The sequence below is a fragment of the Achromobacter sp. UBA4530 genome (assembly GCF_002388205.1).
Taxonomy (GTDB): domain Bacteria; phylum Pseudomonadota; class Gammaproteobacteria; order Burkholderiales; family Burkholderiaceae_B; genus Achromobacter; species Achromobacter animicus.
The window spans coordinates 1,322-54,332 of sequence record NZ_DGMA01000046.1; the positions used below are offsets into that span (position 1 = coordinate 1,322).

The 53,011-nt window shown below is 66.3% G+C and carries 54 protein-coding genes; 19 read left to right on the forward strand and 35 right to left on the reverse strand.

Annotated features, from left to right (window positions below; translation table 11 throughout):
- From B2W22_RS26710 to xsc, 4 genes are all read right to left on the reverse strand, one after another.
- Positions 1-678 (reverse strand): ABC transporter permease (locus B2W22_RS26710; protein WP_286940224.1); only part of this gene is annotated, 678 nt, incomplete at its 3' end.
- An 11-nt stretch (positions 679-689) separates the two neighbouring features.
- On the reverse strand, positions 690-2,267 hold the full coding sequence (locus B2W22_RS26715) for an ABC transporter substrate-binding protein (RefSeq protein WP_175139207.1): 1,578 nt from the start codon (positions 2,265-2,267) through the stop codon (positions 690-692).
- 124 nt (positions 2,268-2,391) lie between these two features.
- Positions 2,392-3,312, reverse strand: a complete 921-nt coding sequence (locus tag B2W22_RS26720) for a bifunctional enoyl-CoA hydratase/phosphate acetyltransferase (protein ID WP_286940226.1) — start codon at positions 3,310-3,312, stop codon at positions 2,392-2,394.
- A gap of 99 nt (positions 3,313-3,411) precedes the next feature.
- Positions 3,412-5,223, reverse strand: a complete 1,812-nt coding sequence (xsc, locus tag B2W22_RS26725; protein ID WP_105238593.1) for a sulfoacetaldehyde acetyltransferase — start codon at positions 5,221-5,223, stop codon at positions 3,412-3,414.
- A gap of 161 nt (positions 5,224-5,384) precedes the next feature.
- On the opposite strand from xsc, the gene B2W22_RS26730 reads away from it, so the two are divergent.
- Positions 5,385-6,143 (forward strand): IclR family transcriptional regulator, encoded by a 759-nt coding sequence (locus B2W22_RS26730; protein WP_056570413.1) that lies wholly within the window; start codon positions 5,385-5,387, stop codon positions 6,141-6,143.
- Positions 6,144-6,152: 9 nt separating this feature from the next.
- On the opposite strand, the gene B2W22_RS26735 is transcribed toward B2W22_RS26730, so the two are convergent.
- Positions 6,153-6,671, reverse strand: a complete 519-nt coding sequence (locus B2W22_RS26735) for a hypothetical protein (protein WP_175139203.1) — start codon at positions 6,669-6,671, stop codon at positions 6,153-6,155.
- 146 nt (positions 6,672-6,817) lie between these two features.
- Between B2W22_RS26735 and dbpA the strand changes: the two genes are divergently transcribed.
- Positions 6,818-8,206 carry an ATP-dependent RNA helicase DbpA gene (gene dbpA, locus B2W22_RS26740; RefSeq protein WP_175186141.1) on the forward strand — a complete coding sequence of 463 codons (1,389 nt, stop codon included), beginning with the start codon at positions 6,818-6,820 and terminating at the stop codon, positions 8,204-8,206.
- Between the two features lie 78 nt (positions 8,207-8,284).
- Here the strand turns inward: dbpA and B2W22_RS26745 are convergent, their stop codons facing one another.
- The 3 genes from B2W22_RS26745 to B2W22_RS26755 are packed head-to-tail and all read right to left on the reverse strand — an operon-like array spanning position 8,285 to position 14,636.
- Positions 8,285-10,654, reverse strand: a complete 2,370-nt coding sequence (locus B2W22_RS26745; RefSeq protein WP_286940231.1) for a DUF6493 family protein — start codon at positions 10,652-10,654, stop codon at positions 8,285-8,287.
- A gap of 8 nt (positions 10,655-10,662) precedes the next feature.
- Positions 10,663-13,248, reverse strand: coding sequence for a DUF6493 family protein (locus B2W22_RS26750; protein ID WP_286940233.1), 2,586 nt, complete (start codon positions 13,246-13,248; stop codon positions 10,663-10,665).
- Positions 13,245-14,636, reverse strand: a complete 1,392-nt coding sequence (locus tag B2W22_RS26755; protein ID WP_286940235.1) for an SWIM zinc finger family protein — start codon at positions 14,634-14,636, stop codon at positions 13,245-13,247. The genes B2W22_RS26750 and B2W22_RS26755 overlap by 4 nt, the downstream gene beginning before the upstream one ends.
- A 349-nt stretch (positions 14,637-14,985) precedes the next feature.
- Here B2W22_RS26755 and B2W22_RS26760 point away from each other — a divergent pair, with 349 nt between their 5' ends.
- The 4 genes from B2W22_RS26760 to B2W22_RS26775 all read left to right on the forward strand — a co-directional run bounded on the left by B2W22_RS26760 (position 14,986) and on the right by B2W22_RS26775 (position 18,020).
- On the forward strand, positions 14,986-15,393 hold the full coding sequence (locus tag B2W22_RS26760) for a DoxX family protein (RefSeq protein ID WP_175121881.1): 408 nt from the start codon (positions 14,986-14,988) through the stop codon (positions 15,391-15,393).
- 270 nt (positions 15,394-15,663) lie between these two features.
- Positions 15,664-15,831 carry a hypothetical protein gene (locus tag B2W22_RS26765; RefSeq protein WP_175139197.1) on the forward strand — a complete coding sequence of 56 codons (168 nt, stop codon included), beginning with the start codon at positions 15,664-15,666 and terminating at the stop codon, positions 15,829-15,831.
- 58 nt (positions 15,832-15,889) lie between these two features.
- A complete protein-coding gene (locus B2W22_RS26770) occupies positions 15,890-17,407 on the forward strand; it encodes an adenylate cyclase (RefSeq protein ID WP_286940237.1) in 1,518 nt (505 codons plus the stop codon).
- 76 nt (positions 17,408-17,483) lie between these two features.
- Positions 17,484-18,020: a peroxiredoxin gene (locus B2W22_RS26775; RefSeq protein ID WP_286940238.1), complete on the forward strand. Its 537-nt coding sequence runs from the start codon at positions 17,484-17,486 to the stop codon at positions 18,018-18,020.
- Positions 18,021-18,060: 40 nt separating this feature from the next.
- Here B2W22_RS26775 and B2W22_RS26780 read toward each other — a convergent pair whose 3' ends face one another.
- Positions 18,061-19,509, reverse strand: coding sequence for a CoA transferase (locus B2W22_RS26780; protein ID WP_286940239.1), 1,449 nt, complete (start codon positions 19,507-19,509; stop codon positions 18,061-18,063).
- A 307-nt stretch (positions 19,510-19,816) separates the two neighbouring features.
- Here B2W22_RS26780 and phrB point away from each other — a divergent pair, with 307 nt between their 5' ends.
- Both phrB and B2W22_RS26790 read left to right on the forward strand, forming a co-directional pair.
- On the forward strand, positions 19,817-21,235 hold the full coding sequence (gene phrB / locus B2W22_RS26785; RefSeq protein ID WP_286940240.1) for a deoxyribodipyrimidine photo-lyase: 1,419 nt from the start codon (positions 19,817-19,819) through the stop codon (positions 21,233-21,235).
- A gap of 111 nt (positions 21,236-21,346) precedes the next feature.
- Entirely contained in the window at positions 21,347-22,369 is a 1,023-nt protein-coding gene (locus tag B2W22_RS26790; RefSeq protein WP_286940242.1) for a methyl-accepting chemotaxis protein, read from the forward strand.
- Here B2W22_RS26790 and B2W22_RS26795 read toward each other — a convergent pair.
- On the reverse strand, positions 22,359-22,691 hold the full coding sequence (locus B2W22_RS26795; protein WP_286940243.1) for a tetratricopeptide repeat protein: 333 nt from the start codon (positions 22,689-22,691) through the stop codon (positions 22,359-22,361). The two genes, B2W22_RS26790 and B2W22_RS26795, sit on opposite strands and share 11 nt — an antisense overlap.
- Positions 22,692-22,849: 158 nt before the next feature.
- Here B2W22_RS26795 and B2W22_RS26800 point away from each other — a divergent pair, with 158 nt between their 5' ends.
- Complete coding sequence (locus B2W22_RS26800; RefSeq protein ID WP_175139191.1) at positions 22,850-23,341, forward strand: glutathione peroxidase; 492 nt, start codon at positions 22,850-22,852, stop codon at positions 23,339-23,341.
- On the opposite strand, the gene B2W22_RS26805 is transcribed toward B2W22_RS26800, so the two are convergent.
- Both B2W22_RS26805 and B2W22_RS26810 read right to left on the reverse strand, forming a co-directional pair.
- Positions 23,338-23,805: an Lrp/AsnC family transcriptional regulator gene (locus B2W22_RS26805; RefSeq protein ID WP_105238577.1), complete on the reverse strand. Its 468-nt coding sequence runs from the start codon at positions 23,803-23,805 to the stop codon at positions 23,338-23,340. The genes B2W22_RS26800 and B2W22_RS26805 overlap by 4 nt on opposite strands.
- Positions 23,783-23,929, reverse strand: coding sequence for a hypothetical protein (locus tag B2W22_RS26810; protein WP_175186130.1), 147 nt, complete (start codon positions 23,927-23,929; stop codon positions 23,783-23,785). Before B2W22_RS26810 ends, B2W22_RS26805 begins: the two co-directional genes overlap by 23 nt.
- Between B2W22_RS26810 and B2W22_RS26815 the strand changes: the two genes are divergently transcribed.
- The 6 genes from B2W22_RS26815 (at position 23,928) to B2W22_RS26840 (ending at position 28,116) form a co-directional block, all read left to right on the forward strand.
- On the forward strand, positions 23,928-24,833 hold the full coding sequence (locus tag B2W22_RS26815; RefSeq protein ID WP_286940244.1) for a DMT family transporter: 906 nt from the start codon (positions 23,928-23,930) through the stop codon (positions 24,831-24,833). The genes B2W22_RS26810 and B2W22_RS26815 overlap by 2 nt on opposite strands.
- Positions 24,834-25,001: 168 nt before the next feature.
- Complete coding sequence (locus tag B2W22_RS26820; RefSeq protein WP_175186128.1) at positions 25,002-25,700, forward strand: glutathione S-transferase N-terminal domain-containing protein; 699 nt, start codon at positions 25,002-25,004, stop codon at positions 25,698-25,700.
- Positions 25,701-25,717: 17 nt separating this feature from the next.
- Positions 25,718-26,182: a GNAT family N-acetyltransferase gene (locus B2W22_RS26825; RefSeq protein ID WP_175186127.1), complete on the forward strand. Its 465-nt coding sequence runs from the start codon at positions 25,718-25,720 to the stop codon at positions 26,180-26,182.
- Between the two features lie 38 nt (positions 26,183-26,220).
- On the forward strand, positions 26,221-26,496 hold the full coding sequence (locus B2W22_RS26830) for a lipoate protein ligase C-terminal domain-containing protein (protein ID WP_056318682.1): 276 nt from the start codon (positions 26,221-26,223) through the stop codon (positions 26,494-26,496).
- Positions 26,493-27,269: a lipoate--protein ligase family protein gene (locus tag B2W22_RS26835; protein WP_105238573.1), complete on the forward strand. Its 777-nt coding sequence runs from the start codon at positions 26,493-26,495 to the stop codon at positions 27,267-27,269. Before B2W22_RS26830 ends, B2W22_RS26835 begins: the two co-directional genes overlap by 4 nt.
- A 28-nt stretch (positions 27,270-27,297) precedes the next feature.
- Positions 27,298-28,116, forward strand: a complete 819-nt coding sequence (locus B2W22_RS26840; RefSeq protein WP_175121894.1) for an RsiV family protein — start codon at positions 27,298-27,300, stop codon at positions 28,114-28,116.
- 186 nt (positions 28,117-28,302) lie between these two features.
- Here B2W22_RS26840 and B2W22_RS26845 read toward each other — a convergent pair whose 3' ends face one another.
- The 11 genes from B2W22_RS26845 to mltG all read right to left on the reverse strand — a co-directional run bounded on the left by B2W22_RS26845 (position 28,303) and on the right by mltG (position 38,619).
- Entirely contained in the window at positions 28,303-29,592 is a 1,290-nt protein-coding gene (locus tag B2W22_RS26845) for a Glu/Leu/Phe/Val family dehydrogenase (RefSeq protein ID WP_175121895.1), read from the reverse strand.
- 339 nt (positions 29,593-29,931) lie between these two features.
- Positions 29,932-30,879 carry a formimidoylglutamase gene (hutG, locus tag B2W22_RS26850; RefSeq protein WP_175186126.1) on the reverse strand — a complete coding sequence of 316 codons (948 nt, stop codon included), beginning with the start codon at positions 30,877-30,879 and terminating at the stop codon, positions 29,932-29,934.
- On the reverse strand, positions 30,876-31,664 hold the full coding sequence (locus B2W22_RS26855) for an amino acid ABC transporter ATP-binding protein (protein WP_286898685.1): 789 nt from the start codon (positions 31,662-31,664) through the stop codon (positions 30,876-30,878). Before B2W22_RS26855 ends, hutG begins: the two co-directional genes overlap by 4 nt.
- Positions 31,661-32,329, reverse strand: a complete 669-nt coding sequence (locus B2W22_RS26860; protein WP_056570374.1) for an amino acid ABC transporter permease — start codon at positions 32,327-32,329, stop codon at positions 31,661-31,663. The genes B2W22_RS26855 and B2W22_RS26860 overlap by 4 nt, the downstream gene beginning before the upstream one ends.
- Positions 32,326-33,069: a transporter substrate-binding domain-containing protein gene (locus B2W22_RS26865; RefSeq protein ID WP_191579413.1), complete on the reverse strand. Its 744-nt coding sequence runs from the start codon at positions 33,067-33,069 to the stop codon at positions 32,326-32,328. The genes B2W22_RS26860 and B2W22_RS26865 overlap by 4 nt, the downstream gene beginning before the upstream one ends.
- Positions 33,070-33,195: 126 nt before the next feature.
- Positions 33,196-33,936, reverse strand: coding sequence for an IclR family transcriptional regulator (locus tag B2W22_RS26870; RefSeq protein ID WP_175139186.1), 741 nt, complete (start codon positions 33,934-33,936; stop codon positions 33,196-33,198).
- A gap of 181 nt (positions 33,937-34,117) precedes the next feature.
- On the reverse strand, positions 34,118-34,996 hold the full coding sequence (locus B2W22_RS26875; RefSeq protein ID WP_286940249.1) for an ankyrin repeat domain-containing protein: 879 nt from the start codon (positions 34,994-34,996) through the stop codon (positions 34,118-34,120).
- A gap of 38 nt (positions 34,997-35,034) precedes the next feature.
- Positions 35,035-35,805 carry a TatD family hydrolase gene (locus B2W22_RS26880; RefSeq protein WP_175139184.1) on the reverse strand — a complete coding sequence of 257 codons (771 nt, stop codon included), beginning with the start codon at positions 35,803-35,805 and terminating at the stop codon, positions 35,035-35,037.
- A 17-nt stretch (positions 35,806-35,822) separates the two neighbouring features.
- On the reverse strand, positions 35,823-36,872 hold the full coding sequence (gene holB / locus B2W22_RS26885) for a DNA polymerase III subunit delta' (protein ID WP_286940250.1): 1,050 nt from the start codon (positions 36,870-36,872) through the stop codon (positions 35,823-35,825).
- Entirely contained in the window at positions 36,869-37,492 is a 624-nt protein-coding gene (gene tmk, locus B2W22_RS26890; RefSeq protein ID WP_286940251.1) for a dTMP kinase, read from the reverse strand. The genes holB and tmk overlap by 4 nt, the downstream gene beginning before the upstream one ends.
- Positions 37,489-38,619 carry an endolytic transglycosylase MltG gene (mltG, locus tag B2W22_RS26895; protein ID WP_414632035.1) on the reverse strand — a complete coding sequence of 377 codons (1,131 nt, stop codon included), beginning with the start codon at positions 38,617-38,619 and terminating at the stop codon, positions 37,489-37,491. Before mltG ends, tmk begins: the two co-directional genes overlap by 4 nt.
- 159 nt (positions 38,620-38,778) lie before the next feature.
- Here mltG and B2W22_RS26900 point away from each other — a divergent pair, with 159 nt between their 5' ends.
- The gene (locus B2W22_RS26900) at positions 38,779-39,777 is read left to right on the forward strand and encodes a YgfZ/GcvT domain-containing protein (protein WP_286940253.1); all 999 of its coding nucleotides are present in this window, start codon (positions 38,779-38,781) and stop codon (positions 39,775-39,777) included.
- 53 nt (positions 39,778-39,830) lie between these two features.
- On the opposite strand, the gene B2W22_RS26905 is transcribed toward B2W22_RS26900, so the two are convergent.
- The 7 genes from B2W22_RS26905 to B2W22_RS26935 all read right to left on the reverse strand — a co-directional run bounded on the left by B2W22_RS26905 (position 39,831) and on the right by B2W22_RS26935 (position 45,394).
- Positions 39,831-40,520, reverse strand: a complete 690-nt coding sequence (locus B2W22_RS26905; RefSeq protein ID WP_175121905.1) for a VIT1/CCC1 transporter family protein — start codon at positions 40,518-40,520, stop codon at positions 39,831-39,833.
- 73 nt (positions 40,521-40,593) lie between these two features.
- Complete coding sequence (locus B2W22_RS26910) at positions 40,594-41,031, reverse strand: PaaI family thioesterase (RefSeq protein WP_175139179.1); 438 nt, start codon at positions 41,029-41,031, stop codon at positions 40,594-40,596.
- A 1-nt stretch (position 41,032) separates the two neighbouring features.
- Positions 41,033-41,923, reverse strand: coding sequence for a 3-hydroxyisobutyrate dehydrogenase (gene mmsB, locus B2W22_RS26915; protein ID WP_175139178.1), 891 nt, complete (start codon positions 41,921-41,923; stop codon positions 41,033-41,035).
- 124 nt (positions 41,924-42,047) lie between these two features.
- Positions 42,048-43,223: an enoyl-CoA hydratase/isomerase family protein gene (locus tag B2W22_RS26920; protein WP_175121908.1), complete on the reverse strand. Its 1,176-nt coding sequence runs from the start codon at positions 43,221-43,223 to the stop codon at positions 42,048-42,050.
- Positions 43,220-44,374: an acyl-CoA dehydrogenase family protein gene (locus B2W22_RS26925; protein WP_175121909.1), complete on the reverse strand. Its 1,155-nt coding sequence runs from the start codon at positions 44,372-44,374 to the stop codon at positions 43,220-43,222. Before B2W22_RS26925 ends, B2W22_RS26920 begins: the two co-directional genes overlap by 4 nt.
- Before the next feature lie 248 nt (positions 44,375-44,622).
- Positions 44,623-44,970, reverse strand: coding sequence for an RnfH family protein (locus B2W22_RS26930; protein WP_286940256.1), 348 nt, complete (start codon positions 44,968-44,970; stop codon positions 44,623-44,625).
- Positions 44,960-45,394: a type II toxin-antitoxin system RatA family toxin gene (locus tag B2W22_RS26935; RefSeq protein ID WP_056316825.1), complete on the reverse strand. Its 435-nt coding sequence runs from the start codon at positions 45,392-45,394 to the stop codon at positions 44,960-44,962. Before B2W22_RS26935 ends, B2W22_RS26930 begins: the two co-directional genes overlap by 11 nt.
- A 137-nt stretch (positions 45,395-45,531) precedes the next feature.
- On the opposite strand from B2W22_RS26935, the gene smpB reads away from it, so the two are divergent.
- Positions 45,532-46,041 carry an SsrA-binding protein SmpB gene (gene smpB / locus B2W22_RS26940; protein ID WP_286940262.1) on the forward strand — a complete coding sequence of 170 codons (510 nt, stop codon included), beginning with the start codon at positions 45,532-45,534 and terminating at the stop codon, positions 46,039-46,041.
- 1 nt (position 46,042) lies between these two features.
- On the opposite strand, the gene B2W22_RS26945 is transcribed toward smpB, so the two are convergent.
- The 3 genes from B2W22_RS26945 to B2W22_RS26955 all read right to left on the reverse strand — a co-directional run bounded on the left by B2W22_RS26945 (position 46,043) and on the right by B2W22_RS26955 (position 48,711).
- Positions 46,043-47,230 carry a GGDEF domain-containing protein gene (locus B2W22_RS26945; RefSeq protein WP_175139176.1) on the reverse strand — a complete coding sequence of 396 codons (1,188 nt, stop codon included), beginning with the start codon at positions 47,228-47,230 and terminating at the stop codon, positions 46,043-46,045.
- A gap of 26 nt (positions 47,231-47,256) precedes the next feature.
- A complete protein-coding gene (locus B2W22_RS26950) occupies positions 47,257-48,183 on the reverse strand; it encodes an SPFH domain-containing protein (protein ID WP_008167745.1) in 927 nt (308 codons plus the stop codon).
- 96 nt (positions 48,184-48,279) lie between these two features.
- Positions 48,280-48,711, reverse strand: a complete 432-nt coding sequence (locus tag B2W22_RS26955) for an NfeD family protein (RefSeq protein ID WP_175139175.1) — start codon at positions 48,709-48,711, stop codon at positions 48,280-48,282.
- A gap of 171 nt (positions 48,712-48,882) precedes the next feature.
- Between B2W22_RS26955 and B2W22_RS26960 the strand changes: the two genes are divergently transcribed.
- Together B2W22_RS26960 and B2W22_RS26965 are read left to right on the forward strand one after the other, a co-directional pair.
- Entirely contained in the window at positions 48,883-49,623 is a 741-nt protein-coding gene (locus tag B2W22_RS26960; RefSeq protein ID WP_175139174.1) for a glutamine amidotransferase, read from the forward strand.
- 136 nt (positions 49,624-49,759) lie between these two features.
- Positions 49,760-50,605 (forward strand): bifunctional transcriptional activator/DNA repair enzyme AdaA, encoded by an 846-nt coding sequence (locus tag B2W22_RS26965; RefSeq protein WP_175121915.1) that lies wholly within the window; start codon positions 49,760-49,762, stop codon positions 50,603-50,605.
- 135 nt (positions 50,606-50,740) lie between these two features.
- Here the strand turns inward: B2W22_RS26965 and B2W22_RS26970 are convergent, their stop codons facing one another.
- Entirely contained in the window at positions 50,741-51,724 is a 984-nt protein-coding gene (locus B2W22_RS26970; protein WP_175121916.1) for a DUF6708 domain-containing protein, read from the reverse strand.
- Positions 51,724-53,011 (reverse strand): hypothetical protein (locus B2W22_RS26975; protein ID WP_286940260.1); only part of this gene is annotated, 1,288 nt, incomplete at its 5' end. The genes B2W22_RS26970 and B2W22_RS26975, both read right to left, overlap by 1 nt.

Sequence of the window (53,011 nt, forward strand, 5' to 3'; positions counted from 1 at the left end):
GGCGCGCGCGGTGCGGATGTAATCGGCCTGCAACGCGTCCATGACGCTGGCCCGCGCCAGCCGGCTGTACTGCGCCAGGTACACGAACGCCAGCGTGAATGCCGGTAGCACCAGGTGGTGCAGCACGTCCAGCGCGCCCGCCCAGCCATCCTGCGGACCGCCCGCCGACCGCATGTCCGACACCGGGAAGATCGGCCACACCGAGGCGAACAGGATGATGAGGATGATGCCGGTCCAGAACACCGGCGCCGAATAGCCCACGACCGACAGCAGCGTGATGCCTTGCGACAGCAGCCCGTTGGGCTTCCTGGCGGCCAGCGTGCCCAGCAGCGTGCCGATCAGGAACGCCACCGTCACCGACGTCACCACCAGCAGCAGCGTGGCGGGCACGCGGTCCCAGATCAGCTGGGCGACCGGCACGTTGAAGAAGTAGGAGTAGCCCAGGTCGCCGCGCACGACCTGCCCCAGGTAGATGCCCAGCTGCGTGAGGAACGGCTTGTCCAGCCCATACTGCACCCGCAGCTGGGCGCGCAGTTCTTCGCTGATCCCGCCCATCGACCCCGCGATGGTTTCCACGGGGTCGCCCGGCGAAATATGAATCAGCAGAAAGTTCAGCGTCACCACGGCCAGCAGCAGGATCGCGGCGTAGACCAGGCGGCGCGAGAGATATCGCAGCATGTCGGCTCCCGCTACTGCACGGAGGTTTCATCCAGCGGCGACAGCAGGCCCCATATGCCGGACGGCAGACCCTGCACCTTCTTGGACGACAGCGTGTGGTACGGAATGACGGTCAGGAAGTCGATCGGAACGTCCTCGGTCACCAGGCGCTGGAATTCCCCGTACAGCGCGCGGCGCTTGTCCGCGTCTGTCTCGGTGCCCGCCTGTTCCAGCAGCGCATCGACCTTCGGGTTCTTGTAGGACTGCGTGTTGGTCCAGATGATGTCGCGGATGTTGGACGACATGTACGTGCGATGCACGCCGATGACCGGATCGCCCCAGTTGAAGACGATGTCTGTGGTCATGTCGAAGTCCTTGCCGGCGATGCGCTTGGCCCAGGTCGGAAAATCCGGCGACGCGCGCACCTGCACGTTGATGCCCACCTTCTTCAACTGGCTGCGCAGGTATTCCGCGACGTTCTTGCCCTGCACGTCGCTGCCCGGCATGTAGTCCACCGTGAGCGTCATGCGCTCGCCCTTGCCGTCTTTCTTGAAGCCGGCCTCGTCCAGCAGCTTTTCCGCCTGCTTCAGGTCCAGCGGGTACTTCTTCACGTCGTCGCTGGCGAAGGGGCTGGTGCCCACGATGGGGCCGTGCGCCGGCGCGGCAAAGCCTGCGTTCAGCGCCTTGGTGATGAAGCCCTTGTCCGTCGCGTACGCGATAGCCTGGCGCACCCGCACGTCGTCCAGCGGCTTGCGCGCCGTATTGAACGCCAGCCAGCTCAGTGCGCCGATGCCTTCATAGCCTTTGTTGGTCATGACGATGGACGGATTGTCCTTGGCGCGGCGCAGAATCGTCGGCTCGGTCATGAACGGCAGCGCGCCGATGTCGCCGCGCTCCAGCCCGATCAGCAGATTGGTCGCATCGGGATTGATCTTGACCACCACGCGGTCCAGCAGCGGCTTGCCCTTGATGAAGAACTTGTCGAAGCGTTCCAGCACGATCTCCTGGCCCGGCTTGAATTCCTTGAAGATGAACGGCCCGGAACCCACCACGTTCGCGGAGTTGCGCGGGTGCGTCTTCAAGTCCTGGCCGTCGCCGTAGATGTGCTTGGGCAGCACGGGCATCAGCGCCGGCGACAGCGCCAGCAGAATGGCCGGATGCGGCTTGCTCATGCGCAGCACGGCGGTGCGCGCGTCGGGCGTCTCCACACTGTCGACAGGCGCGAACATCGTCTGGAACGGATGGTTCTGCTTGACCGCCATGATCGAAAACGCCACGTCCTCGGACGTCACGGGCTTGCCGTCATGAAAGATCGCGTCGCCGCGCAGGTGCAGCGTCAGCGACTTGCCGTCCGGCGCCAGTTCCCACGACTCGGCCAGATAAGGCTGCGGATTCCAGTCGGCGTCGTAGCGCAGCGGACTGGCAAAGAGCTGCGCACTGGGCAGCGCGGTGGCGGTGCCCGATTGCACTGCGCCGTTCAGATGCCGGGGCACCTGCGTGGAGCCGATGACAAGCGTGCCGCCGGCCTTGGGCGCATCCGCCGCGGCGGCGCCCCCCGCCATTGCAAACACTGACAGAATCGTGGCCAGGCCTAGTCTTGCGCTGCGCATGTGCTACCCCTTTGATGTTGTCGCGTGAACCATTCATGGATGGCTTGCGGTCTAGCGTAGTCATCCCCCGGATGCGCGCTTAGTACCAAACCGCCAGACTTGGTGGTGCCAGGCTTGCCCGCGGTCAACTGCCCAGCGCGTGCGCGTACAGCGCTGCGACGGCGCAACTGTTGACGCGTGCCTGCATGGAGTCGGACCGGCTCGTCAGCAGCACCGGTACTCGCGTGCCCAGCACCAGGCCCGCCGCGCCGGCGCCCGCCAGCCACGTGAGTTCCTTGTAGAGCATGTTGCCGGCCTCGATGTCCGGCACGAGCAGGATGTCCGCGTCGCCCGCCACGCGCGACACGATCCCCTTCTGGTCGGCTGCTTCGCGCGAGATCGCGTTGTCGAACGCAAGCGGTCCGTCGATATCGCCGCCGCGGATCTGCGACCGGTCCGCCATCTTGGACAGCGCCGCGGCATCCAGCGTGGCCGGCATCGCCGGATTCACCGATTCGGTGGCGCACAGCACGGCCACCTTCGGCCGCTCCACGCCCAGCGCGCGCGCCAGGTCGATCGCGTTCTGCGCGATGTCCGCCTTTTCCTGCAGGGACGGTGCGATGTTGACGGCCGCATCCGTCAGGATCAGCAGCTTCGGATAGGCCGCCACCGCCATCACGAAAGCGTGGCTGATGCGCCGGTTGGTGCGCAGTCCCGATTCGCGCGTCACCACCGCGGACATGAAATGGTCGGTGTGCAGGCTGCCCTTCATCAGCATGCTGACCGCGCCATCGCGCGCCAATGCCGCGGCGGCGCGGGCGGCCAGCAGTTCGTCGTCCGGCGTGTCGATGATTTCCATCGAGCCCGCACGCAGGCCTTCCTGCGCCATCAGCGCGGCGATGCGGCCGGCCGGCCCAACCAGCACCGGCTCGATGTAGCCGGCCTCGCTGGCCTGCACGGCGGCACGCACGCTGACGGGACAGAGCGGATACGCCACCGCGGTGCGCAGCCGCCCGGCCGCCAGCGCGGCAACGCGCAGCGGCTCGAACAAACGGTCGAAAGCCATGTCTTCGCTCCTGCCGCGGCCGCGCGTGCGGCGGCCGGGTGAATGACCGGCGCGGATCAGGACGACAGAACTCGCCCCGATCCGCGCCGCGCGCGCCGGTCAGCGTCCGACCGGCTCGATCGGCAGCGGCACCTCGCCCGCCTGGAACGGCTGGTTGACGTACTTGCGGTACTTGTCCAGGAAGCGCACCGGCTGCTTGAGCGCATCGCGGCGGAACGGATCGCCCAGTTCCTGGCTGACCATCATTTCCAGCACGGTCGTCTTGCCTTCCAGCTGCGCCTGGCACGCGGCCTGCAACGCCGCGCCGACCTGGTCCGCATGTTCCACGCGGATGCCTTCGGCGCCCATGGCCCGCGCCAGCTCCGAGAAATTCGGATTGAGCAGGTTGCTGCCGACGAAGCGGCGGCCGTAGAAGTCCACCTGGTTCTTTTTCTCGGCGCCCCACTGGCCGTTGTGAAACACCACCGCGGTCACCGGGATCTGCTCGCGCACGCAGGTCAGCAGTTCCTGGAAGCTCATGCACCAGGCGCCGTCGCCCACGTAGGCCACCGCCGGGCGGTCGGGCCGGCCAAGTTTGGCGCCGATCAGCGCGGGCAGCGCATAGCCGCAATTGCCGAAGCTCATGGCCGCGAGCATGGAATTGGGCTCGTCAAAACGCAGGTAGCTGTTGGACACCGAGCAGATGTTGCCGATGTCGGTGGACACCATCACATGCTTGGGCATCGCGCGTTCCAGCTCGCGCAGCATGCGACGCGGGTGCATGCGGCCGCCGCCCTGCTCGATGATGTCCAGGCTCCAGTCGTCGCGCTCGTGCGACCAGCTGTCCAGCTCCTGTTCCCACTCGGCCTTCTGGGCGGCGATCTCGCTGGCGCGTCCTTCTTTCGTGCGGGTGCAGGCGACATCGCGTGCCTGCAACCGGGCCGTCAAAGCGGCGGCGGCCGGCTTGGCGTCGCCGCAGATGCCCACCGACACCGGGCGTACCAGGCCCAGCATGCGGTGGTCGGCGTCGACCTGGATGATGCGCGCGTTCTGCGGCCAGTATTCCAGGCCATGCTGCGGCAAGGTGCCGAAGGGCCCCAGCCGCGTGCCCAGCGCCAGCACCACGTCCGCCTGCGACAGCAGCTTCATGCCGGCCTTCGCGCCTTGATAGCCCAGCGGGCCGCACCACAGCGGATGACTGGCCGGGAAGGCGTCGTTATGCAGATAACTGGTGACGACAGGCGCGCCCAGCAGCTCGGCCAGCGCCACGCATTCGGCCTGGCCGTCCGAGAACAGCACGCCGCCGCCCGCCACGATGACCGGGAACTTGGCCTCGGCCAGCATGCGCGCCGCCGCCTCCAGGTCCTCTTCCGACCCGGGACCGCGACGGATGCGGCGCGGCTCCGGGATGGCCACGTCGATCTCGCCATAGAAATAGTCGCGCGGAATGTTCAGCTGCGCGGGGCCGCGTTCAGCCATCGCATTGTCGAACGCCTTGGCGGTGAATTCCGCCATGCGGTCCGGACGGTTCACATGCGCCTGGTATTTGGTGATACGCGAAAAGATCGGAAGCTGTTCGGTTTCCTGGAAGCCGCCCAGCCCCATGCCCGCCGTGCCGGTCTCGGGCGTGATCGCCACGACCGGGCTGTGCGCCCAGTAGGCGGCCGCCACGCCGGTCACGAAGTTGGTGATGCCGGGGCCGTTTTGTGCAATGCACACGCCGTGCCGGCCGGTCACGCGCGAATAGCCGTCGGCCATGTGCGCCGCGCCCTGTTCGTGCACCGTCGGCACGAAGCGGATGCCGGCCGCGGGAAACAGGTCCAGCGCATCCATGAAGGCCGAACCGACGATGCCGAAAACATCCTTGACGCCCTGCGCGACCAGCGTCTCGACAAACGCTTCGCTGGGGGTCATGTGTTGCTTGCTGCTCATGGTCTCTCTCCTGGCGTGCCGGCGCTTGTCCGATTGCTGATTGGCCGGTGTGATCCGATACTGCGCCAGAAACCCCCGGCTTCCCACCCCCGGGCATTCCATTTTCTGCAATTTCTGTGCGAGGATGGGCAGCCGATCGCTGAAATCTCAATTATTGAAAGATGAAAGACGAATCCTCCGCCGCCCTGCGCGCGCTGACATTGCTGGAACAGGTGGCACGTTCGGCCCAGCCCGTCTCGCTGGCCGAACTGACCGACGCCACCGGCCTGCCCAAACCTTCCGTGCTTCGGATCCTGTCGCGTTTGGTCGATGCCGGCATGCTGCTGCGCGAACCGGCCGGCAAAAGCTATGTCAGCGGCCCACGCCTGGGCGCGCTGGCCCGCGACACGCTGCTCAATTCGCCTTTGCGCGGCGAGCGCCATCGGATCCTGGACAGCCTGGTCGACGAAATCGGCGAGACCTGCAACTGCACCATGCTCGACGGCGACGAGGTCATCTACCTGGACCGCGTGGAAACCGCCTGGCCGCTGCGCGTCAACCTTCAATCCGGATCACGCGTGCCGCTGCACTGTTCGGCCAGCGGCAAGCTGTTCCTGGCCTATATGCGCCGTGAAACCCGCCAGCGCATGCTGGCCGCCGCACAACTGCCGCGCTACACGCCTAACACGCTGTGCGATGTGGCATCGCTGGAAGAAGAGCTGCGGGTCATCAAGAAGGAAGGCGCCAGCTTCGACCGGGAAGAGTTCCTGCTGGGCATCGTCTGCATGGCGGTGCCCATTCTGCACGGGTCGCGGGCGATTGCGGCCGTGGCGCTGCACGCGCCTGTGGCCAGGTTGTCGATCGATGGCGCCCGGGCCTGGCTGCCGCGGATGCAAGAGGCGGCGCGGGCGCTGGCGGGGACGTATGAGGCGTCCGCGTAACGCCGTTAATCAGCCGTCGCGGTCCTTGTTTGCGGCGCCCGATTGCGCGCGCTCCTGACGGCGGTTACGTGCCCCTTCAATCTTCGCGAGCAGCGGCTGCTTCTTCTGGATGACGATTTCCAGATAGCGTTCCCGGGGCAGGACCAGCCTGATGACGGTGGGCAACGCCTCGTAAGCGCGTTCCAGCACGTCCTTGACCATCGCATCGTCCTTGAGCTTTTCGGCCGACACGCTGAGCAGGCCGTCGACCGTCACGCGCTCGATGGTCTGCCAATGCTGCTCAACAAGCGCGCTGCCTTTTTCTGCCGTGGCGCCGGCCAGTTCCCGGCCCTTTTCTGCGGTGGCGCCTGCCAGTTCACGCCCCCTTTCCGCCGTGGCGCCCGCCAGCTCAAGGCCCTTGGCCCGCGCATTCGCCGCGGCATCGCCCAACTGGGCTTTTGAGCTTTCGAGCGCGCCTGCCGTGCGGCTGGTCAGCGCCTTTGCCTTGACGGCTGCGCCTTCCCGTAGCGCCTTCAATTTGTCGAACATGATCCACCCTGACGTCGGTTGCTTGTTGTGATCGAGTCAGGCCCGCCCCGCAGCCGGCCATGCCCGTCGCCAGATCATACCGACTCAGGCTTTACACTAACGCGCAACTCAGCCTTTTTCCGATCCCTTGCGGGATCCGCCCCGCCGTGACCGACACCGCCTTCTCCTCCCTCCCCCTCCTGCCGCCCCTGCTTGAAAACCTGAAAACCCTGGGTTTCGAACAGATGACGCCGATCCAGGCGCAGGCCCTGCCGTTGATTCTTGAACGGCGCGACGTGATCGCGCAGGCCAAGACCGGCAGCGGCAAGACCGCCGCGTTCGGCCTGGGCGTGCTGCAGAACCTGGACGTGAACCGCCTGGTCCCGCAAGGACTGGTGGTTTGCCCCACCCGCGAACTGGCCGACCAGGTCGCCCAAGAGCTGCGCCGGCTGGCGCGCCTGATTCCCAACGTCAAGATCCTGACGCTGTGCGGCGGCGCCGCAGCCCGGCCGCAGGCCGAATCGCTGGCCCGCGGCACGCATCTGGTGGTGGGCACGCCCGGCCGCATCCAGGACCACCTGGAACGCGGCAGCCTGGACCTGTCGGGACTGAACACGCTGGTGCTGGACGAAGCCGACCGCATGGTGGACATGGGCTTTTACGACGACATCGTCGCCATCGCCTCGCACTGCCCCGCCAAGCGCCAGACGCTGCTGTTCTCGGCCACCTACCCCGACAACATCCGCAAGCTCAGCGCGCGGTTCCTGCGCAACCCGGCCGAGGTCAAGGTCGAGGCGCAGCACGACGCCAGCCGCATCGAGCAGATTTTCTACGAGATCAATGAAGGCGAACGCCTGGACGCGGTGGCAAAGCTGCTGGCGCATTTCCGGCCGGTGTCCACGCTGGCTTTCTGCAACACCAAGATCCGCAGCCATGACCTGGTGGAACGCCTGCAGGCCGAAGGCATCAGCGCGCAGGCGCTGAACGGCGACCTGGAACAGCGCGAACGCGACGAAATCCTGATTCAGTTCGCCAACCAGAGCTGCGCCGTGCTGGTCGCCACCGACGTGGCCGCGCGCGGGCTCGACATCCAGAATCTGGGAGCCGTCATCAATGTGGACGTGACCAAGGACACCGAGGTCCACGTGCACCGCATCGGCCGCAGCGGCCGTGGCGATCAGAAGGGACTGGCGCTCAGCCTGTGTTCGCCAGAGGAAATGCGCTGGGCCAATCTGATCGAGCAATACCAGGGCGCGCCGCTGAAGTGGGCCGACTTGAAGTCGTTGCGCCCCAAGGCCGACCGCCCGCTCCGCGCCCCCATGGTCACGCTGAGCATCCAGGGCGGCAAGAAGGACAAGCTGCGTCCCGGCGACCTGCTGGGCGCGCTGACCGGCGACGGCGGCCTGACGTTCGAGCAGGTCGGCAAGATCAACATCACCGAGTTCAACTCGTACGTGGCCCTGGACCGGCAGATCGCCAAGCAGGCGTTCTCGCGCATTTCCAACAGCAACATCAAGGGACGGCGGTTCCGCATGCGCTTCTTGGAAGAGTTTTGAGCGCGTTGCTGCCGAAGCGGATTGAAGGCGGGTTTACACCTTGGCGTTCTTTCCGCCCGGCGGGCACTGACGGACGCGCTATGGCGTCTTCAGCGCCAACAGCGCCTTGGCGGCCTTGGCGGCGGCTGACGCGCCAGTAAACCCCGCCAGCCAGCCGCGCAGTTCCGCGTCAGCAACCGGATGCGCATGGCGCAGCGACTCATCCAGCAGCACCGTGAGCAACGATCCGATACCGCGCGCTTTGTGATCCAGGTGGGGCAACAGGCCGCCCAGCACAGCGATGACGGCAGCAGGCGCCAGCGTCGCCGCATCGGTGAAGGCCGCTGCCCAGCGCGTGAGGACGATCGCCGGCGCGCAGGCGGCGTAGGCTTGCGCCGCGACCGTTGCGTCCACGCGGTGCGGGATCGCGGCCGCAAAGACTTCCACCGCTTGCGCGCGCACCTCGGCCTGCTTGGCCGACATTCCCAGGGCCAGCAACTGGACCGTTTCCGGCTGCCAGACGCCCGGATGCACGGCCAGGACGCGCAAGACGGCAGGCGCCCGATGCTCGGCCTCATCGCCCGCCGCCGCGTTCATGATCTCAACGCTGGCCGCGGCCAGCGGCAGGGTCGATGCCGGATTGGCCAGACCGAGTTCGGCGCAGACCAGCGCGTGGGCGTCGACGCCTTCTTGGTGCTGCGGCGGGCCTGACGGAATCAGCGCTGGCTGCGTGGCCGTCGGCGCCTCGGCCGGCTCGGCATGGACCACCGGACTCCACCACACCCACTGCGGCGAGCCATCGGCCTTTAAGGCGCTCGATCCGCGACTGCGCCACTCGATCCGCACCGAATCGGTGATCTGCGGCCCCGCGCCGCCGGTCGCCTCGACCACCCTTGCGCGGTCCTCGGGATGTACGCGCAACAAGGCCTGCACGAGATCCACCGGCAGCGGCGCGCAGCTGTCCCTGCCTGCCGCGAATCGGGCCAGCAGGACATCGGCGTCGATCCAGCCCTGCGTGTCGGTGGGCGTGGCCAGCAGCGGCCGGCGCGGCGCCCTGCCTTGAACGATCCCGGCTACCTCGCGCAGGCGGGTAATGAAGCTGGGCAGCAGGGAGGATTGTTCGGCGCTCGGCAGCGGCTGGGGTTCGCCCACTTTCTCATACACCCACTCGCCGTTGACGACTTGGCTCGTGGTTTTCTGCCAATATTTTTGCGGCAGGAACGGGGCCTTGAGATCCTGCGCCGCCAGCAGCAGCGCCGCCGCGTAGTGCTGCGCGTCGCGCTCCACCAGTTGGCGGGCGCGCTTGGCCAAGGGCGCGACGGTGGCCGCCACTTGTCCGGACGTTGCCAGCCACGCCAGCGCCAGCTCGAATTCCAGCACGTCGGCGGGCGCTTCCAGCAGCGCAGCATAGCGTTCAAGGGCGTCAGTGTCGGTCCACGGGCGCAGCGGCCCGGGCGAGGGCAAGCCGGTCGGCATGTCTGACGGGAGATGCGCATGGGCGCCTTCCGCGGCCCCATCCGGCAGCAGCACGGCCACCGCCGGCGCCAGCGCGTCGCGCTGCTGCTGCGCCAGGTCTGTCCGCCCCAGCTTCGCCAGCGCCTTCACCGCCGCCCGCTGCACGTCGGCATGCGGATGCGCGAGGCCCAGGGCCAGCGCCTGCGCCACGGATTCGGGTTCGGCACGCGCCTGCGCGCCCAGCGCCTCCAGGATGCGCACCACAGACACCGCAGCGGCCTTCGAACCCGAGAAAGCGCCGCCGCAGGCGTCCACGAAGGGCCCGGCGTCGAGCAGACCCTGCTTGTGCAGCGCTTCGAACTGCTTCACGGCCAGCGCGACCGTGGCCGTGATCGGCGAGCCCAGACTCTGGCGCAGCAGCGGCTGGTCCGCCGCTGCCTCGTCGGGCGCGGGGGCCAGCGCGACGTACAGACGCGAGAACCAGCCGGCGCGATAGGCGGAGAAATCCCGGTTGAGCGCCTCCAGGCAGCTGCGCAGCACGCGCCGACGATCCAGCGTGCCTTCGTTGGCCAGCAGCACGACCGTGTTGTGCCAGTTCAATTCCTCACGCGAGAACTTGTCGATGTTGGCGAGCGAGATCTCGCCGCCGCCCTCCACCTCGAAGATGCGCCAGAACGCCCCATCGCGCAGCGCATGATCGTGGCGCAGCATGAAGAGGCGCACTTCCTGTTCGTGCCGTCCGCCCAGCCCGCCGACCATCGCCAACACGTAGTCATCCGTAGGGTCGACCTGCAGCCCGTTGAATAGCTCGTTCAGGCGGATCGGCAAAAAATTCGGGCGCTGGGACCAGCCCTGCGCCATCTCGCGCAAGCGCTTGGGCGAGGCCTGCACCGCGCGCATGTCTTCCGACTGCACGCCCAGCATGGCGTCGTACAGCGTGCGCAACGTTGCGCCCTCCTCGACCAGCCGCGCCGTATCGCGGTAGAAGTCCCAGAGGTTTTTGTAGGGGGTCATGCGAGGGGCTATCCTTCGAGAGATCGCTGCGCGGCGGCAGCGGCGGTTGTGGCCAACGGCGTCACGCGCGGCGCGACAGCTTCCAGACTGCGCAGGGTTACCGCCAGCACGGACGCGCCCTTGCGCCGCGCCGCCAGCGTGGCGGGCAAGACGATCGGCATACCGTAGTCGTCGGACAGGCGCGCAGCCAGTTCGATGAGCTTGCCGGCCTGGGCCAGCGGCTTGCCTTCGGCATCGAGCAATTGCGGCAGCAGCGCCTCCAGCGTCTGGAGCGCGCGGCAGCCGGTGATCGCGCTGATGGATGCGGCGTCGGCCAACGTCTGCGCGAGCCGTCCGGCCAGGGCGAAGCCCTGCACCAGATGCGCCGCGATCTGCGCGGCGAACGGCTCGGGGTCCAGTAAACCGGCGTCGGCCAGCCGCGCGATTGCCTCAGCCGCCTGCGCGCGCTGTTCGGTCATCTTCGCCGATGCGGCCAGCGCCAAGGCCGAGTACACGGGCTCGCCGGGCGGCAACCGGGACGCGCCCAGCGCCGTCAGCAGTGGCCCCAGGCCGCGCACGTTGATGACCTGCACCGCCGCGCACAACATTGGATGGAAGTGCGCGGCCAGCGTGTCGGGGTTGGATTGCAGCAGCCAGGCCGCCCATTGCACGATCTGGTCGTAGCCATCCTGCTCGCGCGCCTCCTGGGCGCGGAAAGTGAATTCAGCGGGCACGTCCGCGACATCGAGGGCCGGCGACGCGGAGGCCGCGGCGTCCGTCGCCATCCAGAACGGCTTGGCGCCATCACCCAGCACGGCCAGGTCTCGCGAAAACGTGCCATCACCCGGCTCGGCAAGCACGCGCTCCCACCCGACGCGCTGCGCGGGGACGACCACCGGCGGGCGGAACGGCGTGCCCTGCGCCCGGCTCGACCGCAGGTCGTGAAAGACGCCGGCCAGCAAGGCCAGCGGCGAATGCGTCGGCAGATATTGGTAGCCCCAGCGGGAAGTCCAGGTTTGATCGGCCTTCCAGTCGCCAGTCTCTGCGTCGTAGCGGCTGCTGGAGACCGTTTGCTCCTGCAATGCCACGCCGACGGGATCCGGCTTACCCGCGATGGCCACGACGTACCGGGCATAGCCTCGAAAACTGACGTCTTCCCGGCCCAGCAGCGCGGCGGCCAGCAGGCGTCGCGGCGACGCGTCGCGTTCCTCCCACACCGACTCGATGATCTCGGCGGCGCGGTGTTGCAACGCCTCAGGCAGCGGTTGGTGCGGACGGACGGCCAGGTAATCGAAGAGGCGCGGCAAGTCGGCGCCGTGCCCGGTGCCCTCGAACTGCGCCGCGATCAGCGCGTGCAATTCTTCGTCGCCGCAGATGCCGGGCGCTTGCTCGGGGAGTTCCGGCAGCGGCTTGCGGCGCGGCGCCGGCATCGTGATCGCCTGCGATGCACAGTCGCCGCCAACCTTGGCGCGCGCTTGACCATGCGCCTGACCGCTGGCCTCGGCCGGTTGCGTTTCGGGGAATGGCGTCACCAGCTTGCGCGCCAGCGACGCCAGGTCCAACGGCATGCCGTCCAGCGCGTCGCCCACGATCCGCGAGACGCGATCCTGTTGGCCGGCATCTGTCTTTAGCGCCGCAAACAGCCCGAGCTGGGCCTTGACGAGCTTCTTTTCCGAACGGGTCAAAACGGCGGACCCGGCCTCGATCATCGCGTCCACATCCATCTGTCCGGTGGCGCGCTTGAGCATGTCCAGCGCCAGTCCGACCGCCGTGCTGGGCGCTGTGCCCAGCACGGCAAAGTACGTGTGCTGGCGGGCCGCGATCTCGTGCGCGGCCGGATCGGCCAAGCGATGCATGCGCAAATACCACGCAATGGTCTTCGCTGGAAAATCGCGCAGCAGCGCTTCCAACGATTCGGCGAGCAGGCGGTCGCGGAACGCGGGGTTGTCCTGGCAAAGCGTGAGGACGGCGGCGTCCCAGGCGGGACCGGTGCGCTCCATGAGCAGGTAATCGGCGCCCATGCCCTCAACCCGGAACAGGGCCCAGAACTCGCGCTCGATCTGATCGGGGTTGGCCTGCAGATAGGCGGCCATGCACTTGCCATGATCCACGTCCAGCTGTCCGTCCCCGGCGATGGCGCTGACCTGATGCACGAAACAGCGCAGATAAGGCATGGATAACGGCGCATCGCCGTCCACCCGGACCAGCGCGTGGCATACCGGCCAGGCCAGATCCTCGGCCCACCAACGCTGCTCCGCCAGCAGCTGGACGAACGCGGCGCGCCACGGCGCGTCCCGTCCGCCCGCGGCGTCGGTGACAGCTGGCGCCATCTCGGCGTGTCGCCCGGCATATTCGCGCTTGCGCACCATGTCCGCGGGGGCCAGCGTGTCCGCCACGAGCTTGGGCTTGCCCAACGCCGCCAACACAAAGCACGCCCGGGGCGTGGGACCTTCCGCGCTGAACAGGCGGGACGGCGGCAAGGTCTTGGCCAGCGCGGCGCGATCCTCTTCGTTCGCGCCATCCAGTGCGCGCGCAAAAGGCGCAATATCCGCCGCGTCGCCGCCGGCGGCGGCCTCGCGCAGCACCGCACGGCGTTCGGTCAGGCTCAGGGTCATGCGTCGGCTCCAGATGCATTAAGCGGGTCAAGAAACATGCGTACCGCCAGCGTGTGCTTGCAGGGCCCGCGCGTGCCTTGATATTTGGCGTGCCAAGGGCAGGTGCATCGGTCCAGGACGGGCTCGGCGCCCAGCGCAACCCGGTAGCGCTGCTGCGCCGACTGCACGGAGTACTGCCCCTCGCCTTCCCGCTGGACGCCACCGCCGGCCACCAGCTTGCGTGCCTCGGCAAGCCGCGGATGCGGCGTATCGAGCAGCCCCGCCTGCACCGGCAGCGGCCGATGGAAATACGCGCCGGCCGTCAGATCGAAGCCCACCTGGCCGGAAGACGCCAGCACGCTCAGCGCGGACAGGATCTGCGATTCCGGCAGCAGAGCCCGCTCGGCCAGCCGCACGATGTCGATGCGCGGCTCGAAAGCCAGCAGCGTCGATACGAACGCCGCATCCTCATTCGCATCTGCGCCCGCGACCCGATGCAGCACCGCCCCCTCGCCCGAGAATCCGCGCGATTTCTCCGGGCTAAGGCCCAGCGTGACCCTTGCGCCCGGCAGCTCCAGCACCCAGGCGCTGGCTTGCGGCAACGCGCCTGCCGCCACATCGGCGCCGTAGGCGCGCAACGCCGTGGCATGTCGCAGCAAGGGTTCCAGGACGCGCAGCCGTTCCGGTCCCGCCACGCAGACCGCGCCGGCCGTGGCCTGCGTGGCCAGCCGTAGCGAGCGGGCAGCCTGCGTCGCCCACATCACGGTCTTGGTCGCCGACGACCGCGGCAAGGCCTGCACGAACTGACGCAAGGCCGGCCCCGTCAGCGCGTGGCGGCACGCCATGTCCGCCGACAGCATCTGCGTCTCGGCAAAGCCTTTGAGCCAGCGCGCGGGCAGCGGCACTTTCTCTTCCACGACCTCACCCGCCTGCGTCGTCACCCGCAACGCATCGCTACCCACGTTCAGGTGCAGAGCCTCCGACGGGCGCAGCCCCGCCAGCGCCTGGCGCAACGGCGGATTCACGTCCACGTTGGTGACGCCTGCCGCCAGGTGCGTGGCGTCCAGCGCCGCCGCGTCCACGTCCAGGCGCGCATACACGCCGCAGCACACGCTGAAGGACTCGAACCGCAGGCCCTCGGGCGTGGACGTCACGACCGGATCCGCCGCCCGCAGCACCGCCGCCAGCGTGTTTGGCGGCACGTAGAAGCGCGTGCGCGCCACCCGCGCCAGCATCAGCAGCGCTTGCGCCACCACGGCGGGCTGCGCGACAAATCCGGAAAAGAAGAAGGGATGCGCCACCGCGCCGGACGGCGCAAGACCGCCGCTGGTGGCCAGGTTCAGGTCGGCCTGGCCCTGCCGCTGGGCGATGTCGGAGGGGGCAAGATAGGCGTAGGCAAGCTCCGTCATGCTTCGTGGCTCCTGGACTGCGGCGGGATGCGGCACGGATCCTTTGCTGTCAAAGGCAGGGACGAATACGGGAGATCTGGCTGGGGCGCACGCCTGCCGCAGGGGGTCAGCGCCAATGAGACTTTCAGCTGCTTGTTCATTGGGGACACATCTTAACTGGCCTGGGCAGGCGCCCGGCCACCGACTGCGCGCAAAGCTTGTGGGTTTGACACCGGCTTTGCCATAATGGCGCCGCCTGTACGCCCGTATGCTGGATTTTTCGAATGTGCGGCGGGCACGGAACCAAAGGCAAGCGGTGCGTTCCAACTCGGCGCACTGTCCCCCTTAACCATCAAAAGAGAAACTCACCATGATCAAGTCCGATGACACCGGCAAGCTGATCCTGCGCCTGACCCTCGGTATTCTGATTCTGCTCCATGGCCTGGCCAAACTGACCGGCGGCGGCGTCGGCGGCATCAGCGGCATGCTGTCCTCCCACGGCTTGCCCGGGTTCCTGGCCTACGGCGTCTACGTGGGCGAAATCATTGCCCCTGTCCTGCTGATCATCGGCGTCTACACGCGTCTGGGCGGTCTGATCATCGCCATCAACATGGTTGTCGCCATCCTGCTGGCGCACAGCGGCAGCATTGCCAGCATGACCAACAACGGCGGCTGGGCGCTTGAACTGCAGGGCATGTTCCTCTTCACCGGACTGGCCATCGCCTTCATGGGCGCCGGCCGTTTCAGCCTGGCCGGCAACGGCGGACGCTGGAACTGACCTTACGTCGCGCCCGCTGCGCATTGCCGCGGGCGATCAAGGCAACAAGGGGACCGCATCATGCGGTCCCTTTCTTTTTGCGACGCAAATCACGCGTGTCCGCAGACATTGATACGAACGACATCGACCGTCACGCAGGCGCAATCACTGGTCACGCGAAAGCTGTTTCGGAACGATTACAGTCCCGAACTCGACCTCGCGGCCGTGGCCTAATCCCTATGAGCGCAGGAAAGGCGTATCTCGCGCCTTGCGCCCGGCGGGAGCCGAAATATGAAGAAGCTTGTGTTGTTGTTGATAGCGATGGCCAGTGCCCTGAGCGGCTGCGTGGTTGTGCCGGCCCGGCCGGCCTACTACCGGCCCGCGCCGGTCTATTACACGCCGCATTATTACTACTACCCGGCGTATCCCGCCCCGCATTATTACTATCGCGGCTATTGACCCGCGGACCTGCTGCGCAAAGGACATTCTCATGAACCCATCCTTCCAGATCGCCCGCTTGCGCCCCCTGGCCACTGCTGCGCTCCTGGCGGCCAGCGCGGCCGCTGCTGCGCAGAACGTCTATTCCACGCAGCAGGTGCCGGCTCCATCCGGCGCGAACGTCTATTCCACGCAGCAGGCGCCGGCACCATCCGCCTATCAGCCCGGCTACGACGACGGCGACCCCGCCAACGCAAACCTCGCATTGGTCGACCGCAGTCCTGAACCGCCCCCGCCCCTGCCCGTCTATGTGCAGCCGCCCGCCCCGGCCGATGGTTATATGTGGGTACCCGGCTACTGGAGCCGCAACCGCTACGGCTTTTTCTGGGTCCCGGGCGCGTGGGTGCTGGCGCCGTATCAGGGTGCGCTCTGGACGCCCGGATACTGGGGCTTTTCCAACGGCGTGTACCTCTGGAATCCGGGCTACTGGGGGCCGCATGTGGGCTTTTATGGCGGCATCAACTATGGCTTCGGCTATACCGGCCTGGGGTATGTCGGCGGCTACTGGAAGCGCGACCGCTTCTACTACAACCGGTCCGTGACGAACGTGAACGTTACGCGCGTGACCAACGTCTACCACCGCGACATCATCGTCAACAATGTGGACAACCGCCGTGTCAGCTATCACGGCGGACCTCAAGGTGTGCGTCGCAACGCCGACCCGCGTGAACTGGCCGCGCGCCGCGACCGCCATTCCGGCCCCACGGACGTGCAACGCGGCTACATCCGCGATGCGGGCGGCAATCGTGCGCAGTTCTATGAACACAACAGAGGACGGCCGCCTCAGGCGTACCTGGATCATGCTGACAACGGCAGACCAGGTCGGGATGGCAGGAATGCGCAAGGCCGTCCCGACAGCGGCCCCACCGCCGTCCAGCGGAGCTTGGGGCTGACGGATGATCGCGGCCGCGACGGTCGGCCGCAAGGGCCGTCGCCGCAGGACCGCCTGCCGCAGGACCGCCAGCAGCAAGCGCGTGACCAGCAGGCCCGTGACCAGCTCGTCCGCGATCAACTCAAGAACGACCAGCGGCGGCAGCAACAGGTCCGTGAGCAGGACAACCGCAACCGCCTGCAGAACGACGCCCAGGCCCAACAGCAGCTCAGGCAGCAGCAGATGCGGGACCAGCAGGCGCGCCAGCAACTGCAGCGTGACCAACAGAACCAGCAGGATCTGCGCGATCGGCGGCAACAGGAACAACAGGCGCGCCAGCAGCGTGATCGCGATGAGCGGGCAAGACAGATGGCGCGCGACCGGCAGGAGCACGAGCAACAGGCGCGGCAGGAGCGGCAGGAGCGGCAACGTGACCAGCAGCAGTTGCTCCAGCAATCCAGACAGCAACAGCAACGCGATCAGCAGTCTCAGCAAGCCCGCCAACAGCAGCAGCAACAGCTGATTCAGACCCGACAGCAACAACAGCGGGATCAACAGGCCCAGCAGGCTCGGCAACAGCAGCAGCAGCGGGATGCCCAGCAATCCCGCCCGCCCTCCGTGCGCGACCAGCTCAAGGGCAACGGGCGCGGGCCTGATGGCGGCTGAACTGGACCCTCGTTCGCCTCGCCGCTACAGTAGGCAGCTTGCCGCGGCATTTCCGCGGTCCCGTTAGGAGACACCCATGAAGCGCATTGCCCCCTGGATCCTGGTCTGCGGCCTGATGGCCGGGACGTCGGCGCACGCGGCACTTCCCGTGGGCGCACCCGCGCCGGACTTCAGCGTGCCCGCCTCGCTGGGCGGCAACGAATACACGTTCAAGCTGAACGAAGCGCTCAAGCAAGGCCCTGTGGTGCTGTATTTCTTCCCAGCAGCATTCACGCAGGGCTGCACTATCGAAGCCCACAACTTTGCCGAAGCCACCGACGAATACAAGGCGCTGGGCGCCACCGTCGTCGGCGTCTCCACCGACAACATCGACACGCTCAAGAAGTTTTCCGTCAGCGAATGCCGCAACAAATTTGCCGTTGCGGCAGACAGCGACGGCAAAGTGATGAAGGCGTATGACGCTGTGCACGACAGGCGGCCCGAGTATGCGCAGCGCGTGTCGTACGTGATCTCGCCCGAAGGCAAGATCCTGTATGAATTCACGGACATGAGTCCCGAATCGCACGTGGCGAACACGATGCGGGCGCTGCGGGACTGGAAGGCAAAGCAGTAGGACGGCAGCGCGCAAACAAGATGCGCGCCGCCTGTCCGCTTTAATTGAACGGCCAGACCGTCGGGTGCGTGCCCGGGGGGCTGGACGGCCGGATCCATCGCGCCGGCGTCTCCGAGAAGCGCGCCGCATGGCGCACGGCGACCAGTTCACCAAAGCCTGACGGCGACGTCTCCATCAGGCCGTCAAATCCAGGCATCGCACAGTCCAACCCGCCGTCCACCCGGCCCAGGCCGCGCAGCCAGTGCGCCGTTTGAGCAAGCGACACGCGCACGTGCCAGCTGCCGCCTTCGGTCGCCTGACGCGCCAGCGCCACCTGCGCGCCGAACGCCATCAAATAACCGGACGCATGGTCCAGGATCTGCATGGGCAGCGCTTTAGGCGCGGCTTGGCCGGCCGCCAGCGCTTCCGCGTGGTTGAAGCCCGTGGCCGTCTGCACCAGGGAATCGAAGCCGCGGCGGTTCGCCCACGGGCCCGTCGTGCCATACGCACTAAGCGACACGTAGACAATGCCGGGCCGGATGCGCGCCGCATCCTGCGGACCGAAGCCCAGCGCGGACATCCCACCCGGCCGGTATCCCTGCACAAAGATGTGCGCGCTGCGCAGCAGGTTGCCCAGCGCGATGCGCCCATCGGCCGTGTCCAGGTCCGCCAGCACAGACAGCTTGCCGCGGCTGGTGTCAATGATGTTGTCGATGTTGGGCAGTTGCGGACTGTTTACCAGCATGACGTCCGCGCCATAGGCCGCCAGCGCCCGGCCGCAAACCGGACCGGCGATGATGCGCGTCAGGTCCAGCACACGGATGTCCTGCAACGGACGCGCGTTCTGTGCGTACTTGGGCAGCGGGCGCGGGTCGGCCTCGCCGATGCGTTCGATGGTCAGCAGCGGCTGCGCCGCAACGGCCTGCCCTTGCGGGTGGCAGTCCCATTCCTCGAAAGAGCGCATGGCTGACACGACCATGCCGGCATCGGCAGCAACCTGTTCAAAATCCAGCGCCTTCCAGCGGCTCAGCGCGCGCTCCACGGCCTCGCGAGTCGCGCCGTCGCCGGTCGGGCAGCCCAGCAACGCCAGCGCCCCGTCGCGGTGATGCGCGAAATTGGCGTGAATGCGCACCCAGCCGCCATCGCCGCAGCGATAGACACCCGTAATGGGATCCCAGATGTTGGGCGTGACCCCGTTGATCGTGAAGTGGCTGCGGCACTCTTGCGCCGCATGCAGCATGTCGACGCTGACCTGCTGCCGCGCGCCGCCGCGCAAATGCCAGACCTCTGCAGCGGCCAGCGCCGCGGCCGCCATGCTGGCCTGCGCGGCGGTACCCACGGCGAACGAGGAGGGGACGACAGGGTCGGCGCCCGTCAGCACCACGTGCTCCAGCGACTCGCCCGGCAAATCGACCGATTGCCAGAGCTTCTGCAAGACATCCCGGGTCGTCTTGCCGGCGGGTGTGCGTCCCTTCAGAAAGGACGGGCGAAAGTCCATCAGATTTCCCATAGCGTTTGCCTGCTTTAGTCGTTTATTTGCATTACATGGCGCGCCCCACCCTGCGTCAATACGCCCCGCGCGCCAGCGTGTTTCGGGGTTTGACGGCAATATCCGGCCCGCCGGCCTCCCGCAGGCCTGCCCGCCGCTGCCCCTCGCGCGGGCCCGGCGCAGCGGGTTGCACCGCAACACCCGTCACATCTCCTCGTAGTTTTTACATCGGCTTCCAAGCGCCGCCCACCGGGAGCAGGGGCAGGCACAGGATAGAATCGCAGCCTCGCCGGCCCGCCCGCCCGGCCCGTCTCCTGGAGCCCTTCCGATGAATACGCTGCTCTGGCTGCGCACCGACCTGCGCATGCACGACAACGCCGCGCTCGCCGCGGCGGCCGAGGCCGGCACGGTCACCGCCTTATTCCTGGCCGCCCCGGGTCAATGGCGCCAGCATGGCGATTCCCCAGCCAAGGTGGATTTCTGGCTGCGCAACCTGCGTGAGCTGTCCCGGGACCTGGCGCAAGCCGGCATTCCCCTGAAGCTGGTGACCGTGGACGACTGGCGCCACGCGCCGCGCGCCTTGGCCGGGTTCTGCCAGGAGCACGCGATCGAACAGGTCCATGCCAACGCCGAATGGGGCATCAACGAGCGGCGCCGCGACGACGCGGTCGCAAGCGCCCTGGCGGACATCGGCGTCGACTGGACCCTGCACCATGGCGCAACGCTGCTGCGTCCCGGCACCGTGCTCAACGGCAAGGGCGAGTGCTACCGCGTCTACACGCCCTACGCCCGCACCTGCCGCGAGCGCCTGCGCAGCGCGCCGCTGCGTCCCATCCCCGCGCCGCGCGCTCAGACGCCGCCGCGCTGGCAGGCCGATCCGCTGCCGGAATCGTTCAAGGGGTTCGACGCGCCCAATGACGCCGTGCGGGCGCTGTGGCCGGCGGGGGAAACCGCGGCCAGCGACCGTCTGGCCGCCTTTGCCGACGACGCCATCTTTGCGTACAAGGACGAGCGCGACTTTCCGTCGCTGCCCGCAACCAGTTGCCTGTCGCCCTACCTGGCCGCGGGCGTCCTGTCCCCGGGGCAGGCGCTACGCGCCGCGCTGGCGGCCAACCAGGGTGAGATCGACAGCGGCAAGGCCGGCGCCGCCACCTGGATCAACGAACTGCTATGGCGCGAGTTCTACCAGCACCTGCTGGCCGCCTTTCCCGCCCTGTCCATGCACCGGCCCATGAAGCCGGAAACCTCCGCCGTGCCGTGGCGCGACGCGCCCGACGACCTGGCGGCCTGGCAGCAGGGCAAGACCGGCATCCCGATCGTGGATGCCGCCATGCGCCAGATGCTGGCGCTGGGCTGGATGCACAACCGGCTGCGCATGGTGACGGCCATGTTCCTGTCCAAAAATCTGCTGATCGACTGGCGTCTGGGCGAAGCGTGGTTCATGAGCCAGCTCGTGGACGGCGACCTGGCCGCCAACAACGGCGGCTGGCAATGGAGCGCCTCGACGGGCGCCGACGCCGTGCCCTATTTCCGCGTCTTCAATCCGTTGTCGCAATCGCGCAGGTTCGATCCGCGCGGCGTGTTCCTGCGCGAATGGCTGCCCGAGCTGGCGCACCTGGACGACAAGGCGATCCACGATCCCAACCCGATGGAGCGCGCCGCCGCAGGCTATCCCGAGCCGATCGTCGACCTGGCGCAAAGCCGGTTGCGCGCGCTGGAAGCCTTCGGAAACCTGCCGGCCGCTTGAGGGGCATTTAACTATGAAGAGCGCTGAACCCTAAGCGGCGTTGACGTACGTCATTGCCGCCGCCGCGGCCGCCCCCGATGATGCCCTCGCCCATCACAGGACGAGCAACGCATGCGCAGCAATCAGCCGGTCAATGACCGGGAATATGTACTACGCGACGAGCAATACCTGATCTCCCGCACCGATTCCCGCGGCCGGATCATCTATGCGAATCCGGCCTTTGTCGAGGTCAGCGGCTTCCCGCGCGAGGAACTGGTCGGCGCGCCCCACAACATCGTCCGCCACCCGGACATGCCGCCCGCCGCCTTCGACGACCTGTGGCGCACCATTCAGCGCGGCGAACCGTGGACGGGCATGGTCAAGAATCGCCGCAAGGACGGCGGCTTTTATTGGGTGCTTGCCAATGTCACGCCCATCATCGAGCGCGGCGTGACGGTCTGCTACGCGTCGGTGCGCGTCAAACCGACACGCGCGCAGATCGAGGCCGCGCAAGCCGCCTACGACAGGCTGCAGACCGCCACCGCGCCAGGCATCCGCCTGCACGGCGGCCAGGTCCAGCCCACCGGGCTGCGCGGCGTCCTGGCACGGCTGACGCGCGGGCGGCTGACCGGCGTGCGCGCCCGCATGCTGGCATGGGCGGTGCTGTCGTCATCGCTTTTCCTGGCCGCGGCCGGCGCGGCGATCTACGGTCTGCACACGCGCCTGACCCCCGAGGCATTGGCCGTTGCCGCGGTGTTGACCGCGGGCGGGGTCGCCCTGATCTTTGCGGCGGGCTGGGGCTTTGCCCGGTCTATCGCCGGACTGCTGGGGTCGGCAACCGACTTCACGCGCCAGATCGCGGCGGGCAACCTGAGCACGCCGCTTCCCGGCGCTCTGCCCCGGGACGAGATCGGCGAGCTGAAGTTCTCCCTGGAAGTCATGCGCAAGAGCCTCATCAGCATCACCCGCGACGTGCACGCCGGCATCGACGCCGTAAGCCGCACTATTACCGAAACCGAAAGCCCCGCGCAGGACAACGCCGCGCGTGTCGAGCTGGTTTCACAGGTCGTGGAAAATCTGCGCACCGATGGCGCCCGGTTGCGTGACGCCATCGAAGTGTTCCGCGTGTCCGCCACCGGCGCGTTCAGGCGCTAGCGGCCGCTTCCTTATCCAGGCGCTTGATGAACACCTGCAACTCCTTGACGACCTGCTGGTCGCCACGCGCCTGAGCCGCTTGCAATCCGGACTCCCAGGCGGCACGCGCGCCGGACTTGTCGCCCAGCCCAAGGCAGGCCTTGCCTAGCCATTTCCAGGCGACGGAATACGTGGGATCAAACGCCAGCGCCGCGCGCAGATGCGTGGCGGCTTCGGCATAGCTTTCCTGCTCCGCATAAGCCTTGCCCAGCGAAAACCGCAGCAGCAGGTTGTCCGTGCCCTTGGCCAGCATCGCCTCAAGCCGCTCGATCATTCCTTCCATGCGGGGCTCCTCTCATCTCTGATCTTCAGCAACACCGCATCATAGAACCGGCATGGCCTCGCGGCGCCAAAGCCCCCACGCCCCTGTCCGGCGCTACACTCGCAGGTCTGCCCCGCGCCCGCGCCGCCGCGCACGGACGCCCGATTTCAGGAGCCCGCATGAGCACGATCCATGATTTCTCCGCCCGCGCCATCGACGGCACGGAACAGTCTCTAGAAACGTACCGCGGCCGCGTGCTGCTGGTGGTGAACGTCGCGTCCAAATGCGGATTCACACCGCAATATGCGGGCCTCGAGGATCTTTACCGGTCGTTCCACGACGACGGACTGACCGTGCTGGGTTTTCCATGCGACCAGTTCGGCCACCAAGAGCCCGGCGACGAGGCCGAAATCCAGAATTTCTGCAGCACCCAGTACGACATCACTTTCCCGCTGTTCGCCAAGATTGACGTCAACGGCGCAAACGCCCACCCGCTGTATCAGTGGCTCAAGGGCGAGAAGCCCGGCGTCTTCGGCACTGAAGGCATCAAGTGGAACTTCACCAAGTTCCTGGTCGGGCGCGACGGCCGCGTCATCAAGCGGTATGCGCCCACCGACACGCCGGCCAGCCTGCGCGAGGACATCGAGAAGGCCCTGTCCGCCCCCGTCTAACGCAGCGGCGGCAGCCGCCTGCGCACCGTGTGCGCCTTGACGATGGCGGTGTTGGTCTCGGCAAATTCGGTCACGCGCTCCAATATGCCGTCCAGATGCGTGATCGACCTGAGCACCATGCGGGCGATGAAGCAGTCATCGCCCGTCACCTTGTCGCACTCCACGAATTCCGGAATCTGCTGGATCAGGCCTTCCACGTGACGCAACTGCCCGGGCAGCGGCCGGATGCGCACAATGGCCTCCAGCGTGTAACCCAGCGCCACCGGATCCACATCCAGCGTGTACGCGCGAATCACCCCCGACTCTTCAAGCCGCCGCATGCGGTCCGCGACGCTAGGCGCGGACATGCCGACCTGCCGCGCCAGATCGGCCGTGGTGGTGCGCGCATTGGCCGACAGCATCTCCACCAGACGGCGGTCGATTCCATCCAGCACCGGACTTTCATTTTTTAGGTCGTTCTGCATAAATTCCACCCAAAGCAAGGTTGAATCGCGAAAGTGCCACGGCAAGATCATATAAGCGGATTGAACCGCCTGGGATAATTTCTCCATCAAATTCCTGACCAGACGGCCCTTGGAGAACCATCATGATCCCCTCAACCGAACGCACCGGCCTCCTGCAGATGGCAGCCGCCATGACCCTGTCGGGCACCCTGGGCGTTTTCGTACTGGAGTCCGGGCAAAGCGCCTGGAACGTCGTCTTCTTTCGCTGTGTGTTCGGGGCGCTGTCGCTCTTTCTGTATTGCTGGGCGCGCGGTCTGCTCAAGCCCGGTCTGTTCACCGCGAAAACTTTGGCCCTGGCGCTGATCGCCGGCGCGGCGCTGGTGCTGAACTGGGTGCTGCTGTTCTCGGCCTACCGCCTGGCGTCCATTTCGCTGGCCACCGCCGTCTATAACGTGCAGCCGTTTTTCCTGATCGGTCTGGGCGTGCTGTTCCTCGGCGAACGTCCTTCGCGCGGCAAGGTCGCCTGGTCGCTCGTGGCCTTTGCGGGCCTGCTGCTGGTGCTGCGTCTGGGCGACACCGGCGCCGCGGGCGGCGGCGCGTATCTCTCGGGGCTGATGCTGGGACTGGGTGCGGCCGCGCTCTATGGCATCACGGCCATCATCGTGAAGCGCCTGAAGGGCATCCCGCCGCAAGTCCTGGCGCTGGTGCAGGTGACGCTGGGCGCGGTCATGCTGCTGCCCATGGCGGACTTCAACGCCTTGCCCGCGCAGCCCGTGCAATGGGGCTATCTGGTGGCGCTGGGCTTCATCCATACCTGCCTGATGTACATCCTGATGTACTCGGCCATCCAGAAGCTGCCCACCACCTCCACCGCCGCGCTCAGCTTCATCTATCCCGCGGTTGCCATCCTGCTGGACTTCGTGGTCTACGGCCATCGCATGGATGCGACGCAGGTGGCGGGCGTGGCGCTGATCTTCCTGGCTGCCGCCGCCGTCAGCCTGAACTGGAACTGGCGCCTGCCGCGCAGCCCGCGGGCCGGTGCAGTCTGAACAGGCGGCATGACCGGGGTCTTGCCCGCAGGAACTGTCGAGGCAGCCTGCGGGCAAACCCGCATCCGGTCCCCGGTTATTCAGGCGTGCGTCCGGTTCGCGCCGCTATCATGGCCCTTCCCATCCGCGGGCGGCTGCCCGCGGCGCCATGATGAACAGGACACTCCCATGATCGATCTCTATTACTGGACTACCCCCAACGGTCACAAGATCACGATGTTCCTTGAAGAGACCGGACTGCCGTACAAGATCCACCCGGTCAACATCGGCCGCGGCGACCAGTTCAAACCCGAATTCCTGGCCATCGCGCCCAACAACCGCATCCCCGCCATCGTCGACCAGGCCCCTGCCGATGGCGGCGCGCCGATTCCGTTGTTCGAATCAGGCGCCATCCTGCAGTACCTGGCCGAAAAGACCGGCAAGTTCCTGCCCGCCGACGTGCGCGGCCGCGCCGAAGTGTCGCAATGGCTCTTCTGGCAGATGGGCGGCCTGGGTCCCATGGCCGGCCAGAACCACCACTTCTCGGGCTATGCGCAGGAACGCATCGCCTACGCCATCGATCGCTACGTCAACGAAACCAATCGCCTGTACGGCGTGCTGAACAAACGGTTGGCCGACCGCGAATTCGTCGCCGGCGACTATTCCATCGCCGACATGGCGGCCTACCCTTGGATCGTGCCGCACGCCAAGCAGGGCCAGGACCTGAACGACTTTCCGCACCTCAAGCGCTGGTTCGACACGATCCGCGCGCGCCCCGCGACGCAACGCGCGTACGCACTGGCCGACACGGTCAACACCACGCCCCCGCTCAGCGACGACGAAGCGCGCCGCATCCTGTTCGGCCAGACCGCCCAACACGTCCGCTAACGCCCAAGGAGCGTGCCATGAACGCACCGCAACGCGTCTTTCGCCGCGCGCGCGCGGCCGATCTGCCTGCCATCGTGGCCATGCTGGCCGATGACGACCTGGGCGCCGGTCGCGAGGACGCCTCCGTCCCGCTGAACCCGCGCTATGTTGCCGCCTTCAAGGCAATTGAGCAGGATTCCAACCAATTCCTGGCTGTGGTTGAGCAGGATTCACAACTGGTGGGCTGTTTGCAGTTATCGTTCATACCCGGCCTGTCGCGGCTGGGCCTGTGGCGGGGCCAGATCGAAAGCGTGCGCATCGCGTCGGCGTTCCGCGGCGCGGGCCTGGGCCGCGCCATGTTCGAATGGGCCATCGAACAGTGCCGCAGCCAGGGCTGCGGGCTGGTCCAGCTCACCACGGACCGTGCGCGCCCCGATGCGCGCCGGTTCTACGAAAGCCTGGGTTTCAAGGCCAGCCACGATGGCATGAAGCTTAGCCTGTAACGTCTGATTCTGATTTTCGAAAGGAGCGCCCAATGCCCTTGCATGGCGAATACAAAGTCCCCGGCGGCAAACTGGTGGTCGCGGATCTGGAAGTGCGCGATGGCCGCCTGGCCGACGTGCGGATCAGCGGCGACTTTTTTCTTGAGCCGCCCGAAGCGCTTGAAGCCATCAACCGCGGCCTGAACGGCATGCCCGCCGACGCCGGCGAACTGGAACTCGCGGTGGCCGTGCAATCGGCCCTGCCGGCCGACGCCGAGATGTTCGGCTTCTCGGCCGAAGCCATCGCCGTGGTGCTGCGGAGGGCGCTGGCATGAGCCGTACCGACTGGAACGACTACGACTGGCAACTGATCCACGAAGGCCCGCAGCCGCCCGCGCTGCACATGGCGCTGGACGCAGTCATCACCGACGAAGTGGGCGCCGGCCAGCGGCCGCCCACGCTGCGCATCTGGGAATGGTCGGCGCCGGCCGTCGTGATCGGCCGCTTTCAATCGCTGAAGAACGAAGTCGATCCGGACGGCGCTGCGCGCCACGGCATCGAGGTGGTGCGCCGCGTGAGCGGCGGCGGCGCGATGTTCATCGAGCCGGGCAACTCCATTACCTATTCGCTGAGCGCTCCGCAGGCGCTGGTCCACGGCATGAGCTTCCAGGAGTCGTACGCCTTCCTGGACGCCTGGGTGCTGACCGCGCTGCAAGGCCTGGGGATCAAGGCCTGGTATCAGCCGCTGAACGACATCGCCTCCGACATCGGCAAGATCGGCGGCGCGGCGCAGGCCCGCCGTGCGGGCGCCGTGCTGCATCACGTCACCATGTCCTACGACATCGACGCCGACAAGATGGTCGAAGTCCTGCGCATCGGCCGCGAGAAGCTTTCCGACAAGGGCACCACCAGCGCCAAGAAGCGCGTTGACCCCCTGCGCACGCAGACCGGGCTGGCGCGCGAGGTCATCATCGATCGCATGGTGGAAACTTTTGCCGGCCTGCATCGTCTGACCCCGGGCAGCGTAGGCAGCGAAACGCTGGCGCGCGCCCAGGCGCAGGCGGACGAAAAGTTCTCCCGCGCCGAGTGGACAGGCGTCGTACCCTGACGGCGCCTCGGTTTTTGGAGGTAATTGCATGAGTCGCACATTCACGCCGCCCGGCGCGATACGCGGTCTGATCCTGGGCGCCGCCCTGCTGGCCATCGCCGGCTGCAGCAGCACGCCCCCGTCGAACATCACGCTGGCCGATTCCAACGCGCAATCTTCAGCCACGCCCCAAAAGGTGGGCGACCTGTCCACCGAGCGCATCAAGTGGGCCGCCAGCAAGCCGGGCTGCGAGGGCGACTGCCCGCGCATTGAGATCGACAGCGTGGCCTTCCCGGGCATCCCGAAGCTGACGGCGCTGGTGGACCACGTTCTCGCCTACATGACCGGCACCGACGCCAACCGGCGCGGCCCCTACGACACGCTGTCGGAATACACGAAGTATTTCTGGTCCACGGCGCGCCCGCGCGACGCGACCTACTTCAAAGCCAGCGTGAAGGACACGGTCGGCGACATCGTTGCCATCGAACTGCATACGGAGCAGTACCTGACCGGCGCCGCGCACGGCATTCCGGCCACGCAATATCTGAACTGGGAGCGCAGCCGCGGCCGCGTCATGAGCCTGGACGAAGCGCTGATCCCGGGGCGGCGCGCCGAGTACGTCGCGGCCCTGCAGCGTGCGCACGCAAAATGGCTGACCGGCAACCCGGACGCCAAACGCGACCCGGCGGCGTACAACAAGATGTGGCCGTTCCAGGAAAGCGACAACTTCGCGCTGACGCGGGACGGCATCGTGGTCAAGTACGACGCCTATTCCATCGCGCCGTATTCGCACGGCGAGCCTGAGTTGGCGATTTCGTACCAGGATCTGCGCGGCATTTTGAAGCCGGAGCTGCTGCCGGCGTCGTAAAGCCCCCGCGGCGGCCGGCTTCACGAATCCACGGCCCCGGCCGGCCTCCGCAAACGAAAATGCCGGGCATCCGCCCGGCATTTTCTTGCGCCACAAATAGGAATCGCCCCTTGCGGAGCGATTCCTTTTTTTGTCTCTCTCTGCCTCCTCGACGACGCGCCCGTGGGCGCATCGCCGATTCAGTCTTTACGGATACAGACCGCGCACCTGGCGGGCCTGCAGGATCCGCGTGCAAGCCACGATGAACGCGGCGGTGCGCAGCGTCACCTTGTGCTCGCGCGACACCTGGGCCACCGCGGCGTAGGCCTCGCGCATCAGGCGTTCGAGGCGCTGGTTGATCTCTTCTTCGCTCCAGAAGAAGCTGGAGAAGTCCTGCACCCATTCAAAGTAGCTGACCGTCACGCCGCCGGCGTTGGCCAGCACGTCCGGCACGACGTAGACGCCGTTCTCGGCCAGGATGTCGTCCGCTTCCGGGGTCGTCGGGCCGTTGGCGCCTTCGACCACAATCTTGGCGCGCACCTTGGCGGCGTTGTCGACGGTGATCTGGCTTTCCAGGGCTGCCGGGATCAGGAATTCGGTTTCCAGCGTCCAGAACTCAGCCTTGTCCAGCGCCTGTCCGCCCGAGAAGCCGCCCACGCCGCCGGTCTGCGACACGTGCGACAGCAGCTTGTGCACGTCCAGGCCAGCCGCGTTGTGCACGGTGCCGGTGTGATCCTGCGCGGCAATGACCTTGGCGCCGGCTTCATGGAACAGGCGGGCGGCGGTGCCGCCCACGTTGCCGAAGCCCTGCACGACGACGCGCGCGCCGGCCACATCGATGTTCCTGTCGCGCGCGGCTTCGCACGCCACGACGAACACGCCGCGGCCGGTGGCCTCGACGCGGCCCAGGCTGCCGCCCAGTGCGATCGGCTTGCCGGTGACCACGCCCGTGGCGGTGGCGCCTTCATTCATGGAGTACGTGTCCATCATCCAGGCCATGGTCTGGGCGTTGGTGTTCACGTCAGGGGCGGGAATGTCCTTGGACGGTCCGATGATGACGCCGATTTCGCTGGTGTAGCGTCGCGTCATGCGTTCAAGTTCCGAGGCGGAGAGCTTGCGCGGGTCGACACGGATGCCGCCCTTGGCGCCGCCGTACGGCAGGTTGACTGCGGCGTTCTTGACCGACATCCAGGCGGCCAGCGCCATCACTTCGGACAGCGTCACGTCCTGGTGGAAACGCACACCACCCTTGCCCGGACCGCGCGACACGTTGTGCTGCACACGGTAGCCCTCGAAGTGGGCGATGGTGCCGTTGTCCAGTTCGATCGGCACATCGACGATCAGCGAGCGCTTCGGACGCTTCAGCGTCTCGACCCACCGGCTCAGGGAACCGAGGTACGGCGTGACCCGGTCGACTTGTTGCAGGTAATTACCCCAAGGGCCGAGGTCCTCGGCATTCAGATAAGACGGCAAGGCATGGGTGGGAGTTTGAGACATGAGCATGCTCTCCTGACAAAGTTGCGCCATTTTATCCACGAAAGTTATAGCGTCCCTATTTAAAGTTTAAATATTTTAAATAGGGACGCATTAACGTTGCGGATACCGAACGGGTCGCAGGCGGGCCCGGAAGCTGCACCTATCCTAAGCCGCGAAACTGGCGGCGTCCAGCCTGCGGCCGGGATACGCGGGGCGAAAAAAAGGCGGCCTCTTTTGGAAGACCGCCCTCTACATCCACGCCTACCTTGCAGACCGCCCCCGGTGTCGGACACCGGGGTAAGGCGCGCTTTCACGGTGTGCCACCGAAGCAAAGGCGTCGGACACCTCTGCCGCGCCGAGTCACACCGACAGCAACTGCCACGCCAAACGCGCCGCCGCGCGCGCGCCATGGCCGTCGACGTCGAACTTGGGATTGAACTCCGCCAAGTCCGCCAATCGGAGCTTGCCGCTCGCCTTAACCCGCAGGACGATTTCCTCGATCACGGCCATCGGCACGCCATAAGGCGCCGGCGCGGACACCCCCGGCATTACGCCGGCGGGCAGCACGTCCAGATCGATCGTCAGATACACGTGCTGCGCCTTGGCCAGCAGTGCGTCCACGTCGGCCAGACGGGCTTCCAGATGCCGTTCCTGCATGTCGCGGTCTTCGATCCACACGGCCCCGATTTCCGCGGCGCGGGCATAGAGCGCTGGCGTGTTGGCCAGCCGCGAGACGCCCAGGCAGGCGTATTGCAGCTCACGCCCGCGTGCCTCGCTGTCTGTCGCGATCTGGTCGAACGGGGTGCCGGAACTGCCGGGACGGCCCGTGCGCAGATCGAAGTGCGCATCCAGATTCAGCACCAGCACGGCGCCCGCGTCGCCGCGCGCGTCCAGCCAGCGGGCCAGCCCCTGGAAACTGCCCCAGGCGATTTCATGGCCGCCACCCAGGACGACCGGGCGCGCGCCCCGCCCCATCAGTTCGGCCAGACGCAGGCCCAGGCGTTCCTGCGCGTCTTCCAGCTTGTCGCCGTGGCAGTCGACGTCGCCGGCATCCAGCAGGCGCGTCAGCCCATGCGCTGGAAGGCCCGCCAGATACTTGCGGATGCCCGCAGGCCCGGCGGCGGCGCCCACCCGGCCCTGATTGCGCGCCACGCCCGCATCGCAGGCAAAGCCCAGCAGCACGGCCTCACCCATCTCGCCCTGCCCCGCTTCGGCCTCGACGATGTGCGCGAGCCGGCGGGTGTCGCCCTGCTCGGCGCTGTCGTCGCGGGCCTTCCAGAGGCTCTTGTCCAGTTTCGGCGCGCTCATGCTGCGGCTCCCGGACCGGCGCTCAGGACCGCCTGCAGGAATTCGCGGGTGCGGGCTTCGCGCGGCTCGCTGAAAATCACCTCCGGCGGCCCGGATTCCAGGATGACGCCGCCGTCCATCACGGCCACCACGTCCGCCACATCACGGGCAAAGCCCATCTCGTGCGTCACGACCATCATCGTCATGCCTTCGCGGGCCAGCAGCTTCATGACCTGCAGCACTTCGCCGACCAGTTCCGGGTCCAGCGCCGAGGTCGGCTCGTCGAACAGCATGACCTGCGGCTGCATGGCCAGCGCGCGCGCAATGGCCACGCGCTGCTTCTGACCGCCGGACAGGCTGGCGGGCATGGCCGCCATCTTCTGCGACAGCCCCACCTTGTTGAGCAGGTCCGCCGCCAACGCATTGGCCTGTTCGCGGCCCATGCCCAGCAGCGTGCGGGGGCCGACGGTCACGTTGTCCAGCACCGACAGATGCGGGAACAGATTGAAGCCCTGAAACACCATGCCCACCTGCGTGCGCAACTGGTTCAGTTCGGCTTCTGGCAACATCGCCCCATCTTCCTGCAACGTCTGGCCGCAGATATCGACCGTGCCGCGCTGGGCGACTTCCAGCCCGTTGCAGCAACGCAGCAAGGTGCTCTTGCCCGAGCCGCTGGGCCCGATGACCACCACCACCTGCGACTTCAGCACATCGAAATCGATGCCGCGCAGGACGGCGTGATCGCCGTAGGACTTGTGCAGGCCGCGGATGCGGATCATTTCCTGACCTTCGATGACGAGGCTCATTGCACCATCCCTCCCGCGCGCAGACGATGCTCGATCTTGCGCAAAATCACCATGGCGGTCGTGGTCAGCGCCAGATAGATCAAAGCCACTACCAGGTAGGTTTCCAGCGAGCGATATGACACGCTGATGATCTTCTGCCCTTCGTGCATCAGATCGTGAATGGTCAACAGCGAGACCAGCGCCGAATTCTTGATGAGCGCGATGAACTCGTTGCCCAGCGGCGGAATCATGCGCACGAATGCCTGCGGCAGGATGATGATGCGCATCGCCTGGCCGGACGACATGCCCAGCGAGCGCGCCGCCTCCGTCTGGCCGCGATCCACCGACTGGATCGCGCCTCGCACGATCTCCGACACATAGGCCCCGGAATACATACCCAGGCCCAGCACGCCGCAGGCGAACGCCGGGAGCGTCACGCCGAACTGCGGCAGGCCGAAGAACCAGATGAACAGCTGCACCAGCAGCGGCGTGCCCCGGAAGAACAACAGGTACGTGCTGCACAGGTGGTACGTGATGCGGCGCTGCGGGTTGAGGCGGCCGATCCCGACCAGCAGCCCCATCACGCAGCCCAGCAGCAAGGCGCCGGCGGTCACCTCGATGGTGACCAGCGCGCCCCGCATCAGCGCGTCGAAGTCGGCGAAGACGGGTGAAAATTCCAGGTTCATTTCGCGGGCGCCTCGAACCACTTGTTCACGATGGCCTGGTAGCTGCCATCGGCCTTCAGCTTCTTCAGCGCGGCGTTCAGGTCGCGCGTGAGCTCAGGCTTGTTCTTGGGCACGGCGATGCCATAGTCCTCGGTCGTGACCTGATCGTTCAGCACGGTCAGGCCGTTGGTGCTCTGCGCGAACAGCTTGGCCGCGGGCTTGCCCGTCACCGCGGCATCGGCGCGGCCGATCTGCACCAGATTGAACATCTCCTGGTTCTTCTCGACTTCCACGCGCTGCACCTTGGGGAAATGCTCTTTCAGGTAGTTCACCGACTTCGTGCCGACCTGCACCGACACCTTGCGGCCATCCAGATCCTTGATCGACTTGACGGGGCCGTCGGCCTTGGTCAGGACCACCAGGCCGCCCGCGTAGTACGGATCGGTGAAATCGACGACCTTGCTGCGCTCGGGCGTGATGTAGATGGCGGACACCGCGATGTCGGCGCGGCCGGCCTGCAGCGCCGGAATCAGGCCCTTGAAGTCGATGTCGATCCATTCAACCTTCTTGCCCATCGCGCCGGCCAGCGCTTCGACCAGCTCGATGTCAAAGCCGGTGCGTTTGCCGTCCTTGACGAATTCCATCGGCGGGAAGGTGGCGTCGGTGACGGCGCGGATCGTTTCCTGGGCGTGCGCGGCGCCGGCGGCCCAGGCGAGGCTCAGGGTCAGGGCGGCGGACAGCAGGGTGCGGCGAGTGGTCATGGTGGGGTCCTATGGAGGTGGGTGCGACAGGTGGTACGACGGTGGGTACGACGATCGTTGCGGCTAGGAACGGGCTAAGCGATGAAGCAGGTGAAACAGGTATTCGATAAGGCGGACAACACGGCGTCAGGCGGCCTTCAGGCGCTCCGAGATGCGGCGGGCGGCCGCGAGGGTCATCTCGATCAGCGCGTCCGGATGCTGCGCGGCGCGGGTGGACGGCGCCATCAGCGTGATCGAGGCCACGGCCTGGTTCGCCCGTTGAAAGATCGGCACGCTCACGCCCCACACACCGGCGTCGACTTCGCTGTCGGTCACCGCATAGCCCTGCGCGCGGATGGCCTCCAGCTCGCCGGTCAGGCGGGCGGCATCCACGCCGGCTTCGTCGGCCAGGTAGGTCAGCGCGGCCTGCAGGCGGGCCTGCGGCATGAACGCCAGCAGCGACTTGGCCGACGCGCCGCGCGCCAGCGGCAGCCCGCGGCCCTTGGTGAACGAGCAGCGCAGCGGATGCTGGCTTTCCACCATGTCCAGGCACACGGCCTGGTCCTTCACGGCGACGAGCAGGCCGATGGTTTCGCCGGACGACGCGGCCAGCGCCGCCATGTCGGGTTGCGCTTCGTGAATCAGGAACGACGACTGGTCAAAGCCCCAGGCGAGCTGCACGCACAGCGGGCCGGGTCCGTACTCGCCTTCGTGTTCGGCGACGAATCCCCAGCGCTTGAGGAGCGCGATCTGCCGGTAGAGCGTGCTCTGCGCCAGACCCGTTTTTTCGGCAAGGGCGGCAATGCTGAGCGGGCCGTCGTGCCGGGCCAGGGTGGCCAGCACATACAGGACGCGATCCGCGCCCGCCCCGACAGACGATTCCGACATGAAGATTCAACCCCCAGCAATATGGGAGCGAGATTATCAATTTGTGGCGATTTTACTTCCGATTTTTCCCATCCATTGAGAATCGCAAGGGAAAACCCCGAAATCCGGGCGTGAAAAAACCCGCCGTGAGGCGGGTTTTGATGGGCCGGCAGCGGGACGTTTCCGCATCTACCGGCGATCGTCACGGCGCGGGGGGCTTCTCGTAATCCGACAGCCCGACGCCGGAGACGCCCTTCACACCACCCCCGGGCGCCGCAGCGGCCGGCGCCGGCGCCGACGGGGCCGCGGGCGCTGGAACCGCCGCCGGCACCTCAGCCGCCGGCGCGGTATCCGCTTGCTGGGGCGCGCCCTGCGCCGCTGCGCGGCGTTTGCGCCTGGCGTCCTCTTCCTTCTTGACCAAGGCCGTCAGCTCGGCGGCGAGCGACGCCGACTTGCCCGTGGCCGCCCACGCGGCGGCGTCCTGCCCCTTCGTGTCCTGCGTGGTGACGTCGGCGCCGGCCTTGAGCAGCAGCTCGACCATGGGCTTGCGGCCGGACAGCGCCGCCATCATCAGCGGCGTCTCGCCATTGGGCGCGGGCGCATTGACCATGGCCTTGTTCGCCAGCAGCAGCCGCGCCATTTCCATCTGACCCTTGGACGCGGCGTAATGCAGCGGCGTCCAGCCCAGGCGGTTGACCTGCGCACCGCGGGCGATCAGCTTCTTGGCGCGTTCGGTTTGCCCCGCGATGGCCAGGTACATCAGCGGCGTCTCGCCCGCCGGGTTCTCGGCGTTGACGTCGGTGCGCTTGTCCGCGGCCAGCACGTCGAAGACGTTCCAGGCGTTGTCCACGACCGCGCGCATGATGGCCGGCTGGCCGTTCTTGTAGCGCACGTTGGGATCCGAGCCTTGCGCCAGCAGATCCTTGATGTCGTCGGGATAATCGTTGGCGACGTAGACCCACCAGTCGGCGGGATTGGCGGCCTGCGCCGCGGGTGCGGCCAGACCGATGGCCAGCGCCAGCAGACCGGCGCGGCCGCATGACAGGAAGGCTTGATGGGCGGAGGCGATGCGGATGGCCATGGCTGTCCTCGGATGCAAATTCAGTGAATCGGGATGACCTATTTCTTGATCTTGCTGAACAGCTTGAAGAAATTGTCGGTAGATGCGCGCGCGACCTCGGCCGCCGTGATGCCGCGCAGGTCCGCGATCTTTTCGGCCACGTGGATCACCTTGGACGGATCATTGAGCCTGCCGCGGAACGGCACCGGCGCCAGGTACGGCGAGTCGGTTTCGATCAGCAGCCGATCCAGCGGGACCTTGGCGGCCACTTCGTGCACGATCTGCGCGTTCTTGAACGTGACGATGCCGGACAGCGAAATGTAGAAGTTTTGGTCCAGCGCGGCCTGCGCCACTTCCCAGGTCTCGGTGAAGCAGTGCATTACGCCGCCCGCCTCGGCCGCCTTTTCCTCGGCCAGCATGCGCACGGTGTCCTCAGCGGACGACCGGGTGTGCACGATGAGCGGCAGGCCCGCGTCGCGCGCGGCGCGGATGTGGCGGCGGAAACGTTCGCGCTGCCAGTCCAGCGGTTCGGACAGCCGGTAGTAGTCCAGCCCGGTTTCGCCGATGGCCACGACCTTGGGATGCTCGGCCAGCCGCACCAGTTCTTCGGCCGTGGGGTCCGGCGTGTCTTCGTAATCGGGGTGCACGCCCACCGACGCCCACAGGCGCGGCTCGGGTTCGACCAGCGACATCAGGCCGGGCCATTCCGGCATGTTGACGCTGACGACCAGCGCGTGCGTGACTTGATTGGCGGTCATGCGGTCAAGAATGGCCGGCAGATCGTTGGCAAGCTCGGGAAAATTCAGATGACAGTGTGAATCGACGTACATGGAGAGTCTGGTAGGGCTTACGCCTGGCAGGATAGCACCACGCGTTGCAGGGTGGCGTGGGCGAAAAGCTTGGCGTTCAGGGGGTGCGTGGCCAGCGCGCGCTGGCGCGTCAGCCAGCGGGCCGATTCGGCCACGCGGGCGGGATTGATACGGGCGGCGACCTGCGCCACACCGGTTTGCAGCGACGGGAAATACCGCACCGGCGCGCCCGCGCTGGCCAGCATCAGATCGGTGTAGAGCCGTTGCAAAGCATCGATCCATTCGGCCGCCGCCACCTTTTCCAGGGATTCGGCCAGCGTGCCGACATCGGGCGTCTGGCCCTTGGACAACGGATTGACCAACTGGCCCAGCCACGCCGGACAGGCGAATTCGCCCGACTGCGCCAACCGCAATGCCGCCAGCGGCGCGCCGCCTGCGGCAGCCAGCCATTCGCGCGCCGGTTCCACGTTCTGGTCACGCAACCATTGCAGCGCCGTATCCGCATCGGGCGCGGGCAGCGGCAGCCGGCGGCAGCGCGACACCAGCGTGGGCAGCAACCGGTCCGGCGCGTCCGCGACCAGCAGGAAGACGGTATGGGGAGGCGGTTCTTCCAGCACCTTGAGCAAGGCGTTGGATGACACGACGTTCAGCGCGTGGGCCGGATACAGCAGCGCCACGCGCCAGCCGCCGCGGTGCGTGGCGGTGTTGAACCAGGATTCCAGCGAGCGGATCTGGTCGATACGGATTTCCTTGGAGGGCGCGCGTTTGGCGGCGCCCGCCGCTGGCTCGGCGTCTTCGGCCTGTTCGGCCGCGTCCGCGCCCTCTTCCACGGCCACCGCCTCGGGGCGAATACGGCGCAGGTCCGGGTGATTGCCGCTGGCGAACCAGTTGCAGGCCGCGCAGTGGCCGCACGCCAGCCCGTTCTCGGGCGTCTCGCACAGCAGGCTGGCTGCCGCCGCGATGGCGAAATCCAGCTTGCCGATGCCGGCCAGCCCGTGCACCAGCCAGGCATGCGCGAACCGGTCACGATTGCCCAGCCACGCACGGGCCGTCTCCATCTGCCAGGGGTGGAACTGGGGCGCGCTCATGCAGGAACGGCCAGCAGCTCGCGCAGGCCCGCCTCGAGGTCTGCGCGGATATGAGCAATGGAACGGGTGGAATCGACGACTCGGATACGGTCGGGATCGGCCTTGGCGCGGGCATGGTAGGCCTCGCGGGTGCGCTCGAAAAACGCCGCGCCTTCGCGCTCGAAGCGGTCGGGCTCGCGCGCATCGGCCAGCCGCGCCCGCGCAACTTCCAGCGGCACGTCGAACAGCCAGGTCCGGTCCGGGCGGCCGGCGCGCATCCAGTCTTCCAGGACCGCCACGCGCTCGGCGCCCAGGCCGCGGCCGCCGCCCTGATAGGCGTAGCTGGCGTCGGTGTAGCGGTCGCAGACGACCCACGCGCCGCGCGCAATCGCCGGCTCAATGACCTGGCGGGCGTGTTCGCAACGGGCGGCAAACATCAGCAGCGTTTCGGTGTCCAGCCCCATGGCATCGTTCAGCACCAGCGCGCGCAGTTTTTCGCCAAGCGGTGTGCCGCCCGGCTCGCGGGTGGACACGACCTCAAGGCCCTGCCCCCGCAGGAAATCCGCGATCCAGTCCGTGTGCGTGCTTTTGCCCGCGCCGTCCACGCCCTCCAGCGTAATGAAGCGTCCGCGTGAGGTCATTGATCTTGTCCTTGTGCTGATTCGGGTTCGGGGTCGGCCGGCGCGGCGGCGGGCGCGGGGGTTGGCGTAGGCGCGGGTGCGGGCGCGGGGGTTGGCGTAGGCGCGGGTGCGGGCGTGGCGCGCTGGCCCTGACCCAGAATGTAGCGGGCGACGTTGCGGTTGTGCTCGGACAGATTGGCCGAGAACTCGCTGGTGCCGTTGCCGCGCGAGACGAAATACAGGAACTTGTGCTGTTCAGGCTGCACGGCGGCCAGCAAGGCGGCGCGGCCCGGTGCGGCGATCGGCGTGGGCGGCAGGCCCGGACGCGTGTAGGTGTTCCAGGGCGTGTCGGTCTGCAGGTCGCGCTTGCGGATGCGGCCCTGGTAGGCCTCGCCCATGCCGTAGATCACGGTCGGGTCGGTCTGCAGCAACATGCCGATCTTCAGCCGGTTGGTGAACACGCCCGACACGCGCCGGCGCTCCGGACCGTGGCCGGTTTCTTTCTCGATGATCGACGCCAGGACCAGCGCTTCATAGGGCGTGGCGACGGCCACGTCGGATTGGCGCTTGTCCCAGGTGTCGTTCAGGATGCGCTGGCCTTCCTGGTAGGCGCGGCGCAGCAGGTCAAAGTCGGTGCTGCCCGGCGTGAAGATATAGGTGTCGGGGAAGAACAGGCCTTCGGGGTGCTTGATGGTCGAGCCCAGCCGTTCCAACAAGTCTTCGTCGCTGACGCCGTCCAGCGTCTGCTTGACGTCCGGGTTGTCGCGCAGCGCCTGGCGGATCTGGCGATAGGTCCAGCCTTCCAGGAACGTGATCTGGCGCTGGGTCATGTCGCCGCGCGCCAGGCGTTCGAGCAGCAGCCACGGCGTATCGCCATTGATCGCCTGATAGCCGCCCGCCTTCATCAGCTTGTCGCGTTCAGACAGACGCGCCATCCACACGAAACCGGGCTCCCACATCGGCACGCCGGCCGCGTTGAGCGCGCGCGCGACAGTGCGCGGACTGCTGCCCGGATCAACCACGAAGTCAATCTTGTCGGCCGCCAGCGTCATCGGGCGGTGCATCCACATGTAGGCAGCGCCCACCGCGCCGCCAACGGCCAGAACGATGAGCAGCAGGAACCACAGGACGAAATTTCGGAGTCGCATCTTCATAAGTGTCGGAAGTTTAATGGATCGCGGGCCTTGCCCGGGACACAACCGGGGCCGGGTGGCGCGACGCGCCCCTTTGCCCATCGGGGACATGGCAAGCCCGTGCCGGGATCGGGGCTATCATCAGCACTTTGATGACGCGATAACCCCGCCGCCATGCACGCCTATTACGCTTCGATTCCCGTCCGCGCCGAAGGTTGCGCCCAATGCGCCCCGCTGGAAGATCTGACGGTCTTCACCGCCGCCGGCGCCGACGCCCTCACCTTTCTGCACGGCCAGCTCACGCAGGACGTCACCGGTCTGACCCCGGACGCCGCCCGCCTGGCCGGCTATTGCACCGCCAAGGGCCGCCTGCTGGCCACGCTGGTCATGTGGCGCGGCGCGGGCGATGCCGATGACGGCCCCCAGTTCTACGGCATGGTCCGGCAGGACCTGTCCCAGGCCCTCATCAAGCGCCTGTCCATGTTCGTGCTGCGCGCCAAGGTCAAGCTGGCCGCCGCGCCGCTGCATGTGGCCGGGGTGCAGGCCACCTCGGAGCAGGCCGCCGCGCTGGAAGCCCTGACGGGCACGCTGCCACGCGCCACCTGGCAGCGCGCGGATCTGCCGTCCGGCACGTGGATCGTCGCGCCGTCGGCCGACGACCGCCTGCGCTGGTGGTGGATCGCCTCGGACGCGCAGCTGGAACAATCCGGCGCGCTCACGCAGGCGCTGGGACTGGCGCCGGCCGCGCACTGGCATGCGGGAGACTTGGCGGCCGGCATTCCCTGGATTGCCGCGGCCACGCAGGATGTCTTCATTCCGCAAACGGTCAATCTGGACCTGATCCAGGGCGTCAGCTTCACCAAGGGCTGTTATCCCGGCCAGGAAGTCGTGGCGCGCAGCCACTACCGGGGCACCGTCAAACGGCGCATGGCTTACGGCACCATTGCCGACGCCGGCCTGAAAGTCCCGGCGCTCGCGGGGGTCGATGTGTTCGACGCCGCGCAGCCCGGCGAAGCCATTGGCCGCGTGGTGCAGGCCGCCACCGACGCGGGTGTCGTGTCGGTGCTGTTCGAAACCACGCTGGCCGCGCTGCCCGAGGGCGATCTGCGTCTGGCCAGCGCCGACGGTCCCCGCATCGCGGCGGCGCCGCTGCCGTACTCGATCAATCCCTGATCCTTCCGGGCCTGCCGCGCAGAAGCCCGCGCGCGCAGGCCTGGCGGCCATCGTCAGACCGCCACCCCGAACAACGCCCCCACACCGGCCGTCACGGCCATCGCCGCCGCGCCCAGCACGGTGACGCGCAACGCCGCGGGCAGTTTGGGCGCACCGCCCGCCTTCGCGGCCATCGTGCCCAGTGCCGCCAGACAGCACACAGACGCGCCGATGACCCAGCCGATCAGGTGCGGTCCGGGCGACACCGCCGCCACCGCCAGCGGCACTGCGGCGCCGCCGGCAAACGACGCGGCCGAGGCCAGGGCCGCCTGCACCGGCCGCGCACGGTTGTGCAACGAGATGCCCAGTTCATCGCGCGCGTGCGCGTCCAGCGCGTCGTGGCTGGTGAGCTGGCGCGCCACCTGTTCCGCCAGATCGCGCGTCAGCCCCCGGGCCACATAAATGTCCACCAGTTCGGCCAGCTCTTCGCCGGAATTGCGCTTGAGCGAGCGTTGCTCCATGCGCAGGTCGGCGGCTTCGGTGTCGGCCTGGGTGCGCACCGACACGTATTCGCCCGCCGCCATCGACAAGGCGCCGGCCACGAGGCCCGCCAGTCCGGAAGTCAGAATGGCGCCATGCGAGGCCTGGGCCGCGGCAACGCCCGTGATGAGGCTGGCTGTCGAGACGATGCCGTCGTTGGCGCCCAGCACCGCGGCGCGCAGCCAGTTGCTGCGGAAAATTCGATGATGTTCTTTTGCTGGCATTGCCGGAAAACCCATGCGAGGCGCGACAGACGCGAGGCGCGACAGGCATGGCCCGGCGCGCCCCGCGCGGAGTTCATCGCGGCGTCACGCGCACCGCGGTCAGCAAGCCTATCACGCACAGCGTGGCGTGTTCGCCGTCGTAGGCATGCATTTCCACCTGGCAGACCGAAAGGCGCTTGCCCGGCTTGACCACGCGCCCGGTCGCGACAAAACGGTCACCCTTTGCGGGCGCCAGGAAGTTCATTTTGAACTCCGACGTCAGCACGTCCTCGCCCGGACCGAACAGCGTGAACGCGGCATAGCCGCCCGCACTGTCGGCAATGGTGGTGGAAATGCCCGCGTGCAGAAAGCCGTTCTGCTGGCACAGGTCGGCGCGGTAAGGCAGAACGATGTCCACCCTGCCCGGCTCGACCGTGTCCAACTTGGCGCCCAGCAGCGCCATGATGCTTTGCTGGCTGAAACTGGCCTGGACCCGCGAGGCCGGGTCCACAGCGGCGTTGGACGGCGTCACTTCAGTCCTGCTCGCGCTTGACCAGGTTGACGATGCTGGAAAAGTCCAGCTTGCCGGAGCCGCCGCCGCTGTGCAGCGAATACAGATTGCGCGCCAGCTCGCCCAGCGGAATCGAGGCACGCGCCGACAGCGCCGCCTCGGCCGCCAGGCCCAGATCCTTGAGCATCAGGTCCACGCCGAAGCCGCCGGCATAGCCCTTGGACGCCGGCGCATGTTCCATGACGCCCGGCCACGGGTTGTAGAGTTCGGTCGCCCAGTTGCGTCCCGAGCTCTTGGCGATGATGTCCGACAGCACCTTGGGATCAAGACCGTTGGCCACGCCCAGCGCCAGCGCCTCGGACGTGCCGGCCATCAGGATGCCGAGCAGCATGTTGTTGCAGATCTTGGCCACCTGCCCCGCGCCTGCCGGGCCCGCATGGAAGATGTTCTTGCCCATTTTCTCGAGCACGGGTCGCGCGCGTTCCAGCGAGGCTTCGGCGCCGCCCACGATGAAGGTCAGCGTGCCCGCGGCCGCGCCGCCCGTGCCGCCCGAGACCGGCGCGTCGATCATGGCGATGCCGCGCGCCTCGGCCGCCTGGGCCACCTTGCGCGCCGAGTCGGGCGCTATCGTGCTGCATTCAATGACCAGCGCGCTCGAAGCGATCTTGCCGAGCAGATCCTGATCCAGGTACAGGCCCTCGACGTGCTTGCTGGCCGGCAGCATCGAGATCACGACCTCGGCCCCTTCGACCGCTTCCGACGCGGACGCCGCCGCCGTCGCGCCGGCGTCGGTCAGCAGCTTGATGGCCGCCGGCACCAGATCAAACACCTTCAGGCTGTGGCCGGCCTTGACCAGGTTCAATGCCATGGGCGCGCCCATGTTGCCCAAACCGATAAACGCGATGCTGCTCATGATGTCTTGTCTCCTGTTGCTATTGCTGTAGGTATGGATTCATCGTGACCTGCGAAACTGCGTGACCTGCGTGACGGGCAGAAGCCAAGGGCCGGCTGGCGGGCCGGCCTCTATCAGCGACCAATCAGCGCCCTTCCTGCCCCAGATCGGCCAGCGGATGCGGCTCGCCCTCAGGCCAGGGTTCCTCAAAGAATTTCTGCACCCAGGCGTCGGTGGCCATGTCGATGACGGCCGGGTTCCAGCGCGGGTTCTTGTCCTTGTCGACCAGCAACGCGCGAATGCCCTCGGCAAAATCGCCATGCGCGGTGCATGCCAGCGCGGCGATGTACTCAACACGGAACACATCATCCAGCGACCGCAGGCGCGTGCGCTGCTGCAGCGCGAACGCCAGCCGCACCGATCCGGGCGAGCCCGCCAGCATGGTCTTGGCGGCGCGCGACAGCCACGGATCCTCGTGGTCCTTCAGGAAGGACAGTTCCTCGTAGATGTCGTCCAGCCGGTTGCCGTTGCACAGGTTGTTGACGACAAACGAGTGCTGGCGCAGCGGGCCAGGTTCCAGCGGCGTGGCCGGCTCAAGGGCGGTCAATGCGCGGCGCAACAGGCCGTCGTTGATGGAGCGCGGCGGAATGGCGTCTTCGGCAGCGCCTGCGGCCTGCCCGGCCCACGGCTGCTGCTCCAGCGACGACAGCAGCGCGGGCCAGTCCGCGCTGTTCAGGCGGAAGTCCGCCAGCCCCGCAAAGAAGGCGTCGGACGTGTTCAACTGCGCGCCCGTCAGCGCCAGGAACACGCCGCTGCGGCCCGGCATACGGTTCAGCAGCCAGCTTCCGCCCACGTCCGGGAACAGCCCGATCGACACTTCCGGCATGGCCAGGCGGGAGGTCTCGCTGACGACGCGGTGGCTGGCGCCCATCATCAGGCCAATGCCGCCGCCCATGACGATGCCGTGGCCCCAGCACAGCACGGGCTTCGGATAGGTGTGAATGCGATAGTCCAGCCGGTATTCGCGTTCGAAGAAGGTGCGCGCGTAAGTGTTGCTCCAGCCGGACCTTCCCGCGTTCTCTTGCATGCTGCGGTACAGGCCGTGCAGATCGCCGCCGGCGCAGAACGCCTTGTCGCCCGCGCCTTGCAGCACAACCAATGCCACACCGGGATCCCGCGCCCACGCGTCCAGACGGTCAGCCAGCAGGTCCACCATCTCGAGCGACAGGCCGTTCAGTGTTTGCGGCGCATTCAGCGTCGCAATGCCGAAACGCATTCCATTGGCAGCGGATCTTTCTTCGAACAGCACCGGTGCATTCATCTTATGTCGGCTCCTTTTTCCAACAATTGGCGGGCAATGATCACGCGCATGATCTCGTTGGTGCCCTCCAGAATCTGATGAACGCGAGTATCGCGCACCAGACGCTCCAAGGGATAGTCTTTCAGGTAACCATAACCACCATGAATCTGTTGCGCGTCCAGGCAGATCTGGAAGCCCATGTCGGTGGCAAAGCGCTTGGCCATCGCGCAATAGGTGGACGCGTCCGCCGCGCCAGCGTCCAGCTTGCAGGCTGCAAGCCGCACCATCTGGCGCGCCGCGACCAGGTGGGTGGCCATGTCCGCGAGCTTGAATTGCAACGCCTGGAATTCCGCCAGACGGCGGTTGAACTGGCGGCGCTCATCCATGTAACGGCGGGCAGCGTCCAGCGCGCCTTGCGCGGCGCCTACCGAGCAGGTGCCGATATTGATCCGGCCGCCGTCCAGGCCCTTCATGGCGATCTTGAAGCCCTCGCCTTCCACGCCCAGCATGTTGGCGGCCGGCACGCGGACGTTTTCAAAGGTGATGGGGCGCGTGGACTGGCTGTTCCAGCCCATCTTCTCTTCCTTGCGGCCGTAGCCGATGCCCTCGCTGTCGGCCGGAATCGCGAAGGCGCTGATGCCCGCGGCGCCCTCGCCGCCGGTGCGGGCCATCACCACCAGCAGGTCGGTGTCGCCGCCTCCGGAGATGAAGGCCTTGGCCCCGTTGACGATGTAGCTGTCGCCGTCGCGCTGCGCCCGCGTGGCAAGCGATGCCGCGTCGGAACCGGCGCCCGGCTCGGTCAGGCAATAGGAGGCCAGCTTTTCCCCGCTGGCGAGCAGAGGACCCCAGGCGTCCCGCAGGCCCGGCTGGCCCCACTTGCCCACCATCCAGGTCGCCATGTTGTGTATCGTCAGGAACGCCGTGGTGGACGGATCCACCGCCGCCATTTCCTCGAACACCAGCGTGGCATCCAGTCGCGGCAGACCCAGGCCGCCGATATCTTCGCTGGCGTAGATTGCGCAAAAGCCCATTTCGCCCGCCCGGGCGAAGGCTTCGCGGGGGAAGATGCCCTCGGCATCCCAGCGCGCGGCGTGGGGAGCCAGTTCGCCCTCTGCGTAATCGCGCGCGGCCTGCGCAAACGCGCGCTGCTCGTCGGTCAGTTCCAAGTCCACAGCCTGTCTCCTGTTGTAGTCGGTATTGTCTGGTGGCGTTGCTGCCGTCTCGTGAACACCAGCCCGCCGATTTTGACATGACGTTGACGTAAACGTAAACGGACACCCGGCTTAATGTTACGCCCGAAGCGGCCGGGCGTTTTGTCTTATTGACGACAATGTGCGGAGACGGCCGCCAGCAGACAAATAGGGCGACGCGCCACGGCGGTGTCACACCGGGGTGGCGATCAGCCCGTTCGTGCAGCGCGTTACAGCAGCCCTGCCGGCCTGACGCGCCCATTGCGGGCGGTCTTCGTGCGGCGGTGCTCGGCGCGGCGGCGGCGCGATTCCTTGGGGTCGAAGGTCAGCCCGCGATAGATTTCCACGCGGTCACCGTCGGCCAGACGCGCTGTCGGCTCGGTGGCGCGGCCAAAGACGCCCACGCCCCGTTCCCATGGTTTAACCACAGGAAACGCCTGCGCAAATCCGCTGGCGGCCAGCGCGTCTTCGACCGTCGCACCGTCAGGCAGGCGCACTTCCCGCTGCCACGCGTGGCCGGGCAAGGCGTAGCAGACGACCACGCCGATCTGCCCTGCCGCGGACGCCTCACTCGCCATACTTGGCCTGCGCGCGCTTGGTGAAGGAATCAATGAAGCTGGTCGCAATGCGGTTGAAGACCGGCCCCACCACCATCTCCAACGGCCGGTTCGAGAACGCATATTCCATGGTGAACAGGACCTTGCAGGCGTCTTCGGCCAGCGGCTGGAACACCCAATGGCCCACCAGGCTGGAGAACGGGCCATCCACGAGTTCCAGGTCGATCCGCTCGGGATAGACGTGGGTATTGCGCGTGGTGAAGCGTTGCTTCATGCCCGCAAAGGAAATCAGGATGGAGGCCTGCATGCCGTGTTCGTCGCGGGTCTGCACCTCGGCGCCGCCACACCACGGCATGAACTCGGGGTACTTCTCCACGTCGGCGACCAGGTCGAACATCTGGGCGGCGCTGTAAGGCACCAGGACGGATCGTTGTACTTTGTGCATCGACTATCGCAAATGGCTAGAATGGCAAGATTTTACCGGCACAGCGCTTTGTGGGCCTAAATGGGCCGAAACACTGGACCAGCACATCGCGCAGAATAACGAGCAATCCCCGTTCGCAACAACCCGCAATCGGCCGGATAGCCAGATTCGCAGAATCCCAGCAAAAAGGCTTTATGAGCATTATCGACAACCGCAAGGCCACGCACGACTATTTCATCGAAGACCGCTACGAGGCCGGCCTTGTCCTGCAAGGCTGGGAAGTCAAGGCGATCCGGGACGGCCGCGTGCAGCTCAAGGAAAGCTACGTCATCGTGCGCGATGGCGAACTGTTCCTGCTCGGCATGCACGTCAGCCCCCTGCCCACGGCCTCCACGCACATCCATCCGGACGCCATGCGCACGCGCAAGCTGCTGCTCAAGGCCGAAGAAATCAGCAAGCTCATCGGCAAGGTCGAGCAGCGCGGCTACACGCTGGTGCCGCTGAACCTGCACTACAAGAACGGACGCATCAAGCTGGATTTCGCGCTGGGCCGCGGCAAGAAGCAGTTCGACAAGCGCGACACCGCGCGTGAAAAAGACTGGGCGCGCGAAAAAGAACGCATCATGAAGCACGACACCCGCGCCCCCCGCCGCAGCAAGGACGACTAATCTATGCGGCCACCGGCAGCGCTGGGCGCTCGGCCTCGTGGCCGGGGCCCACGATGCGGTTGCGCCCCGCCGACTTGGCCGCATAAAGCTTGCGGTCGGCCCGCTCAAACAGCACCTGCAGGTTCTCGCCGGGTATCCAGTCTTCCACACCCGCGCTGAACGTATACGAAATCGTGCTGCCACCGTGCGCGCACGGCGTGCGCCGCACAGAATCCAGCAGCCGCTCGGCCACCTCCAGCACCGCGTCGCTGCGCATGTCCGCAAACAGCACGCAGAACTCCTCGCCACCCACCCGGCCCACGTGATCGCCGGTACGCAGCGTAGCCGTTGCCAGCAGGCCAAAATGGCGCAGCACCGCATCGCCGGCTGCGTGGCCGTGCGTATCGTTGATGCGCTTGAAATGATCGATGTCCAGCAGCAGCAAGGTCAGCGGACGGCGCATGCGCAGGGCCTGGGCGCAATAGCGCTCGGCCTGCAACCACCACGCCTTGCGCGACATCAGACCCGTCAGGAAGTCAGTACTGGCCTCTTGTTCGCGATCAGCCAGCATGCGGTCGTGGATGATCATGATGGTGCCTAAAGTCAGGCAAGGCATGATCAGCACCCCGAGCGTCAGGAACGCGACGCTCCACAAGGTGGGCTCCAGAAAGGCCGACACCATGTCCAGCTCGACCAGGTAAACCGCCGCACGAAGCGCGCACACCACGGCGGAGATCAGCGTCACCACCCACACGAAACGGTAGCTGTAGCGCGAGCGGTGCGCCGGCATGTTGCGCTGAACGACGATGGCCACGGCCAGCATGAAGCCCATCTGCAGCAGCGACATCGCCACGATGCGCGGCCCCACCTGCCAGTCCACGTACGTATAGACCGCCACGACCGACAGCGCGGCCACGCAGCCCAGCGTCATCAGATGCCGGGGCACCGTCAGCCCGAGCAGCCGGCGCACGCCCGCATAGTACGCACAGAGGGCAAGCGCGATGGCCGTATTGGGCACCAGGATGGACGCCCACAGCGGCGCCTTGGTGCTCTGCAGCGCAAAAGTAGAAAACGCCAACAGCGTGAGCAGGTTGGCGCGGATGGTTTCTCGGATGCCGGCCATGCCGCTGCGCGCCAGCGACCCCAGCACGCAAAGGGAAAGCACTCCCGCCAGCGCTGCTATCAGAAGCAAATTAACGGGAGCGATCATGGGCGGGCGCGCCGCAAGGCGCGGTATCAGGTGTTGCGCGTGGACTTCACGATGGTCATGGCGGAGGCGATCATGCCGCCCACGTCGGACAGGTTGGCCGGCAGGATGAGCGTGTTGCCTTCCTTGGCCACGTTGCCGAACGCCTCGACGTAACGCTCGGCAACCTTCAGGTTCACGGCTTCCATGCCGCCCGGCTGGCGCACAGCATCGGCGACCTGCGTGATGGCCTTGGCGGTGGCTTCGGCGATCGCCAACACTGCGGCGGCCTCGCCCTGCGCCTGGTTGATCTGCGCCTGCTTCTCGCCCTCAGAACGCGCAATGGCGGCTTCACGTTCGCCGGTGGCGATGTTGATCTGTTCCTGACGGCGGCCTTCGGAGGCGGCGATCAGCGCGCGCTTCTCGCGTTCGGCGGTGATCTGTGCCTGCATCGAGCGCAGGATTTCGTTGGGCGGCGTCAAATCCTTGATTTCGTAGCGCAGCACCTTCACACCCCAATTCAGCGCCGCCTCGTCCAGCGACGACACGATGTTGCTGTTGATGGAGTCGCGCTCTTCAAAGGTGCGGTCCAGTTCCATCTTCCCGATGACCGAGCGCAGGGTTGTCTGGGCCAACTGCGTGATCGCCGAAATGTAGTTGGACGAACCGTACGACGCGCGCATCGGGTCGGTGACCTGGAAGTACAGCACGCCGTCGACCTGAAGCTGCGTGTTGTCACGCGTGATGCAAACCTGGCTGGGCACGTCCAGCGGAATTTCCTTCAGCGAATGCTTGTAGGCCACGCGTTCGATAAAGGGAATCACGAATCCGGCGCCCGGCGACAGGACGCGGTCAAACTTGCCCAGCCGTTCGACCACCCAGGCATGCTGCTGCGGCACGATGGCGATCGCCTTGACGACGATCAGGATTGCCAGTGCAACGATGACGAGCAGCACGATGGTTGAAGTATCGATCATGGTGTGAAGCCTCTTTTCGAGTGGGTGCGCTGGCCTGCCCCGCCATGCCGGCCAGGGTTCCAGCGTTTGCCCGCGGCGCTGCGCGGGCGCGTTCTGCTATGTCGAGCCGCCGCGCTTGGGAGTAAGCACGAGGATCGAGCCGCGCAATTCAGTAATGGTGTGTTCGCCGGGCTGGGCGGCATGTCCCTTGGCCAGTTCAGCCTGCCAATGTGCGCCGCGATACCAGACGCGCGTTGACCCGCTGTCGGACCAGGCCTCGACCGTGACGGTCTGTCCAATGTCCAGAATGACGTCGGCGTTGCGGGCCGAATTGACCTCGCGCTTTTTCAGCACCCGCGTCTTACGCAGCACCAGAAGTCCCAGCAGCAGCACGACGCCGCACGCCACCAGCTCCCATTGCAGGCCCGCATTCAGCCAGGCGGCAATACCGCCGGCGGCCAGACCCAAGGCAACGAGCAGCAAATAGAAGGTTCCTGTCGCCAGCTCACCAATGAGGGCCAGCGCGGCCAATCCCAGCCAAATCCACATAGTCTCGAGAATCGTCTGTAAGGATGAGTATCTGAGCGGATTGTACGTATTTCCGGGACGGAGCGGGAATTGCCGTGCGCCGACGGGAACATTTTCGCTGGATTATGATGTGCCCCTGGCGCGCCGGGTCGCGGGACCCCTCACGCCGCCCTTATTCATCCACACGCTTTTATGACCGCCGCAACTTCTTCTGCTCTCCCCGTCCTGATCCTGCATACCGGCGATCCGGACGACACGCTCAAAAGCCAGTTCGGCGGCTATGCCGAACAAATCATGCAGGCGGCCGGACTGACCCCCAGCGCCGTCGACATCGTCGCGGTCTACGAAGGCCAGCGTCCGCAGGCGCCCTCCAGCTACCGCGCCGCTTTGATTACCGGTTCGCCCGCCATGGTCTCCGACAAGGAACCCTGGAGCGAAGACACCGCCGCCTGGCTGCGCGAGGCCCTGGAAGCCGGCCTGCCCATGTTTGGCGTCTGCTACGGCCATCAATTGCTGGCGCACGCGTTCGGCGGCAAGGTCGGCTACAACCCCGCCGGCCGCGAAGTCGGCACCCAGACCGTCGAATTGCTGCCGACGGCCGGCGGCGATCAGCTCATGGCCGGCGTGCCGACCACCTTTCCCGCCCAGATGCTGCACGCGCAGACCGTGCTGCAACTGCCCGCGGGCGCGGCCGTGCTGGCGCGCTCGGACCTGGACGAGCACCAGATGATCCGCATCGGCCGCAACGTCTTTTCCACCCAGTTCCACCCCGAGTTCGGCCCGGACTTCATCCGGGCCCACCTCGAACGCTATGGCCGCCGCTACGCAGCCGAAAACCTCGACGTGCCGGGGCTGTCCGCCAACGTGCGCGCGACGCCGGTGGCGGCCGGCCTGCTGCGCCGGTTCCTGGAAACCTACGCGCCCGGCGCCTGACGCCCACGCCCGCGGCTCCGCCGGCAATGCGGAGACCGTCGGCAGGGACAGCCGCAACAAGCGGAGTGCGCAGGCCGGCCAGCCTTGAGACCATAGCGCCAAGCGTACGAAATCACGCAAGAGCCAGGAGTCCCTTATGAGCCCCGCCGCCGCCCCCTTGAGCAAACAGCACGCCGCCGCCGTGGAGCGCGCCTGCCGCGCCCTGGAAGCCGACCAGCCGCCCGATCTGTCGGCGCTGGCCGAACAGGCTGGCATGAGCCGGTTCCATTTCCACCGCATTTTCAAGGCCGCCACGGGCATCACGCCCAAGGCCTATGCCAACGCCCTGCGGGCCAGCCGCGCCCGCCAGCGCCTGGAAGACAGCGCCAGCGTCACCGACGCCATGTACGACGCCGGCTTCAATTCAAGCGGACGCTTCTACGAAGCCGCCCCCGCCATCCTGGGCATGACGCCCACCGCATTCCGCAAGAACGGCGAAGGCGTGGACATCCGGTTCGCGGTGGCGCAGTGCTCGCTGGGTGCGCTTCTGGTGGCCGCCAGCAGCACCGGCATCTGCGAAATCGCGCTGGACGAGGACCCGGACCGATTGGTCCAGAACCTGCAGGACCGCTTCCACGCGGCGAAACTGATCGGCGCCGACCCCCGGTTCGAAAGCTGGGTGGCGGACGTGGTCGGCTTTGTCGAAGATCCTTCGCGCGGCCTGGACCTGCCGCTGGACGTGCGCGGCACGGCATTCCAGCGCAAGGTCTGGGAGGCGCTGTGCGAGATCCCGCTCGGCGAAACCGCCACCTACTCCGAAGTGGCCGAACGCATCGGCGCACCCGCCGCTGTACGCGCCGTCGCCCGCGCCTGCGCCACCAACAACATCGCGCTCGCCATCCCCTGCCACCGCGTGGTGCGCACGGACGGATCGCTGGCCGGGTACCGCTGGGGCATTGACCGCAAGCGCGAATTGATCGCCCGCGAAGCCAAGGCAGCCTGATCCGGACCGGCCCGGCCTGCTCCAAACGCCGCGAGGGCACCTCGAAGGCCACCACTTTTTCAGGTAGGTGGAAGTGATCCTGATGGTAACTCTGCAGTTCTCAGCTTCCTCGGCGCGCTGAAAGCAGCGTCAGGACTATCGCCCCGCCTCTTCGATGTCCCGGGGAAATCGAGGTTCGTAGCAAAGCAGCAGCGAAAGCCAGTGGCCGGCCGCATGGATCAAGATAGCGGGCAACATCAACAGGTTCGCAACGACAAAAACCCACAACGCGCTGTGCCGCAGAAACTGGGTGTCCAAGCCCCAGGCCGCTTTGAACGAAAGCCAGGGCCAGGGGAACTTGCTAACGAATTTTTTGGGGGCCGGCACGGCGGCGGGGCCGTCCTCCATGTAACGGCGAATGTACTCCCAAAACGCTAGGAGTTCGCTAGCGTTGCGAGTGGGTTTGCCTACAAAAGTGACTTCGAGGTTGTCGGTGGGAGTTCCCTGCAAGTTCACACCATGACCCCTATCCCAGACCAAGACAACGAAACCTCCAGTCCCTTCCAATTCGCTCATGTTTTTGTCGATGAATATCTCGGTCTTGTCCCAGTCCATGACGCGGATGCCACCGAGATGCTCAGGGCGCAATAAGTAGACTTTACGAGTGACGCGATTAAAGCGAACCACAATGCGTCGAGCGGTAAACATCTCCAAGCGGATAAATCTGATGGTGAACTTGAAAAAAAAATAAAGGACAATGTTTGCCGTCAGCGGACTAAGCACCAGGCCAAATACGTAAAATTCCCAATCGAGCTTTCCGTCCGAGGTCAGAAGGTCTCTTGCTGCCAGCCATATGGTCGTCACCCCCGCCCATAAGAGCATTCCGCCTAAAACGAAGAAAAAAAACGTAATCACTCCCCTCTTTTCATCGTTGGGTGTGCGAGCATCAATAAAAATATTGTTTTGAGCATAGAGAGATAGATTATCGGCTGGGCTATCCGAAATCGCTTCGTGGACACCATCCGGCGGATGGAGTTTCGCCTGACCCGGCTGACGTTGTTTCGTATTGAATTCTTCAGCAGCCTCGTCATAAGTCATCAAGGTTTTGGACCATTGAAAACCTCGCTCCAATATATACATCAGAGCTTTCTCTCTACCGCGCGCTGCATAATCTCGATTTCTTCCATCTCACTATCCACGATGCCCTTGCTACGGTCTTTTCGGAACGAACTGTGCGCTAGAAATGTTTGCAGATTGTTGGGCAAAACGAATATCCCAAACAACGCTACCGCGAGCAGGAAGACGTTGAGTCCAAAGAACAAACGAAGCATCAGCACCATACGCGATGCCATCGCGGCTGAGGCTCGGGATCCAAATTCGGCGGCCTTTGCAAGGTTCGTCTGCGTGCCAAATTTTTTGACCAAGTATTCAAAATAAGGACCTGCGTATGCCAAACCGATCGTGATCGAGAGAGCCGCCGCCCCTGTCTGCGCAGCGGCTCGGAGAAGATAGACGTATGCAATAGAGTACCTACGCATTTTCCACTGATCCGAAAACTCCGCGAAATCAAAGTACGCACCAACCGCACCTGCCGAGCCAGACAAAACTCCCGCCCCTAGGCGCAGCCCGCTTCCAAACAGCTTCGCGCCTCGCTGAACAGCAACGTTGCTGCTCCTGTCCGCAAAGCCCACCGCGCTGGCGCCCACTTCGACACCCGTTGCGGTAAGCGCTAGCAGTGCCGCAGCAAGCTCGACATATTCCTTGCTTCGCTTGTTTTCCGCGGTCATTCTGTTGTAGAGGTTCCACATTTCCAAGAACACGAGCGTGCTCCCAATGCGTAGCTCAGTCATCGGCCCCATCTTTCCGGCCCGCAACGCCTCATCAAACTGCCGGCTGGTGGAGCGGTCCATACGTGCCAATGTCCCCCGACTCAGTTCCTTGCCGTACCGCAATTCAAGACGATAATGCTGCGCGTAACGACCTAGGCGCGCGAGCAGCACTGACGCCGCGAGATTATTCAGTGGAGCATCCATAATGGCGGCAGCGGTCTTGCTTTGAAATAATGAGCTGCCTAGCGTATTGATCAGCATTGCACCGCCAACCAGATAGCCGGACGGTGGACCTCCGCCCGTTGAGGCATCTGCCATCGAATCGAGCATGGCGTGGCTCTTTTCGTAAAGATCCGCCAGCTTCTTTAGTCGGTTCTGCAACGCGACGGGGTCGACGGATTTCAGCGTCTCGCGCTCGCCGAAAAGTCCATTCACTTCGCTTTCCATGCTCTCCTGGTTCTGCGCCAACGACCGCCAGAACAGGTTTTCTCTGGATATCCCCGCTTTGCGCCAGCGATCAAGCAGTTCCTCGCCAACCGCCGTGGCATTCATGCCGGCGATAGCCTTTCCCATTTGGTCAAATAGCAAGGCCTGCTCG

Excerpts from the sequence above, each read along its gene's own strand:
- B2W22_RS26715 (WP_175139207.1), bottom strand. The coding sequence starts at position 2,267 with ATGCGCAGCGCAAGACTAGGCCTGGCCACGATTCTGTCAGTGTTTGCA.
- B2W22_RS26720 (WP_286940226.1), bottom strand. The coding sequence starts at position 3,312 with ATGGCTTTCGACCGTTTGTTCGAGCCGCTGCGCGTTGCCGCGCTGGCG.
- xsc (WP_105238593.1), bottom strand. The coding sequence starts at position 5,223 with ATGAGCAGCAAGCAACACATGACCCCCAGCGAAGCGTTTGTCGAGACG.
- B2W22_RS26730 (WP_056570413.1), top strand. The coding sequence starts at position 5,385 with ATGAAAGACGAATCCTCCGCCGCCCTGCGCGCGCTGACATTGCTGGAA.
- B2W22_RS26735 (WP_175139203.1), bottom strand. The coding sequence starts at position 6,671 with ATGTTCGACAAATTGAAGGCGCTACGGGAAGGCGCAGCCGTCAAGGCA.
- B2W22_RS26745 (WP_286940231.1), bottom strand. The coding sequence starts at position 10,654 with ATGACCCCCTACAAAAACCTCTGGGACTTCTACCGCGATACGGCGCGG.
- B2W22_RS26750 (WP_286940233.1), bottom strand. The coding sequence starts at position 13,248 with ATGACCCTGAGCCTGACCGAACGCCGTGCGGTGCTGCGCGAGGCCGCC.
- B2W22_RS26755 (WP_286940235.1), bottom strand. The coding sequence starts at position 14,636 with ATGACGGAGCTTGCCTACGCCTATCTTGCCCCCTCCGACATCGCCCAG.
- B2W22_RS26760 (WP_175121881.1), top strand. The coding sequence starts at position 14,986 with ATGATCAAGTCCGATGACACCGGCAAGCTGATCCTGCGCCTGACCCTC.
- B2W22_RS26765 (WP_175139197.1), top strand. The coding sequence starts at position 15,664 with ATGAAGAAGCTTGTGTTGTTGTTGATAGCGATGGCCAGTGCCCTGAGC.
- B2W22_RS26775 (WP_286940238.1), top strand. The coding sequence starts at position 17,484 with ATGAAGCGCATTGCCCCCTGGATCCTGGTCTGCGGCCTGATGGCCGGG.
- B2W22_RS26780 (WP_286940239.1), bottom strand. The coding sequence starts at position 19,509 with ATGGGAAATCTGATGGACTTTCGCCCGTCCTTTCTGAAGGGACGCACA.
- phrB (WP_286940240.1), top strand. The coding sequence starts at position 19,817 with ATGAATACGCTGCTCTGGCTGCGCACCGACCTGCGCATGCACGACAAC.
- B2W22_RS26790 (WP_286940242.1), top strand. The coding sequence starts at position 21,347 with ATGCGCAGCAATCAGCCGGTCAATGACCGGGAATATGTACTACGCGAC.
- B2W22_RS26795 (WP_286940243.1), bottom strand. The coding sequence starts at position 22,691 with ATGGAAGGAATGATCGAGCGGCTTGAGGCGATGCTGGCCAAGGGCACG.
- B2W22_RS26800 (WP_175139191.1), top strand. The coding sequence starts at position 22,850 with ATGAGCACGATCCATGATTTCTCCGCCCGCGCCATCGACGGCACGGAA.
- B2W22_RS26805 (WP_105238577.1), bottom strand. The coding sequence starts at position 23,805 with ATGCAGAACGACCTAAAAAATGAAAGTCCGGTGCTGGATGGAATCGAC.
- B2W22_RS26815 (WP_286940244.1), top strand. The coding sequence starts at position 23,928 with ATGATCCCCTCAACCGAACGCACCGGCCTCCTGCAGATGGCAGCCGCC.
- B2W22_RS26810 (WP_175186130.1), bottom strand. The coding sequence starts at position 23,929 with ATGATGGTTCTCCAAGGGCCGTCTGGTCAGGAATTTGATGGAGAAATT.
- B2W22_RS26820 (WP_175186128.1), top strand. The coding sequence starts at position 25,002 with ATGATCGATCTCTATTACTGGACTACCCCCAACGGTCACAAGATCACG.
- B2W22_RS26825 (WP_175186127.1), top strand. The coding sequence starts at position 25,718 with ATGAACGCACCGCAACGCGTCTTTCGCCGCGCGCGCGCGGCCGATCTG.
- B2W22_RS26835 (WP_105238573.1), top strand. The coding sequence starts at position 26,493 with ATGAGCCGTACCGACTGGAACGACTACGACTGGCAACTGATCCACGAA.
- B2W22_RS26840 (WP_175121894.1), top strand. The coding sequence starts at position 27,298 with ATGAGTCGCACATTCACGCCGCCCGGCGCGATACGCGGTCTGATCCTG.
- B2W22_RS26845 (WP_175121895.1), bottom strand. The coding sequence starts at position 29,592 with ATGTCTCAAACTCCCACCCATGCCTTGCCGTCTTATCTGAATGCCGAG.
- hutG (WP_175186126.1), bottom strand. The coding sequence starts at position 30,879 with ATGAGCGCGCCGAAACTGGACAAGAGCCTCTGGAAGGCCCGCGACGAC.
- B2W22_RS26855 (WP_286898685.1), bottom strand. The coding sequence starts at position 31,664 with ATGAGCCTCGTCATCGAAGGTCAGGAAATGATCCGCATCCGCGGCCTG.
- B2W22_RS26860 (WP_056570374.1), bottom strand. The coding sequence starts at position 32,329 with ATGAACCTGGAATTTTCACCCGTCTTCGCCGACTTCGACGCGCTGATG.
- B2W22_RS26865 (WP_191579413.1), bottom strand. The coding sequence starts at position 33,069 with ATGACCACTCGCCGCACCCTGCTGTCCGCCGCCCTGACCCTGAGCCTC.
- B2W22_RS26870 (WP_175139186.1), bottom strand. The coding sequence starts at position 33,936 with ATGTCGGAATCGTCTGTCGGGGCGGGCGCGGATCGCGTCCTGTATGTG.
- B2W22_RS26875 (WP_286940249.1), bottom strand. The coding sequence starts at position 34,996 with ATGGCCATCCGCATCGCCTCCGCCCATCAAGCCTTCCTGTCATGCGGC.
- B2W22_RS26880 (WP_175139184.1), bottom strand. The coding sequence starts at position 35,805 with ATGTACGTCGATTCACACTGTCATCTGAATTTTCCCGAGCTTGCCAAC.
- holB (WP_286940250.1), bottom strand. The coding sequence starts at position 36,872 with ATGAGCGCGCCCCAGTTCCACCCCTGGCAGATGGAGACGGCCCGTGCG.
- tmk (WP_286940251.1), bottom strand. The coding sequence starts at position 37,492 with ATGACCTCACGCGGACGCTTCATTACGCTGGAGGGCGTGGACGGCGCG.
- mltG (WP_414632035.1), bottom strand. The coding sequence starts at position 38,619 with ATGCGACTCCGAAATTTCGTCCTGTGGTTCCTGCTGCTCATCGTTCTG.
- B2W22_RS26900 (WP_286940253.1), top strand. The coding sequence starts at position 38,779 with ATGCACGCCTATTACGCTTCGATTCCCGTCCGCGCCGAAGGTTGCGCC.
- B2W22_RS26905 (WP_175121905.1), bottom strand. The coding sequence starts at position 40,520 with ATGCCAGCAAAAGAACATCATCGAATTTTCCGCAGCAACTGGCTGCGC.
- mmsB (WP_175139178.1), bottom strand. The coding sequence starts at position 41,923 with ATGAGCAGCATCGCGTTTATCGGTTTGGGCAACATGGGCGCGCCCATG.
- B2W22_RS26920 (WP_175121908.1), bottom strand. The coding sequence starts at position 43,223 with ATGAATGCACCGGTGCTGTTCGAAGAAAGATCCGCTGCCAATGGAATG.
- B2W22_RS26930 (WP_286940256.1), bottom strand. The coding sequence starts at position 44,970 with ATGGCGAGTGAGGCGTCCGCGGCAGGGCAGATCGGCGTGGTCGTCTGC.
- B2W22_RS26935 (WP_056316825.1), bottom strand. The coding sequence starts at position 45,394 with ATGCACAAAGTACAACGATCCGTCCTGGTGCCTTACAGCGCCGCCCAG.
- B2W22_RS26945 (WP_175139176.1), bottom strand. The coding sequence starts at position 47,230 with ATGATCGCTCCCGTTAATTTGCTTCTGATAGCAGCGCTGGCGGGAGTG.
- B2W22_RS26950 (WP_008167745.1), bottom strand. The coding sequence starts at position 48,183 with ATGATCGATACTTCAACCATCGTGCTGCTCGTCATCGTTGCACTGGCA.
- B2W22_RS26955 (WP_175139175.1), bottom strand. The coding sequence starts at position 48,711 with ATGTGGATTTGGCTGGGATTGGCCGCGCTGGCCCTCATTGGTGAGCTG.
- B2W22_RS26960 (WP_175139174.1), top strand. The coding sequence starts at position 48,883 with ATGACCGCCGCAACTTCTTCTGCTCTCCCCGTCCTGATCCTGCATACC.
- B2W22_RS26965 (WP_175121915.1), top strand. The coding sequence starts at position 49,760 with ATGAGCCCCGCCGCCGCCCCCTTGAGCAAACAGCACGCCGCCGCCGTG.
- B2W22_RS26970 (WP_175121916.1), bottom strand. The coding sequence starts at position 51,724 with ATGTATATATTGGAGCGAGGTTTTCAATGGTCCAAAACCTTGATGACT.